Origin of the sequence: Deinococcus aquatilis DSM 23025, assembly GCF_000378445.1 — a bacterium.
Lineage (GTDB): Bacteria > Deinococcota > Deinococci > Deinococcales > Deinococcaceae > Deinococcus > Deinococcus aquatilis.
The window spans coordinates 1-52,966 of record NZ_KB899731.1; the positions used below are offsets into that span (position 1 = coordinate 1).

Annotated in this window: 48 protein-coding genes, 4 tRNA genes and 1 rRNA gene; 14 read left to right on the forward strand and 39 right to left on the reverse strand. The window is 61.9% G+C overall.

Annotated elements, in window-relative coordinates:
- The 11 genes from tuf to F561_RS0117435 all read right to left on the reverse strand — a co-directional run.
- Positions 1-1,177 (reverse strand): elongation factor Tu (gene tuf, locus F561_RS25855; RefSeq protein ID WP_019011242.1); only part of this gene is annotated, 1,177 nt, incomplete at its 3' end.
- A gap of 635 nt (positions 1,178-1,812) precedes the next feature.
- Complete coding sequence (locus F561_RS0117385) at positions 1,813-2,232, reverse strand: hypothetical protein (RefSeq protein WP_019011243.1); 420 nt, start codon at positions 2,230-2,232, stop codon at positions 1,813-1,815.
- An 86-nt stretch (positions 2,233-2,318) separates the two neighbouring features.
- A complete protein-coding gene (locus F561_RS0117390; RefSeq protein WP_157451970.1) occupies positions 2,319-2,720 on the reverse strand; it encodes a hypothetical protein in 402 nt (133 codons plus the stop codon).
- A 98-nt stretch (positions 2,721-2,818) separates the two neighbouring features.
- A complete protein-coding gene (gene fusA / locus F561_RS0117395; RefSeq protein ID WP_019011245.1) occupies positions 2,819-4,912 on the reverse strand; it encodes an elongation factor G in 2,094 nt (697 codons plus the stop codon).
- A gap of 196 nt (positions 4,913-5,108) precedes the next feature.
- Positions 5,109-5,579 carry a 30S ribosomal protein S7 gene (gene rpsG / locus F561_RS0117400; RefSeq protein WP_019011246.1) on the reverse strand — a complete coding sequence of 157 codons (471 nt, stop codon included), beginning with the start codon at positions 5,577-5,579 and terminating at the stop codon, positions 5,109-5,111.
- A gap of 153 nt (positions 5,580-5,732) precedes the next feature.
- The gene (gene rpsL / locus F561_RS0117405) at positions 5,733-6,152 is read right to left on the reverse strand and encodes a 30S ribosomal protein S12 (RefSeq protein ID WP_026299016.1); all 420 of its coding nucleotides are present in this window, start codon (positions 6,150-6,152) and stop codon (positions 5,733-5,735) included.
- Between the two features lie 465 nt (positions 6,153-6,617).
- Entirely contained in the window at positions 6,618-7,100 is a 483-nt protein-coding gene (locus F561_RS0117410) for a hypothetical protein (RefSeq protein ID WP_019011248.1), read from the reverse strand.
- 30 nt (positions 7,101-7,130) lie between these two features.
- A complete protein-coding gene (gene pgm / locus F561_RS0117415) occupies positions 7,131-8,765 on the reverse strand; it encodes a phosphoglucomutase (alpha-D-glucose-1,6-bisphosphate-dependent) (RefSeq protein ID WP_019011249.1) in 1,635 nt (544 codons plus the stop codon).
- Between the two features lie 317 nt (positions 8,766-9,082).
- Positions 9,083-10,195: a GGDEF domain-containing protein gene (locus F561_RS0117425; protein WP_040381098.1), complete on the reverse strand. Its 1,113-nt coding sequence runs from the start codon at positions 10,193-10,195 to the stop codon at positions 9,083-9,085.
- 226 nt (positions 10,196-10,421) lie between these two features.
- Entirely contained in the window at positions 10,422-11,045 is a 624-nt protein-coding gene (locus tag F561_RS0117430; RefSeq protein ID WP_026299017.1) for a thymidine kinase, read from the reverse strand.
- Positions 11,046-11,228: 183 nt separating this feature from the next.
- Positions 11,229-11,987 (reverse strand): ABC transporter substrate-binding protein, encoded by a 759-nt coding sequence (locus tag F561_RS0117435; protein ID WP_019011253.1) that lies wholly within the window; start codon positions 11,985-11,987, stop codon positions 11,229-11,231.
- A 44-nt stretch (positions 11,988-12,031) separates the two neighbouring features.
- On the opposite strand from F561_RS0117435, the gene F561_RS0117440 reads away from it, so the two are divergent.
- From F561_RS0117440 to F561_RS0117455, 4 genes are read left to right on the forward strand one after another with little or no spacing between them, the layout of a single operon-like run.
- The gene (locus F561_RS0117440) at positions 12,032-12,511 is read left to right on the forward strand and encodes a peroxiredoxin family protein (RefSeq protein WP_019011254.1); all 480 of its coding nucleotides are present in this window, start codon (positions 12,032-12,034) and stop codon (positions 12,509-12,511) included.
- Positions 12,508-13,215: a hypothetical protein gene (locus F561_RS0117445; protein WP_019011255.1), complete on the forward strand. Its 708-nt coding sequence runs from the start codon at positions 12,508-12,510 to the stop codon at positions 13,213-13,215. The genes F561_RS0117440 and F561_RS0117445 overlap by 4 nt, the downstream gene beginning before the upstream one ends.
- Positions 13,216-13,269: 54 nt before the next feature.
- Positions 13,270-14,283 (forward strand): ADP-ribosylglycohydrolase family protein, encoded by a 1,014-nt coding sequence (locus F561_RS0117450; RefSeq protein ID WP_019011256.1) that lies wholly within the window; start codon positions 13,270-13,272, stop codon positions 14,281-14,283.
- A 10-nt stretch (positions 14,284-14,293) separates the two neighbouring features.
- Positions 14,294-14,848, forward strand: coding sequence for a nucleotidyltransferase family protein (locus tag F561_RS0117455; protein WP_019011257.1), 555 nt, complete (start codon positions 14,294-14,296; stop codon positions 14,846-14,848).
- Between the two features lies 1 nt (position 14,849).
- On the opposite strand, the gene ppk1 is transcribed toward F561_RS0117455, so the two are convergent.
- From ppk1 to F561_RS0117515, 12 genes are all read right to left on the reverse strand, one after another.
- Positions 14,850-16,871 (reverse strand): polyphosphate kinase 1, encoded by a 2,022-nt coding sequence (gene ppk1, locus F561_RS0117460; protein WP_157451976.1) that lies wholly within the window; start codon positions 16,869-16,871, stop codon positions 14,850-14,852.
- A 471-nt stretch (positions 16,872-17,342) separates the two neighbouring features.
- Positions 17,343-17,660 carry an immunity 53 family protein gene (locus F561_RS0117465; protein WP_211214832.1) on the reverse strand — a complete coding sequence of 106 codons (318 nt, stop codon included), beginning with the start codon at positions 17,658-17,660 and terminating at the stop codon, positions 17,343-17,345.
- A 151-nt stretch (positions 17,661-17,811) separates the two neighbouring features.
- Positions 17,812-19,059: a beta-ketoacyl-ACP synthase II gene (gene fabF / locus F561_RS0117470; protein WP_026299018.1), complete on the reverse strand. Its 1,248-nt coding sequence runs from the start codon at positions 19,057-19,059 to the stop codon at positions 17,812-17,814.
- A gap of 169 nt (positions 19,060-19,228) precedes the next feature.
- A complete protein-coding gene (acpP, locus tag F561_RS0117475) occupies positions 19,229-19,459 on the reverse strand; it encodes an acyl carrier protein (RefSeq protein ID WP_019011261.1) in 231 nt (76 codons plus the stop codon).
- A 256-nt stretch (positions 19,460-19,715) separates the two neighbouring features.
- Positions 19,716-20,477, reverse strand: coding sequence for a 3-oxoacyl-[acyl-carrier-protein] reductase (gene fabG / locus F561_RS0117480; RefSeq protein ID WP_019011262.1), 762 nt, complete (start codon positions 20,475-20,477; stop codon positions 19,716-19,718).
- Complete coding sequence (locus tag F561_RS27320) at positions 20,474-21,007, reverse strand: DinB family protein (RefSeq protein ID WP_019011263.1); 534 nt, start codon at positions 21,005-21,007, stop codon at positions 20,474-20,476. Before F561_RS27320 ends, fabG begins: the two co-directional genes overlap by 4 nt.
- A complete protein-coding gene (gene fabD / locus F561_RS0117490) occupies positions 21,004-21,930 on the reverse strand; it encodes an ACP S-malonyltransferase (protein ID WP_040381106.1) in 927 nt (308 codons plus the stop codon). The genes F561_RS27320 and fabD overlap by 4 nt, the downstream gene beginning before the upstream one ends.
- Positions 21,930-22,994, reverse strand: a complete 1,065-nt coding sequence (locus F561_RS0117495) for a beta-ketoacyl-ACP synthase III (protein WP_019011265.1) — start codon at positions 22,992-22,994, stop codon at positions 21,930-21,932. The genes fabD and F561_RS0117495 overlap by 1 nt, the downstream gene beginning before the upstream one ends.
- Before the next feature lie 303 nt (positions 22,995-23,297).
- Positions 23,298-24,650 carry a trigger factor gene (gene tig / locus F561_RS0117500; protein ID WP_019011266.1) on the reverse strand — a complete coding sequence of 451 codons (1,353 nt, stop codon included), beginning with the start codon at positions 24,648-24,650 and terminating at the stop codon, positions 23,298-23,300.
- Between the two features lie 383 nt (positions 24,651-25,033).
- Positions 25,034-25,118 (reverse strand) — tRNA-Leu (locus F561_RS0117505).
- Between the two features lie 86 nt (positions 25,119-25,204).
- A tRNA-His gene (locus tag F561_RS0117510) sits at positions 25,205-25,281 on the reverse strand.
- Between the two features lie 113 nt (positions 25,282-25,394).
- The gene (locus tag F561_RS0117515) at positions 25,395-25,778 is read right to left on the reverse strand and encodes a VOC family protein (protein WP_019011267.1); all 384 of its coding nucleotides are present in this window, start codon (positions 25,776-25,778) and stop codon (positions 25,395-25,397) included.
- Between the two features lie 109 nt (positions 25,779-25,887).
- Here F561_RS0117515 and F561_RS0117520 point away from each other — a divergent pair, with 109 nt between their 5' ends.
- From F561_RS0117520 to F561_RS0117535, 4 genes are all read left to right on the forward strand, one after another.
- Positions 25,888-27,030: an acyl-CoA dehydrogenase family protein gene (locus F561_RS0117520; protein ID WP_019011268.1), complete on the forward strand. Its 1,143-nt coding sequence runs from the start codon at positions 25,888-25,890 to the stop codon at positions 27,028-27,030.
- Positions 27,031-27,416: 386 nt separating this feature from the next.
- Positions 27,417-29,882 carry an endopeptidase La gene (gene lon, locus F561_RS0117525; protein ID WP_019011269.1) on the forward strand — a complete coding sequence of 822 codons (2,466 nt, stop codon included), beginning with the start codon at positions 27,417-27,419 and terminating at the stop codon, positions 29,880-29,882.
- Between the two features lie 100 nt (positions 29,883-29,982).
- Positions 29,983-30,510 (forward strand): YqgE/AlgH family protein, encoded by a 528-nt coding sequence (locus tag F561_RS0117530; protein ID WP_019011270.1) that lies wholly within the window; start codon positions 29,983-29,985, stop codon positions 30,508-30,510.
- Positions 30,511-30,657: 147 nt separating this feature from the next.
- Positions 30,658-30,732 (forward strand) — tRNA-Asn (locus tag F561_RS0117535).
- Positions 30,733-30,831: 99 nt separating this feature from the next.
- Here the strand turns inward: F561_RS0117535 and F561_RS0117540 are convergent.
- A complete protein-coding gene (locus tag F561_RS0117540; protein ID WP_019011271.1) occupies positions 30,832-32,034 on the reverse strand; it encodes a tyrosine-type recombinase/integrase in 1,203 nt (400 codons plus the stop codon).
- A 56-nt stretch (positions 32,035-32,090) separates the two neighbouring features.
- The gene (locus F561_RS29005) at positions 32,091-32,294 is read right to left on the reverse strand and encodes a helix-turn-helix domain-containing protein (protein ID WP_040381102.1); all 204 of its coding nucleotides are present in this window, start codon (positions 32,292-32,294) and stop codon (positions 32,091-32,093) included.
- Positions 32,295-32,426: 132 nt separating this feature from the next.
- Between F561_RS29005 and F561_RS0117550 the strand changes: the two genes are divergently transcribed.
- Positions 32,427-32,837 carry a hypothetical protein gene (locus F561_RS0117550; protein WP_019011272.1) on the forward strand — a complete coding sequence of 137 codons (411 nt, stop codon included), beginning with the start codon at positions 32,427-32,429 and terminating at the stop codon, positions 32,835-32,837.
- A 277-nt stretch (positions 32,838-33,114) separates the two neighbouring features.
- Positions 33,115-33,549: a hypothetical protein gene (locus tag F561_RS29010; RefSeq protein ID WP_157451971.1), complete on the forward strand. Its 435-nt coding sequence runs from the start codon at positions 33,115-33,117 to the stop codon at positions 33,547-33,549.
- A gap of 1,652 nt (positions 33,550-35,201) precedes the next feature.
- Here F561_RS29010 and F561_RS0117560 read toward each other — a convergent pair.
- The 8 genes from F561_RS0117560 to nagA all read right to left on the reverse strand — a co-directional run bounded on the left by F561_RS0117560 (position 35,202) and on the right by nagA (position 42,292).
- Entirely contained in the window at positions 35,202-35,582 is a 381-nt protein-coding gene (locus F561_RS0117560) for a TubC N-terminal docking domain-related protein (protein WP_019011274.1), read from the reverse strand.
- Positions 35,576-36,727, reverse strand: a complete 1,152-nt coding sequence (locus F561_RS0117565) for an AAA family ATPase (RefSeq protein WP_019011275.1) — start codon at positions 36,725-36,727, stop codon at positions 35,576-35,578. Before F561_RS0117565 ends, F561_RS0117560 begins: the two co-directional genes overlap by 7 nt.
- Positions 36,728-36,729: 2 nt before the next feature.
- Positions 36,730-37,971 (reverse strand): hypothetical protein, encoded by a 1,242-nt coding sequence (locus tag F561_RS0117570; protein ID WP_019011276.1) that lies wholly within the window; start codon positions 37,969-37,971, stop codon positions 36,730-36,732.
- Complete coding sequence (locus F561_RS0117575) at positions 37,968-38,840, reverse strand: toprim domain-containing protein (RefSeq protein WP_019011277.1); 873 nt, start codon at positions 38,838-38,840, stop codon at positions 37,968-37,970. The genes F561_RS0117570 and F561_RS0117575 overlap by 4 nt, the downstream gene beginning before the upstream one ends.
- Positions 38,837-39,007: a hypothetical protein gene (locus tag F561_RS29015; RefSeq protein ID WP_019011278.1), complete on the reverse strand. Its 171-nt coding sequence runs from the start codon at positions 39,005-39,007 to the stop codon at positions 38,837-38,839. Before F561_RS29015 ends, F561_RS0117575 begins: the two co-directional genes overlap by 4 nt.
- Positions 39,004-39,195, reverse strand: a complete 192-nt coding sequence (locus tag F561_RS0117585) for a helix-turn-helix domain-containing protein (RefSeq protein ID WP_019011279.1) — start codon at positions 39,193-39,195, stop codon at positions 39,004-39,006. The genes F561_RS29015 and F561_RS0117585 overlap by 4 nt, the downstream gene beginning before the upstream one ends.
- A gap of 887 nt (positions 39,196-40,082) precedes the next feature.
- Positions 40,083-41,117 carry an SIS domain-containing protein gene (locus tag F561_RS0117590; protein ID WP_019011280.1) on the reverse strand — a complete coding sequence of 345 codons (1,035 nt, stop codon included), beginning with the start codon at positions 41,115-41,117 and terminating at the stop codon, positions 40,083-40,085.
- Positions 41,114-42,292 (reverse strand): N-acetylglucosamine-6-phosphate deacetylase, encoded by a 1,179-nt coding sequence (gene nagA, locus F561_RS0117595; protein WP_019011281.1) that lies wholly within the window; start codon positions 42,290-42,292, stop codon positions 41,114-41,116. Before nagA ends, F561_RS0117590 begins: the two co-directional genes overlap by 4 nt.
- A gap of 129 nt (positions 42,293-42,421) precedes the next feature.
- On the opposite strand from nagA, the gene F561_RS0117600 reads away from it, so the two are divergent.
- The gene (locus F561_RS0117600; protein ID WP_026299021.1) at positions 42,422-43,567 is read left to right on the forward strand and encodes an aminotransferase class I/II-fold pyridoxal phosphate-dependent enzyme; all 1,146 of its coding nucleotides are present in this window, start codon (positions 42,422-42,424) and stop codon (positions 43,565-43,567) included.
- A gap of 166 nt (positions 43,568-43,733) precedes the next feature.
- Here the strand turns inward: F561_RS0117600 and acs are convergent, their stop codons facing one another.
- From acs to F561_RS0117615, 3 genes are all read right to left on the reverse strand, one after another.
- Positions 43,734-45,671 (reverse strand): acetate--CoA ligase, encoded by a 1,938-nt coding sequence (gene acs, locus F561_RS0117605; protein WP_019011283.1) that lies wholly within the window; start codon positions 45,669-45,671, stop codon positions 43,734-43,736.
- Between the two features lie 198 nt (positions 45,672-45,869).
- On the reverse strand, positions 45,870-47,462 hold the full coding sequence (locus F561_RS0117610) for a solute symporter family protein (protein WP_019011284.1): 1,593 nt from the start codon (positions 47,460-47,462) through the stop codon (positions 45,870-45,872).
- Positions 47,459-47,758 (reverse strand): DUF485 domain-containing protein, encoded by a 300-nt coding sequence (locus F561_RS0117615; protein ID WP_026299022.1) that lies wholly within the window; start codon positions 47,756-47,758, stop codon positions 47,459-47,461. The genes F561_RS0117610 and F561_RS0117615 overlap by 4 nt, the downstream gene beginning before the upstream one ends.
- 246 nt (positions 47,759-48,004) lie before the next feature.
- Between F561_RS0117615 and moaA the strand changes: the two genes are divergently transcribed.
- Together moaA and F561_RS0117625 are read left to right on the forward strand one after the other, a co-directional pair.
- Positions 48,005-49,048, forward strand: coding sequence for a GTP 3',8-cyclase MoaA (moaA, locus tag F561_RS0117620; protein WP_019011286.1), 1,044 nt, complete (start codon positions 48,005-48,007; stop codon positions 49,046-49,048).
- A gap of 168 nt (positions 49,049-49,216) precedes the next feature.
- Positions 49,217-49,909 carry a GntR family transcriptional regulator gene (locus tag F561_RS0117625; protein ID WP_019011287.1) on the forward strand — a complete coding sequence of 231 codons (693 nt, stop codon included), beginning with the start codon at positions 49,217-49,219 and terminating at the stop codon, positions 49,907-49,909.
- 120 nt (positions 49,910-50,029) lie between these two features.
- Here F561_RS0117625 and F561_RS0117630 read toward each other — a convergent pair whose 3' ends face one another.
- On the reverse strand, positions 50,030-52,237 hold the full coding sequence (locus tag F561_RS0117630; protein ID WP_019011288.1) for a HelD family protein: 2,208 nt from the start codon (positions 52,235-52,237) through the stop codon (positions 50,030-50,032).
- Between the two features lie 144 nt (positions 52,238-52,381).
- Here F561_RS0117630 and F561_RS0117635 point away from each other — a divergent pair, with 144 nt between their 5' ends.
- Complete coding sequence (locus F561_RS0117635; protein WP_019011289.1) at positions 52,382-52,621, forward strand: hypothetical protein; 240 nt, start codon at positions 52,382-52,384, stop codon at positions 52,619-52,621.
- Positions 52,622-52,680: 59 nt separating this feature from the next.
- On the opposite strand, the gene F561_RS0117640 is transcribed toward F561_RS0117635, so the two are convergent.
- Together F561_RS0117640 and rrf are read right to left on the reverse strand one after the other, a co-directional pair.
- Positions 52,681-52,756, reverse strand: a tRNA-Gly gene (locus tag F561_RS0117640).
- Between the two features lie 11 nt (positions 52,757-52,767).
- Positions 52,768-52,884 (reverse strand): 5S ribosomal RNA (gene rrf, locus F561_RS0117645).
- Positions 52,885-52,966 lie beyond the last annotated feature (82 nt).

Here is a 52,966-nt window from a genome sequence, read left to right on the forward strand (position 1 = left end):
GGCCACCTTCGCGGATGGCGAAGCGCAGGCCTTCTTCCATGGCGATGGGCTTGATCAGCTCGACCACAAACGTCACGTTATCGCCGGGCATCACCATTTCCACGCCTTCGGCCAGTTCCACCACGCCCGTCACGTCCGTCGTGCGGAAGTAGAACTGAGGACGGTAGCCCCCGAAGAACGCGCTATGACGTCCACCCTCGTCCTTGGACAGGATGTACACGCTCGCTTCGAACTTGGTGTGCGGCTTGATGCTGCCGGGCTTGGCCAGCACCTGACCACGCTCGACATCGTCACGCGCCACGCCACGCAGCAGCACGCCCACGTTGTCGCCCGCCATGCCCGAATCCAGCAACTTGCGGTGCATTTCGATTCCCGTCACGGTGGTCTTCTTGGTGTCGCGCAGACCGATGATTTCCACATCGTCCTGCACCTTGACGATTCCGCGTTCCACACGGCCGGTCGCCACGGTGCCACGTCCGGTGATGGTGAACACGTCTTCGACGGGCATCAGGAAGGTCTTGTCGGTGTCGCGCTCGGGGGTGGGGATGTAGCTATCGACAGCGTCCAGCAGTTCCCAGATGTAGTCGACCCACTTGTTGGTGCCGCGGGCCATCTTGGGATCGGCGACCAGGGCGTCGAGGGCCTGCAGAGCGCTGCCCTTGATCACGGGCAGGTCGTCGCCGGGGAACTCGTACTTGGAGAGCAGCTCGCGCACTTCCATTTCGACGAGTTCGAGCAACTCTTCGTCATCGACCATGTCGACTTTGTTCATGAACACGACGATGTGGGGCACGCCGACCTGCTTGGCGAGCAGGATGTGCTCGCGGGTCTGGGGCATGGGGCCGTCAGCGGAGGAGACGACCAGGATGGCGCCGTCCATCTGGGCTGCACCGGTGATCATGTTTTTGACGTAGTCGGCGTGGCCGGGGCAGTCGACGTGGCTGTAGTGACGGGCCGCGGTGTTGTACTCGACGTGGGCGGTGTTGATGGTGATGCCACGGGCCTTTTCTTCGGGGGCCTTGTCGATCTGATCGTAGCGCTGGGTTTCGATGCTCGGATCAGCCGATGCGGCGGTGAAGGTGATCGCCGCCGTCAGGGTGGTTTTGCCGTGGTCAACGTGTCCAATCGTGCCCACGTTCACGTGGGGCTTCGTGCGCTCAAACGTTCCCTTTGCCATGATCTGTACTCCCTCCAAGAGGTGGATTCACACGCAAAACCGGCCCTTTGATCGGGTCTCCCCCGCGCATACCGCAGGGTTCGGGTGGTGTGTTCCCACATTGGGTTGATTCTCGCCAGGGCAGTGTCCCACCATGCTGGCACGCTGCACCGGAACCGCGCGGAAGAAATTACCCGCGAAAGCTCACGGCGCACCGACTAAAAATTCTACCTAAAAAATGCTCAGGGTTCAAGGCCCACTTCATTTGGTGTTGAGGAGAGCTGCCAGATCAGGGAGGACGCTCAGCTGGTGGGCGCTCGAATCAACCGTCAAACAGAGTCAAACCTGTGGCAACGATCAGAAGTGCTCCAGCTTCCGCCGCGTTCCTGCGGGTCAGCAGGCACTGAAGTTCGCGCAGAGACCCACGCCGAAAGACGAGCTGACAGGCTATACAGAACCTCTCTTACACGGCGGCGGTACAGGTCACGGGTGGCCTCGTGTCAAACACGTCATGGTTCGACAGGGAGACTATCTAGGTATCAGAAGAGAGCCGGAGCGTTTGCCCCTGCCGCTCCAGCCTACAGGTCGGCGTAATTTTGCTGCTTCTGGGCAAGCCACACGGCAGCGTAGGCGTCATCTCCAAACCAACGTTGTCCTTACTTGCTGGCGTAGGCCTGCACTTCTTTGTCAAATGCGCCGATCAGCATAAAGACGCCCAATACGGTGCCGATGGGAAACAGCAGCAGACTCAGCACGCCGATGACGATGCTGGAGACGCGGCCCCAGCTTCGGCCTTCCAGCAGAGCGCGGCGGGTGAAATACAGCAGCAGCACGATGGCAGACGTGATGAAGAAGGAAACCCACAGCACGGTGGTAATCAGCTCGGGCGACATGGGCGCGACCGTGGAACCCAACATGCTTTCCATCTGGCGCACCGTGTCATTGATGGTGTCGCCGGAAAAGGGCAGCGTCAGAAGTGAAATCGCGTTGTAGATCAGACCAATCAGCAGCGGCGTGGTCACGAAGGTCAGCCGTGCAGGACGGGCAATGGTGGGCGGGGGCGTAGGCAAACTCATCTCTTCCAGCCTAGCCCATTAAGGAGCAGCAAGAAGAAGGCCGCCCTGCCCGAAACGAACAGTGAGCGGCTACAGGGCAAAACGGTCTAGCGACTGGCGAAACGCTGCACTTCAGGATCGAATGCGCCGATCAGGATAAAAATGCCCAGAATGGTGCCAACAGGGAAATTGAGCAATCCCAAAATGGCGATCACGATGGCCGCAATTCTGGCCCAGCCTCTCCCCTGCCCCACTGCCCGGTACGTAAAGAATACGAATACCGCCCAAGCCGCCGCGAAGATGAAACTGACCCAGAGGGTCGCGCCCGTGAATATCCTCAGGATTCCCAGTTGATCGGACGTGATCCCATTCGTTGGGTCGGTGGCCGCAGCACCGAGAATTGTATTGACGAAGGGAGCCAGAAAAGGCAGGAGAAGCAGGCCCAATAACTGCAAGATAAACATGATCAAGAGTGGTGTAGTAACCCAGGACAGTTTTTGCGGCTTCATGGCATCAAAGTAACATGGAGAAACAACATGATTGAGAACAAATCAAAGGCCCCCACCAGTGAAGGCAGGGGCCATTGGAAATTGCTAAAGCTGTGTGCTTACTTCTTCATCAACTGTTGAGCGATGTTATTGGGCACCTGGCTGTAGTGATCGAAGAACATGGAGTAGCTGGCGCGGCCCTGCGTCATGGAACGCATGTCGGTGGCGTAGCCGAACATTTCGCTGAGGGGCACGAAGGCGCGAACGATCTGCGCGTTGCCACGGGCTTCCATGCCCTGAATCTGACCACGGCGGCTGTTGAGGTCGCCGATGATGTCGCCCATGTAGTCGTCAGGCACGGTCACTTCGACGCGCATGATCGGCTCGAGGAGGGCAGGTGCGCCCTTCTGAACGGCTTCCTTGAGGGCCATCGATCCGGCGATCTTAAACGCCATTTCGGAGGAGTCCACTTCGTGGTAGGAGCCGTCGTACAGGCTGACTTTCATGTCCACGACGGGGAAGCCCAACATGGGGCCGCTCTGCATGGCTTCTTCGATGCCCTTCTGAGCAGGGTTCACGAACTCGCGGGGCACGGTGCCGCCCACGACGGCGTTCTCGAAGATAAAGCCCGCGCCGGGTTCCAGCGGCTCGGCCTTGATCTTGACGTGACCGAACTGGCCGCGTCCACCCGACTGACGGACGAACTTGCCTTCCACATCTACGGCGCGGGTGATCGTTTCGCGGTAGGCGACCTGAGGTGCGCCCACGTTGGCATCCACTTTGTACTCGCGCTTCAGGCGATCAACGAGGATTTCGAGGTGAAGCTCGCCCATGCCCGAGATGGTGGTCTGGCCGCTTTCCTGATCGGATTCCACGCGGAAGGTGGGATCTTCTTCGGCCAGCTTCTGAAGGCCAATGCCCATTTTTTCCTGGTCGGCTTTGGTCTTGGGTTCGATGGCCAGCTTGATCACAGGCTCCGGCACGTCGATGCTTTCCAGCAGCACGCGGTCATCGCCGTCACCGATCAGGGTGTTGCCCGTTCCGGCGTCCTTCAGGCCGATCACTGCGCCGAGTTCGCCTGCACGCAACTCGGTCACTTCTTCGCGGCTGTTGGCGTGCATACGCAGCAGACGGCCCACGCGGTCACGCTTTTCCTTGGTGGCGTTGTACACGTAGCTGCCCGACTGCATGGTGCCCGAGTAGATGCGCACGAAGGTCAGGCGACCCACGTAGGGGTCGGCCATGATCTTGAACGCCAGCGCGGCCAGCTTGCCGTCAGGGTCAGCGGGGAACTCGACGGTCTCTTCGCTGTCTTCGAGCTTGCCCTTGATGGCGGGAACTTCCAGCGGGCTGGGCAGGTAATCCACCACGGCGTCGAGGAGGAGCTGTACGCCCTTGTTCTTCAGAGCGCTTCCGCACAACACAGGGAAGATGCGCTTTTCGATGGTGCCCTTGCGGATGGCCTTGACCATTTCTTCGACGGTGGGTTCTTCACCTTCGAGGAACTTCATCATCACGTCTTCGTCGACTTCGGCGGCAGCCTCGATCAACTGAGCACGCATCTCGCGAACCTTATCCATGTACTGCTCGGGGATGTCGGATTCGGTGATGTCGGTGCCGAGGTCGTTGGTGTAGGTGTGGGCACGCTGGCGAACGAGGTCGATGATTCCCTTGAAGTCGCTTTCCTGACCCATGGGGTACTGGATAGGCGCAGGAATGGCACCCAGACGCTCTTTGATGTCGCTCAACACGAGTTCAAAGCTTGCGCCGGTCTTGTCCATCTTGTTGGAAAACGCGATGCGGGGCACGCCGTAACGGTCAGCCTGACGCCAGACGGTTTCGGACTGAGGCTCGACGCCCTGAGAGGAGTCGAACACGGCAACTGCGCCGTCGAGCACGCGCATGGAACGCTCGACTTCGATGGTGAAGTCCACGTGTCCGGGCGTGTCGATGATGTTGACGGTGTACTCTTCGCCCGTGGCGCTGTGCTTCCACTTGGCGGTGGTGGCGGCGGCGGTGATGGTGATGCCGCGCTCGCGCTCCTGCTCCATCCAGTCCATCGTGGCTGCGCCGTCGTGCACTTCGCCGATGTTGTGCGTGCGTCCGGTGTAGTACAGGATGCGCTCGGTGGTGGTGGTTTTGCCTGCATCGATGTGCGCGGCAATCCCAATATTGCGGAAGTGGTTAAGGTAGGTCTGGGATTTGGTGGTCATATGACTCCCTGATTCTGATGGGCAACGCGTCTCGTCACCGCAGTGTTGACACAATTCTGGGTTGATCCAGGTCTAGCCCGAACTAACTGGCGATAAGAATTTCAGCAAAAAAAGATGGGACAGCGAGGCTGATGCGCCGCTGTCCATCTTCTTCCCCATTTGGGCCGCCTCGCAGCGGCGCAAGGGTGGGGTGGTCTTACCAGCGGTAGTGCGCGTAGGCGCGGTTGGCTTCTGCCATGCGCTCGATGTCGTCTTTCTTCTTGATGGCTCCGCCACGGCCCTGTGCGGCGTCCATGATTTCACCGGCGAGGCGCTCGATGGCGGTGCGCTCGGGGCGACCATCCACGGCGCTGATCATCCAGCGGAGGGTCAGGCTCTGCTGACGGCGTACGCTGACTTCGACGGGCACCTGATAGGTGCTGCCACCCACGCGGCGGCTACGAACTTCGACGCGGGGCTTGATGTTGTCAAACGCCTGCTTGAAGACTTTCAGAGGCTCCTGACCGGTACGCTCCTGAACGAGGCGGCAGGCCCCGTAGAAGATGCGGCTGGCAAGGTTCTTCTTGCCGTCTTCCATGATGCGGTTGATGATGGCGCTGACCAACACGTCCTGATACACCAGGTCGGGCTGGATGGGGCGCACTTCTGCTTGGCGGCGACGTGCCATGTTGACTCCTTAAAAACGCCTGTAATCAGGCAAACTGAGATTGGAACTGATGCATTGGCCTCACCTCTAGCCCGCTTGGGCCATACCAGAGGGGGACGGAATCCAGTCGGTGGAGCGCCGAGGTTGCCCCAGCGCTGCTACACCGCGCCGGATTTACTTCTTCTTGCCGCCGGTGGCAGGTGCGCCCTTGCCAGCCGCTCCCGCTTTGGGCTTCTTGGTGCCGTACTTGGAGCGGCTCTTGTTGCGGTCCTTCACGCCCTGGGTGTCGAGGCTACCGCGCACGATGTGATAACGCACACCGGGCAAGTCCTTCACACGACCGCCGCGAATCAAGACGACGCTGTGTTCCTGAAGGTTGTGGCCTTCGCCGGGGATGTACGCCGTCACTTCAAACTGGCTGCTGAGGCGGACACGGGCGATTTTACGAAGCGCCGAGTTGGGCTTTTTGGGCGTCGTGGTCTTAACGACCGTGCAAACGCCACGGCGGAAGGGGCTGCCTTTGAGGGCAGGAACTTTGCTCTTCTTCTGAAGCGCGGTGCGCCCCTTACGAAGCAGTTGCTGGGTGGTAGGCAGGGTAAATCACTCCTCTGTAGAGCCAAATGAAACGTCTGAGATTGCGTGCGTCGGGTCCCGCCCACTCCTGGGGGCAGGTTCGGGTTGGCAGTCAAGCCTGAGGTGATCTGCGCGTATTTAAGCGGGCCGCTGGCTCGGAAAAGCCTTCAGCATCGGCCTCCTTGCAGGGCCAAACATTCCTAAACCGCGCGTGCCGAGAAACCCACCGGTGCAACCCTGTACCGGGGCAGTTTTCAACCGAAGTAGCATAGCGCGGAAAGAGGTAGGGACGCAAGACATCCAGTGCTGTCGAGATTATACGGATTCCGTACGATTCCCGTAGAGTCGGAACCCCACTGCCTGTTCATCCATCTCCAGGAATCCATATCTTTTCCCACTCGCTCTGCTCGGATTAAACACCGTGCTTTTCGGTGTTCAATCGGAATCCGTAATTACAGCCTAGTTTCTCAGGTCATCTTCCTCTCTCTACCCCGCCGATTCCCCCGCTTTCCCCTCTTCATCTACCCAAATCCGCGCCGCACCGAAGCGTACATCCAGCTTCAGGCCCGCTAAATACGCCTGCAAAGAGTCGGGCAATTCGGCCACGGTGAAGGGCGTGCGGGGCGCGGCCACCAGACGGTAAAGGCCCACCTCCCCCGGAATATGGTCATAGACGTAGGCTCCCCGACGTTGGGGCGGCGTCAGGTGTTCGTCGAAACCGCCAGCAGGCGCGTTGGGTTCCTCGTTTTCGGGGCGAACGTCGATCCAGACGTGCAGAGTTTCCAGCAGTTCCTCGGAGGCGAGGGCGGCGGCGGGAACGGTGGGATCGCCTGCCGCGAGAAACTGGGCGACATGGCCCGCCTCGTCTGCGGCGAACCAGTCGAACTCCACGTCCGTAATTTCCTCGCGAGTAATGATGGTGTGCGCGGCGAGGTCTGGATTCACGTTCAGCCTGTCTGTTCTGGTCATACCGATCCCTGTATCATACTGACCCAAAGATCACACCGATCCCAGCGCTGCCGATACCACCTCGCGGGCTTCTTCCATCACCGTTTGCAGGTGGTCTGCGCCCCGGAAGGATTCGGCGTAGATCTTATACACGTCCTCGGTGCCGCTGGGACGGGCCGCGAACCAGGCCTGATCGGTGGTGACTTTCAGGCCGCCGATGCCTGCCCCGTTGCCGGGGGCGCGGGTCAGCTTGCCCGTGATCGGGTCGCCGCCCAGCGTGGTGGCCGTGACCTGTTCGGGCGACAGACTGCCCAGAATCTTCTTCTGTGCAGCGTTGGCGGGGGCATCCTGACGGTCATAGGCGGTTGCGCCGTAGCGCTCGGTGAGGGCCACAAAACGCTCTCCCGGCGTCTGTCCGGTTTTGGCGGTCATCTCGGCGGCCAGCAGTCCTGGAATCAGGCCATCCTTGTCGGTGCTCCACGCGCCGCCGTTCATTCGCAGGAAGCTCGCGCCCGCCGATTCCTCGCCGCCGAAGCCCAGCGAGCCGTCCAGCAATCCCTCCACGAAGTATTTGAAGCCCACCGGAACTTCGACCAAACGCCGCCCGATGCCCGCTGCCACGCGGTCTATCAGGGCACTGGAGACCAGCGTTTTGCCGATGCCCGCCTCTGGCCGCCAGCCGGGGCGATTCTGGAACAGATATTCGATCATGACGGCCAGATAATGGTTGGGGTTCAGCAACCCCGAAGCTGTGACGATGCCGTGACGGTCTGCGTCGGGGTCGTTGCCGATGGCGACATCGAAATCATCTTTGAGGCGCAGCAGGCTCGCCATCGCGTAGGGGCTGGAGCAGTCCATTCTGATTTTGCCGTCGCGGTCTACGCTCATAAAGGCAAAACGCGGGTCGACCACTTCATTGACGATCTTGAGGTTCAGGTTGTACTGCGCCTGAATCGCTTCCCAGACGGGCAGGCTGCTGCCACCCAGCGGATCGACGCCGATGCGAACGCCGCTGTGACGGATGGCGTCCAGATCCACGACTTCGGGCAACTGATCCACGTAGGGCGTGATGAAATCGAAGGTTTCGAGGGCTTCCATCGCCTCGGCCAGGGTCACGCGTTTCACGTCGCGCAGCCCGTTTTCCAGAATGGCATTGGCGCGGGCCTGCACCACACCCGTCACATCGGTATCGGCGGGGCCGCCGGAAGGGGGGTTGTACTTGAATCCGCCGTCCTGGGGAGGATTGTGGCTGGGCGTGATCACGATGCCGTCGGCCAAATTGCTGCCTCCGGCGCGGTTGTGGCCCAGGATGGCGTGACTGATCAGGGGCGTGGGCGTAAAGACTCCGGGCTGCACGCACACCCGCACGCCATTGGCGACCAGGACCTGAAGCGCCGTGATCCAGGCGGGTTCGCTGAGGGCATGGGTATCGAGGCCCATAAACAGCGGTCCCGTGATGCCCGCAGAGGCGCGGTGCTCGGCCACCGCCTGCGTGACGGCCAGAATATGCGCCTCGTTGAATGAGCCGTTGGTGCTGGTGCCCCGGTGCCCGCTGGTGCCGAACGCTACGCGCTGGAGGGGATTGGACACGTCTGGGCGGGTCTCGTAATAGTGCGCCACCAGACGCGGAATGTTGGTCAGCAGGGATTGCGGGGCTGTACGGCCAGCCAGCTCACTGAGGGTCATGCGTCAGTTTAAGACAGGAAACCTTGCTGGGCTTTGTGAAGAAATCAATCTGCGCTATACAGCGTAACGCACCCCGCAAAACCCCCTGCCCCTCCCCTGTTACGCTACAGACATGCGGGAATTTTTGAACGACTGGTGGCGACTGCTCAAGCTGATTGTCGGTTCACTGGCTATTCCGGTGGTGCTGTGGCTGCTGCTGGTCTGGGCAGGCGTACTGCGTTAGAGCCTCCTCCGGGAGTGGCTCATTCAGAAGTAAAGCTGCCCTATGAACCTTGGGCTATAAATCCTACCCGTGTTTCTGCCGGGTGCTCCAAAATTCAGGCATCTGGGCGATGGTTTCCCGTCGGCGATGGAGGACTTCCCAACTGCGTGCGGCGCAACTCGGCCATTCTTACGTCGTTGCGGCCCTGCCGTTTGGCAACGTACATGGCGGCGTCGGCGCGGGTCAGAATGTCGTCGGGATGGTCACCGGGTCGGGCGGTGGCAACTCCGAAACTGGCGGTCAGGCCGCCGACTGCGCCGTAGCGTTGTTCATGCAGTTGGGCACGCAGCAGGTCCAGCATGGCCCGCACCTGCAAGGCGGGCAGCGGGGGCAGCACCAACAAAAACTCCTCGCCCCCCCACCGGGCAGCCAAACCATCTGGGGGCAAATGGCTACTGGCCGCCTTCGAGACGCCTTTGAGCACGAGGTCGCCCGTAGCGTGCCCGTGCTGATCATTCACAGACTTGAAGTGATCAAGGTCGAACAGGACCAGGGTGAAAGGCTCCCTGCGGGCATACAGGGCGGCCAGATGCTCCTCGGCGGCACGGCGGTTGGCTAACCCGGTGAGCGCGTCGGTATAGGCGGCGGCACGTGCGGCCAGCAATTGCGTGCGCTGAAAGCTGAAGGTGGCCTGAACGGCGACCATCACGCCGCCCCCCAAAAGGTACTGGGCCACCGCTCCTACCAGACGCGGATTTGGCCCGTTCAACAACAGTTGGTACAGGTGCACCCCACAGATCAGGGCCGACAGGCCGAACAGGCCTCCCGCCACCCACACGGCGCGGCGGGCCGGAAAGGTCAGGAAGGCGGAGGCGTACAACACCGCGAACCAGTACGTGTTTTCACTCAGGGCGTTGTACACCGGGACGAATACCCGGAACTGCTGATTCAGGGCCAACAAAAAGTAGGCGGAGGTCGCGATGTAAATCATGCGGAAGGCCAGGCGCAGGCTGATGCGGTGCAGAGTCAGGCTCAGATCGAGGCAGATCAGTAGCAGGGCCAGCAGCGGCAAGGCCACCCTGTCCAGAGGATCGAAATTGGGGGCCTGAACCCAGAGCGCCGCTCCCACACCCAGCGTGCCCAGCAGCGTCAGTACCATGAACATCCGGCGCTGTGTCAATGTCCAGCGTTCGCCTTCGGAAGCGGGAAGCACGCGAGACGATTTCACAGGCCACCTCTCAGAATGGGGCGGGGCAGAGTCCGGCAGCAGCTGAGAAACTGATTCAAAGAGGCCTCGAGTGTAGTATGAAGTTACCTTAAGCAATTCTACAACCAGACAACTTATGACGTGCCGCTTTTACATAGAGTACTGCACAGATAAAGCCCCACAAATAAAAGATGGCAAATGATGCCACTCAGAGAAGCCAGACTGCAATCTTCGTAGCGACACTTCCCTAACTTGCTACCTCATGGTGAACCCGGCAGCGGGCTTCATAGCTCTCCTGTGCCCCCACCAGCACAACGGGATCATCGAAACGGGCCGGACGGTCTCCGATCAGGCGCTGAGAACGGGTCGCCGGAGCGCCGCAGACCGTGCAGATGGCCGTCAGTTTCTCCACACTTTCGGCACGGGCCAGAAGTTCGGGCATGGGGCCAAAGGGTTCGGCGCGGAAATCGAGGTCCAGTCCGGCCAGAATGACCCGCACGCCCTGATCTGCCAATTCCAGCGCCAATGGCACGAGATCGGTTCCAAAAAACTGCACCTCGTCTATGCCCACCACATCGGGCAGCACGCCACCGGGCAGGCCCAGAAGAGTCGCCTCGCTGCCGCCGTCCAACGCCAGATTGCTGCGAATGCCCGCCGCATCGCGCACGGCCACAGCATCGACGGTACGCCCCGCATGGCTTGCCACTGCCGACAGGTGGTAACGGTCATCCAGCAGAGGCTTGAAGACCCTGACCCGCTGCCGCGCGATCACCGCCCGCGTGACGCGGCGAATCAGTTCCTCGCTTTTGCCGCTGAACATGGGGCCGACAATGACCTCTAGGTGGCCGCCGTGATAGGGGGACTTGAGCACGCGGCCAAGTATAGGGGGCGCTTTGCGCGGTGAGTGGGAGGTGGATTGTGGAACGTGGGAAAAGCGCGGATGGGTTATCGGCTGTGGGCTGTGGGTTGTCGAAAAAACCAAAGCACGTAACCCCTTCTCTACCCGCTTTTGACCTTCCCACTCACCACTGACCACTACCCACTTACCGTTTTTTCACTTCTGCACGATCCACTTGTTCAGCAATTTCTGATATTCCCCGTTGGCTTTCATTTTGGTGAGGGTGCGGTTGGCGGCGGCAGCCAGATCGCTGTTTTTGGCAAAGGCGATACCGTAATCCTCAGCGGCGAGGGCGGCTCCGGCCTGTGCAAATTGCCCCGGCAGGCGCTTTTGCAGGTCGGTCACGGTGGGGGCGTCTCCGATCAGGGCGGCGATTCGGCCTGCACGCACATCGGCCAGACCAGCGGCAAAGTCGTCGTAGACCTTCAGGACTGCGCCCTTGGGCTTCAGCACGTCGCCTGCCACGTATTGCCCGGTGGTATTGGCCTGCACGCCGATGGTCTTGCCCTTCACGTCGGCGGGCCAGGCGAACTTGCCGGGATTGCCGCCACGCACGATAAATACCTGTGCACTGCGGTAGTAAGGCTGGCTGAAGCTGACGACTTTGGCCCGCTCGGCGGTGATCGTAATGGCACTCATCGCCATATCCACGCGCCCAGACGTGACCGACTGCGGCATCAGCGCCCCGAATCCCACCGCCCGGATCTCCAGCTTGACGCCCAGATCGCGGGCCACGGCGCGGGCAATATCGATGTCGAAGCCCTGAAACTGGCCGTCTGGCCCCTTGAATTCAAAAGGATTGAAGGTGGGATCGGTGCCCAGCACCAGCACACCTTTGGCCTTGACCTGCGCGACGGTGGTCGCCACGGCAGAAGAGGAAAGCAGGAGAGCCGACAGCAGCAAGGCGGGTTTCATTCCTCCAGCATAAGCACCGCGCAGGTAGGCGGTACGCTACCCACATGGACATCCCCGCCCCCCTGCCCTGGCCCGCGCCCAGCGATTTTGTGCATGGGGGGCCTGTGCCGCCGCCCGCCCAGTGGACCCGGCCCGGTGTGGTCATGACTTTCAATCTGGAATGTCCGGGCTGCGTCTCTCGCGGGATTCCCTTTCTGAAGCGCCTGCACGCCGAATTTGGAGAACGGGCGGAGATACTGGCGCTGCACACCAGCCTCGGCCACCGCCTGCTGGAGCGGGCCGACGTAGAACCCACGCTGATTCGTTTTGCCCAGCACTTTGCCCGCCTGCCTTTTCCGGTGGCGCTGGACCTGAGCGGCGAGGTGGCCCGTGCGTGGCAGACGGAGGGCACACCTCATACCTTGGCATTCGCAGCGGGCGGAGAACTGATCAGGAGCGTCTACGGCAGTCAGGACAACGCCCAAACGCGGCTGTGGTATTTGCTGGAAGAAGAGGTGCAGGGACAACAGGGAGCGGCGAGATGACGCAGGCACCGGGAATAGAGCGCTGGATGCTGGAAGCGCCGCGTGTGAAGCTGCCCGCATCGGCACTGGACGCCTTCCAGACAGCTTTTCAGACCCGCGACCTGACTCTTTTGCCGCCGGGTGTGCCCCGCTGGTTGTTTCTGGAATGGCTGGCGCGTGAAGGCTGGCTGCTGCACGGTTCTCCCCGCGCCGATATTCAGACGTTCGAGGCCCGTACTCCCCATGATCTGAGCGGCGACCCTTTCAGCGGGCGCACGGGTGTATTTGCCAGCTCGGATGGCCTGTGGGCGCTGATGTACGCCCTACGCGACAAAACTCGGGTCAAGCGGATGCTGAATATGGCCCTGCAACGGCGCGGGGAAACAGGCCAGTGGTCTACGGTGCGCTACTTTTTATCGCTGGCTCCGCATGACCGGGGCGGCGAAGTGCAGCCGAGAGTGCAGCCGACAGACGGCAGGGCGCTGCTCAGGCCCGGCAGCGTCTATGTCTTGCCACCGGGGGGCTTTGAGCAGATACCGCCTTACGTGTGGCCCGGCGTGGGCGAAGTGCAAGAGCCGCAATGGATCAACCCCAACCCAGTGCGTCCCGTGCTGCGCGTGCCGCTGTCTCCCGCCGACTTTCCTTTGGCTGTGCGGACTCACCACGCCGACACCATTGACGCCCGCTGCGAGGCCGACCCCTGGGGTTTTCCTTGGTTAGATTGAGACTGTGGCTCGATTCAGACCACGCCGCAGGCAGAAGCGGGAGAGAATGACCGCGTGACCCCGCCTTCAACTTCCACCCGGCCTGCCCGCCTGCATACCCTGCTTTCGCTGAGTGCCGCCGACGCACTGGGTGCGGCCACTGAATTCAAAACGCCCGACGCGATCCGCTCCCGCTACGGCCAGACTTTTCCCGATTATCAGCCGGGCAGTGTGTTCGGCTTTGCCCCCGGCGAGGCCACCGACGACAGCCAGATGGTGGCCGCGACCCTGCTGGGATATGCCAGAGGAACGGGGCTGGAAGGCGTGCTGGCGGGCCTGCAAGACTGGATTGCCACCGGGCCGCCCGATGTGGGCAACCTGACCCGTGACGCGCTACACAGCAAAGCCTTGGACGGCGGCGCACGCGCCTGGGCAGGCAGCAACTTTCAGAGTGCGGGCAACGGCGGCCTGATGAGAATCGCAGCGGTCTGGATTGCTGGATGCAGTGTGGATAAAGACGGCGGCAAGGCGTTGGCCCACGAATCAGCGGCGGTCACGGCCCTGACCCACACCGACCCGCGCTGCGTACACGCCAGCGTGTTTTTGACGGCCTTTCTGGAAGCGCTGCACGCTAGAACCGAGTACACCAACGCAGCAGAACTGGCCCTGAAGGTGATGGACAGCATAGACGCCCGCGCTGTGCTGCTGGACCGGGACATCTTCACGGTCAACGGCATGGAAGCCAACGCCACCTTTCATGCCCAGGACCGCGACGCCCGCACCCAGGTTCGTGCCCGCGTGCGCGACGGCCTGGCAGGAAAAATCCACTCCCAGAGCGGCTACGTGCTGGATACCCTGCAAGCGGCAGTGGCCCATGCCCGCGCCGAATCCTGGCAGGCCTGCGTGGAACCCGCCGTGCTGCTGGGCAACGACAGCGACACGGTGGCCTGCGTGGTGGGCGCGATTGTCGGGGCGCGGGGGCTGGAGGTGCCGCCCCATCTGCTGCCCCCCTTGCGACTGGGCCATTCGTGGGCAGGCTGGCAGAGGGAGTGGAGTTGTGTGGAGCGGTTCGGGGAATTGGTGGGGTAAGGGGCAGCGCATGACTGAACCCGAATTCCTTGACCTTGTGAAGCTCAATCCGGTCAATGCGGCCATTCTGAAGCGCCTGCCACAGCTCGAACCGTTCGCGCCGCAGGTTCATCTGGTCGCCGGGGCCATGTTCCAGACGGTGTGGAATGTGCAGAGTGGACAGGCACCGCAGGCGGGTATCCGCGATTACGACCTGTTCTATTGGCACCCAGACACCAGTTACGGGGCTGAGGACGCCGTGATTCGCCGCGCAGCCGACCTGTTGGGCGACCTCGGCGTGCGGATCGAGGTCCGAAATCAGGCCCGTGTCCACCTCTGGTTCAGAGAAAAATACGGCCTGTCGCGCCCGCCTCTGGGCAGTGCCCGCGACGGTGTGCTGCAATTTCTGGTGGAATGCACCTGTGTGGGCGTGGACGCGTGGGGCAACCTGTATGCGCCTTACGGCCTGCACGACCTCTCAGCGGGTGTGCTGCGGTGCAATGCCCTGAACCACACTCCTGAACTGTACGCGGCCAAAGCCGACGATTACCGCCAGCGTTGGCCCTGGTTACGGGAAGCCGAATGAATCAGCCCGGATGACGCGAATCGGCAAAGCTCTGCTGGGCGCTGAAATCTCCGCGTAGTTTTTCGTACTGGCCGTCCTCGCGCAGTTCCCAGGAGCCGCGTGTGTCGGCCCATTCGGTGTTCAGGATGCGCAAAAACTGATCGCGGTGAGTATCGTCCAGCACGGGCGCAATGACTTCGACGCGGCGGTCCAGATTGCGGCTCATCCAGTCGGCACTGCCGAAATACACCTCAGGCTGACCCGCGTTGCCAAAAGCGTAGATGCGGGCGTGTTCCAGATAGCGCCCCAGCAGACTGCGAACGCGAATGGTTTCCGACAGACCCGGCAGGCCCGGACGCAGGCAGCACACGCCGCGCAAGATCAGTTCTATCCGCACGCCTGCGCCCGCCGCCCGGTAAAGCGCCTCGATCATGCCGGGGTCGGTCAGTTGGTTGACCTTGATGCGTGCCCAGGCTTCATGTCCAGCGCGGGCGTGGTCGGCCTCGCGGTCCAGCAGCATCTCAAATCCGCTGCGGGCGGTGTCGGGGGCCACCAGCAGGTGGGTGTATTCCGCCTCGGCGTACCCGGTGAGGTGGTTGAACAGTTCGGCAATATCGGCCCCCAGATTCGGGTCGGCACTCAGCAGGCTCAGATCGGTATACAGGCGGGCGGTCTTGGGGTTGTAGTTTCCGGTGCCCACATGCACGTAACGCCGCAACCCGCCTTCCTCGCGCCGCACGATCATGGTCACTTTGGCGTGGGTCTTGAGGCCCGCCATGCCGTACACCACATGCGCCCCCGCACGCTCCAGCTTGCGTGCCCAACTGATATTGCGCTGCTCGTCGAAGCGGGCCTTGAGTTCGATCAGGGCCACCACCTGTTTGCCGTTTTCGGCAGCGGTTCGCAGTGCGCCCAGCAACCGGGGGTCGTCGCCCGTGCGGTAGAGGGTCTGCTTGATCGCCAACACCTGCGGATCACGCGAGGCTTCTTCCAGAAAGTTCAGCACGTTGGAAAAGCTGTCGTAAGGATGGTGCAGCACCACGTCGCCCCGGCGGATGGTGTCGAACATGCCGCCTTCCTCGTCGCCGTCGAGATCGGGCACGGCAGCCACGAAGTCGGGGAAGGCCAGGTCGGGGCGCTTGACGGGCAGGCCCATCAGGTCGGCGGTTCCCAGCGGGCCTTCCAGCATAAAAATGTCTTTGTGATCCAGCCGCAGCCGCTCCTGCAAAAAGGTGATGATCTCGGCGGGCGTCTCGCGCATCATTTCCAGACGCACCGCAGACCCGAACCGGCGGCGGCGCAGGCCGTCTTCGATGGTTGCCAGCAGGTCCTCGGCTTCCTCTTCCTCGAACTCGTAATCGGTGTTGCGGGTCACGCGGAACACGTGCGCGGCCAGCACATTCCGGCCCTTGAACAGCTCACCGATATGGGCGGCGATCACGTCTTCCAGCAGCAGCAGCGAGTCACCAACAGGCACGATGCGCGGCAGCACGCCCACCGGAATCTTCACGCGGGCAAAATCGGGGTCTTCGCCCTCTCCGGCGTCCAGCAGCACGGCCAGATTCAGGCTCAGGTTGCTGAGGTAAGGAAAGGGATGGCTGGGATCGACCACCAGCGGCGTCAGCACGGGCTGGATTTCGGAGAGGTAATGCTCTCGCAGTTGCGCCCGCGCCCGCTTGCCCAGATCGGGCACCCGCACCAGCCGCACGCCCTCGGCCGCCAGATCACGCAGGGTTTTGCGGGCCGCCTTCTCTATCTCGCGCAACATGGTATGCGTCCGGTCACGCACGATATCCAGCGTCTCACGCGGAGACAATCCATCGGGTCCGGGAGTCTGCACGCCCGCCGCGATCTGGCGATGCACGCCCGCCACGCGCACCATAAAAAATTCATCGAGGTTGCTGCCGCAGATGGCCGCGTATTTCAGGCGCTCCAGCGGCGGATTGCGCCTGTCGCGGGCTTCCGAGAGAACGCGCTCATTGAAGGCCAACCAAGACAACTCGCGGTTCAGAAACGGGCTGTCGGCGTTTGCCACCGTGGACATGGTGCGGATGGCAGGAGTCAGTGTGTCGGGCGCGGCTGCGGCCTTGGCGACCTTTTTACCTGCTGCCTTGCCGGGACTTTTGCGGCGGCCTCGCTGCTCAGGCACGGCCGCGGGCGCATCGGCTGTCGGGGCCGCAGTCTTATCGGTGGGCGCGGTGGCAGGGTTGTTGGTGGGCGCAGCGGCAGTCGCAGAATCGGCGGACACAGTTCTCTCTCCTCGGTGGTCGGCGCACCTTGTGGCACAGCACGCCGCACGCAGTACAGGTGTAACTCAATACAAGCCCAATAGAACACAGCCGCGTCAACACGGCGTCAGTCGCGTGTGCTGAGCGTACCAGAGGGAGGATGAAAAAACGCGCAGCAGGCTAAAAAGAGCCGTCTACGCGGAGAAAGATAAATGGTTCGTCAGGTTGGGCAGTATTCCAGCCCTGAGAGCATTGATTGTATAAGAAATAAATTAACCACCAAACAATCAATCCAACAGTGGGTTTTTACCACCACTTTCTACAAATTTTCTGAATAGAGCAAGGAGTTGAGGAAGTGATCTTGCTCCGCCGAACGCGTTGAATTTGAAGTCTTCACACCTGACTCCAAATCCGTCTGTATCGATGTCACCAACAGAATAAACTGGGAAAGAAATGCCTTCAAACTCTGTGTCATATAAATCAACTTGAATATGCCAGCCGGGATTATCAGTGGTTTGAATTTTGATCCCCTGTTGATGCTCCCAGTCTCCATCACAGTTTTTGGCAAACCAACGCGACAGGTAATCTGTATCTTCAGTATTCATCAGGCACTCTCGTATGGTCATGTGGATTCAGAACCGCTAAAAACCTCGCTGACTTACTCATCATCACCAATCGCTCCCATATAGAAAAGAAAGGGCGGCAACACCCACCCTTGCCGCCCCCTTTCCTAACTCTATACGTCCTTTCTAACCTCTACACCCGCCGGAGCAGCAGCGCCGCGTTCTGGCCGCCGAAGGCAAACGAGTTGCTGAGGGCGTATTCCACCTGCGTTTCCCGTGCGCCTTCGGGGATGTAGTCCAGGTCCAGTGCTGGGTCTTCATCACCCGCGAGGTTGATGGTGGGGGGCAAGATGCCGTCACGCAGGGCCTGTGCTACGGCAATGGCTTCGATGGCTCCCGCCGCGCCCAGCAGGTGCCCGGTCATGGATTTGGTGGACGATACGGCCAACTTGTGGGCATGATCGCCAAACACGGCCTTGATGCCCTGCGTTTCGTGCAGGTCGTTGAAGTGCGTGCTGGTGCCGTGCGCGTTGATGTAGCCCACCTGATCGGGGTTGACGCCCGCTGTGGCGAGGGCCATCCGCATGGCGACCTGTGCGCCGCGTCCCTCGGGGGCAGGCATGGTGATGTGATGCGCGTCGGCGCTGGTGCCGTAGCCCACGACTTCGGCGTAGATGGTGGCTCCGCGTGCTTTGGCCTTCTCATACTCTTCCAGAATGACCACGCCCGCGCCTTCGCCCAGCACGAATCCGTCACGGCCCGCTGCAAAAGGACGGCTGGCGGTCTGGGGGTCATCGTTGCGGGTACTGAGCGCCTTCATGTTGGAAAATCCGCCGATGGCGATGGGTGTGATGGCCGCTTCCGAACCGCCCGCGATCATCACGTCGGCCAGACCGAGCTGGATGTAGCGGGCCGCGTCGCCAATGGCTCCGGTTCCGGTGGCACAGGCCGTGACCACCGTGCTGCTTGGCCCCGTGACCCCGAACCGCATGGACACATGCCCGGAAGCCATGTTGGCAATCATCATCGGGATAAACATGGGGCTGATTCGGCCTGCGCCGCGTTCCACGAGGACCCGCGACTGGTCTTCAAAGGTTTTGACGCCGCCGATGCCGCTGCCCAGCAGGGTTCCGGTGCGTTCGCCGCGCAGTTCCTCGGCACTCAGGCCGCTGTCGGCCACAGCCAGATCTGCCGCTGCCAGCGCCAACTGAACATACCGGTCCATCTTGCGGGCCTCGCGGGGGTCAATGTAAGCGTCCAAGCTCTCATTGACCTCGCCTGCAATTTTGCTGGCCGTGCTGGACGTATCGAAGTGTGTGATGGCCGCAATTCCGCTTTTACCCGCCCGCTGCGCCTCGGCGTAGGCTGCCGCGCCCAATCCGATGGGCGTCACTGGCCCCAATCCCGTAATAACCACCCGTTTTAAGCCTGTAATTGCCATGCTGTTCCCTCCGAAATCGGGGGCCAGCCCAGCCCCCAGCCTGTATTTCCCAAGTCCCTACACCCAACAGAGCCTGCACTACAACAGCGGGCGGGAAACGGTTCTCACCGCGCCCGCCCTGCCCGTTGCCTCCCAGATTAACCCACGGTCTGAAAGGCTGATGGCCTGTTTACTGCTTGCCCTCGATAAAGGAAACGGCGGCCTGCACGGTGCGGATGCTTTCGGCATCTTCATCGCTGATGGTCACGCCGAACTTGTCTTCCAGACCCATGATCAGTTCCACGGTCTCGAGGCTGTCTGCACCCAGGTCTTCTACGAAACGCGCTTCAGGGGTTACCTTTTCCGCGTCTACGCCGAGTTTCTCCACGATTACTTCTTTTACGTCATCAAAAGTTGCCATAGTCAAATACCTCCCTAGATTGAAGTCTGCGCCAGTCTACACGCGGGGCGGCGCAGGGTAAGCTTTTCTGAACGGGGTTCAAGGGCAAGCAGGTGGGGCCGTCGGGCTATTTTTCCCCACTCATACGGACTCCGCTCAATTTCCACACACCCGGAACGTCACCGATTGCGCGTCCATATCGCGTAGCCCGTACTCGTTGCTACTCGCTCTGCTCGGATTGAAAGCCAAAATGTGCGGCTTTCAATCGGAATCCACATCAGTGCGGGTACAGCCCGCCGTCTACGCCGATCACCTGCGCGGTGATGTAGGCAGCGGCGTCGCTGGCGAGGAAGGCTACTACCGCCGCCACCTCTTCAGGCTGACCGAAGCGGGCCAGGGGAATGCCGCCCAGATAGGCGGTGCGGGTCGCTTCTGGCAGGGCCGCCGTCATATCGCTCTCGATGAAGCCGGGGGCCACCGCATTCACGGTGATGCCGCGCCCGCCGTATTCCTTGGCAAGGGCTTTGGTCAGGCCGATCAGTCCAGCTTTGCTGGCAACGTAGTTGGCCTGTCCGGGGTTGCCCATCAGGCCCACCACGCTGGCAATGTTGATGATCCGGCCTGTGCGGGCACGCATCATGTGTTTCAGGGCGGCGCGGCTGGCCGTAAACGCACTCGTCAGGTTGGTGTCCAGCACGGCCTGCCAGTCTTCATCTTTCATGCGAACGGCCAGCGTATCGCGGGTAATTCCTGCATTGTTGACCAGCACATCGAGGCGGCCAAACGCGGCGATCACATGTTCGACCAAAGCTCCGGCATTGGCGGGAGTGGTCAGGTCGGCCCCGAAGACCTGCGCGGCGACGCCGTGGGCACGGGCGGTCTCGGCCACCTTCTCGGCTTCGGCGGCGTTGCGCCCGTAGTGGATGGCGACATCAAAGCCTGCGGCGGCCAGTTGCAGGGCCATCGCGCGCCCCAGGCCCCGGCTGCTGCCGGTCACGAGGGCGACTTTTCTGGGTTGAGGGCTGGGCTGGTCGGTCATGCGTTCTCCATTTGAGTTCTATTTTGCACGCCCGCCAGATGGTGCGCGTTGTGGTACAGCGTAAACAACAGCATTTCCCGCACGCTGAGCGGGCCGAGCACCGGATGGGCCAGCGTGTAGGCGTCCAGATCGGCGTTGGCCCAATCCTGCAAGCGGGCCTGCAAGGTGTCCAGCGTTTGCTGGTATTCGGCCACCAATTCGGCCTGTGTGCCCTGCGGATCGGGCAGAAATCGGCCTGAGGCTTTGACGCCTGTGGCAAGCGTTTCCCGGTACAGGGCCTGAATCTCGGCGTAGGAGCGGGAAGGCTGCGAGGCGGCGCGGGCGGGCAGGCGGTCACGGGGCAGACCCAGCGCCATTCCCACCGGGGCATTGGAAACGGTCAGGTGGTGCAGATGATGGGCAGGCGACCACGTTTCGGCGTTGCCGTGCGTGAATTGCTCGGGGGAAAGGCCCGCGAAGAATGCGCCCACCTGTTCCCGAGTCTCAGCCAGAGCCGCCACAATCTCGGCCTGAGAAAACGGCTCGCTCATAGCTGAAAGGCTTCGAGTTGCGCCGCCGTACCCACGTTGATGGTGCGGGCATCGGGCAGGATGCGCTTGACCAATCCGGTCAGGACACTGCCGGGGCCAAATTCGATAAAGACTTCTGCGCCCGCGTCGGCCAGTGCCCGGATGGTTTCGACCCAGCGCACGCTGCCGGTAATCTGGGCGGTCAGCAGTTCGGGGAGGGCGGCGGGCGCGGCCCCGGCTTCGGCGGTCACGTTGGCGTACACCGGAAAGGCCAGCGGCGCAAATGGCGTATCGCTGAGGGCGGGGGCCAAGCCAGCGGCGGCGGGCTGCATCAGCGCACAGTGAAACGGGGCACTGACCTTCAGGGGAATGACCTTCAGACCGCGTGCCTTCAGTTCGGCGCTGGCGGCGTCCACGGCACTCTTTTCGCCCGAGATGACGGTCTGGGTGGGCGCATTGAAGTTGGCAGGCTGCACAATGCCCGAACTGGCCGCGCAGACTTCCAGCACGGCGGCGGGGTCGCCCATCACGGCGCTCATGGCCCCCACGCCCACAGGCACGGCCTGCTGCATTCGCTCGCCCCGTTCGCGGGTCAGGCGCAGGGCGTCCGGCAGGCTCAGCGCTCCAGCCGCCACCAACGCCGAATACTCACCGAGGCTGTGGCCCGCGCCAAAAGCAGGGGTCAATCCGGTCTGCGCGACCCACGCCCGGTACGCTGCCACCGACGCCGCCACCAGTGCGGGCTGTTGGTTGGCCGTCAGGGTCAGGTCTTCGGACGGGCCTGTTTCGATCAGGGCACGCAGCCCCGGCAGGGTGGCTTCAGCCTGGGCGTACACCGCTTCGGCGGGGGCGTAGGCAGCGGTCAGGTCGGCCCCCATGCCCACCGAATGCGATCCCTGACCGGGGAACAGGGCCGCTATTCTGGGTGCAGCTCTTCTGGGCATCATACCGACACCGCCTCGGGTTGCGCCTCTGGCCGCCCTGCCCAGCCACGGGCCTGCACGCTCGGCGCACCGCTCCACCATTTCAGGGTGGCCGCCGCCCAGCTCAGGCCGCCGCCAAAGGCCACCAGCAGAATTTGCTGGCCGTCTTTCACGCGCCCGTCGTCCACGGCTTCCTTCATGGCAAGGGGCACGGTGGCGCTGGAGGTGTTGCCGTAGCGGTCAAGGTTCATCACCATCTTGCTCATGGGCACGCCAAAGCGCTGCGCGGCGGCCTCGATGATCCGCACATTGGCCTGATGAGGAACCACCCAGTCCACGTCAGCACTCTTCACACCGCTTTTGGCAAGCACTTCTGCGCCGCTGTCACCCAGAACGCGCACGGCAAATTTGAAGACTTCGCGGCCATTCATGCCTGTCCATTTGCCCATCGGAAAACCGCCGGGAAGTTGGTGGGCCAGGAAGCGGGAATAGAGGCTGCTGCCGCCCGCACTGTCTGCGCCCAGTACAAAATCCTGAAAGCCGTAGCCCTCCGGCACGGGGCCGACCACCACCGCGCCCGCACCGTCGCCAAACAGGATGGCGGTGTTGCGGTCCTCCTGATCCACGATTTTGGTGATGGTTTCCGCGCCGATCACCAGCACCCGGCGGGCTGTACCGCCCTGAATCAGCCCCCGCGCCATGCCCAGCCCATATACGAATCCACTGCATGCTGTGGACAAGTCAAACGCGCCCGCACCCGCAAGGCCCACCTGTCCGGCAATCAGCGCCGCCGTGGAAGGAAACATGGCATCTGGGCTGGCGGTGGCGCAGATCACCATATCCACGTCTTTCAGGCCGTCCGGGTCGCGGGCCAGCAGGTCACGTACCGCGCCCAACCCCACATCCGAGGTGAATTCATCGGGCGCAGAGAAGCGGCGTTCCCTGATCCCGGTGCGCGATTCGATCCACTCGGCGGTGGTATCCATCCGCGCCTCGAATTCCTCATTTTTGACCACGCGAGCGGGCGCAAACGAGCCGAGGGCAGTAATGCCGATGCTGGGGCGGGCAGAGTTGGGGGCGGTCATGCCTCATACGGTAGCATTCTTTGAACGGACGTTCAATCAATTTTAGGGAGTCTGAACAGGGTTCAAAATGGTTGGGAGGTGGGGCAGGTATGAGCTGCCGAAAGGGCGTCTGATACGGAATTAAACAGAATCCTGTGCATATTGATTCTCACCACGAGGAAAGAGGGGAAGAACGCCAATTCTGCTCAGGCAACATGCTTCTGAAACATCCAAAGAAGAAGGCCCGCCACACAGGACGAGCCTTCTTCTTTGGATGTTTCCCCTGATCAGCTCTTGCCGCACAGAGTAGATGCCGAAGCTGGATTACTCGGCGTTCTGGCTTTCGCCTTCGGCCTGAGTCTCTTCAGCCTGAGCGGCTTCGGCTTCAGGAGCATCGGCCTGAGCTTCATCAGACTGGGCAGCCTCGGCGTCGGCCTGTGCAGGAGCCGTCAGGCCAGCGATGGCCGCCTGCAGACCTTTTTCACGCAGCAGCGAGGCGTAGTAGTTGTTCAGGCCGTTTGGCCCGAGCTGGGTACGGAGTTGCTGGGCGGTCATGTTGTTGGCCTGTGCCAGCGCGTTCATGGTCTGGTTGAACTCGGCGTCGCTGACCTGCACTTTCAGGTCTTCGGCCAGTTGCTCCAGCGCCAGATCACGGCGCACGCGGGTCTCGGCGTTCTTGGCGAGGTCGGCCATGAACTCGTCGAGCTTGCCCTGCTCCTGCATAAAGCTCTCGTACTCGCCCCACTGCACACCCTGACGGCTCAAATCATCCTTGATTTCGGCCATCATGCTTTCGCGGCGGGTGTCCAGCAATGCGCGGGGAATCTCCACGGTCATGCCTTCGACGAGGTGGTTGATGAACTCCTCGCGGCGGGCGGTGTCGCCTTCCTGCTGGGCGCGGCGCTCCAACTCGGCTTGCAGGTCGGTACGCAGACGGTCCAGGCTGTCGAAGTTCAGGCTGGCGGCAAAAGCGTCATCCAGTTCCTGAAGTTGCTTGGTTTTCACGTCCTGCACAATCACCGTTACGGTGTGCTCGGCGTGCTCGTGGTCGCCGTGCTGGTGGGCAGGAACCGTGATTTCTACGGTGTCGCCCTTGTGCTTGCCCAACAGGGCTTCGCGCACGTGCGCTTCGGCCACGTCGAGGTACACGGGGTAGGTGCCGCCTTCTTCGCCCTGCTCCTCGATGGTCACCTGATCGGTGGCTTCGATGGCGCGGTCTACGCTTTCAAAGGTGGCGTTGCGCTCCTGAAGGTCGGCCAGCGTGCGGCCCAGCACTTCATCGGTGATTTCGGGCGAGGTGGCCGTCATCTGCGCGGCTTTCCAGTCGCCCAGCGTGACGGCGGGGTAGGTTTCGCCCTTCACGGTAAAGTCGAATGCCTGCCCACTGACCACGTCTGCGGGGTCGATGGTGGCGTCTACGAGGTTCAATTTCAGGTCACGTGCGCCCTGGGGGTAGTGAACCTGAAGAAGCCGGTCACGGACTTCCTGCTCCACGTAGCCTTTCCCGACGCGGCCTTCAAGCACCTTGCGGGGGGCCTTGCCGGGGCGAAAGCCAGGAACGCGCACGTCACGGGCAAGGCCCGCCCACACCTGTTCATAAGCGCGGTTGACCTCGGCGGCGGGAACCGTGACCTTAAACTCCACTTTGTTGCCTTCTCTGCTGATCAGCTCTGCCATACGTCTCCCGTCTTGGCACCGGACACGCGGCCCCGTGTGGGGGCGGCCCGGCACCCTCGTTGTGTGTGATTCTGCCGCCTGCGCCACTTCAGACCTGAGACGCACGTTCTTCTCGGAGCCTGCCTTCTCAAAATCTGAATCGTGGGCGCGGCATGCCCGGCGCATCATAATGCTTTTCTGGCAGGGGACGCTGCTGTGACCCCGTCCATGAACATTCACCGATAAGGCACAGAGGCCATCAAAGAGTTTAGCCGAAAACGGTGAGGAGGGGCCACAGGCAGCCCAGATGCGCACCCGCCGATATGGGCGGGCCAACGAACAGGGGCGGCCTTCCTGATGGAAAAGCCGCCCCTGCCGCCTCATATTGTTGCTGCCCTGCTGCTTGGTGCGAGGAAAGAGACTTGAACTCTCACTCCTTCCGGAACCAGATCCTAAGTCTGGCGCGTCTACCAATTCCGCCATCCCCGCACGGGAAACCTGTGAAGCCGGAACAAACAAGAGTAGCAGCCGATAAGAAAACCCCGGCTCAGACCTTCGCCTGAGCCGGGGCATTTTGGGGTGGATTAGGGGACTTGAACCCCCGGCCTCCGCTTCCACAGAGCGGCGCTCTAACCAACTGAGCTAAACCCACCACAGCCAACCGCTGCCTTGCCGCCCTCACAGGCTTACACATCTTAAGGAAGAGGGGGGCCGCTGTCAACGGGCGGTGTGGGCGCTAGGCCAATCGGCGTGCGGCACTCGCCTTCACCGTTCTTCCAGAATCTCCAACCGGTTGCCCCATGGATCACGCAGAAAGATGCGCCGGATGGGAGCCAATTCTGCATCTGGCACGTAAGCAATCCCAAAACGGCCAGCCTGCTCCAGTATGGCGTTCAGGTCAGGACAACGCAGCGCCAGGTGGCCTTTGTCTCGGGGCACAAAGTTGGGCGTGACGCCGTTGTGCAGCTGGCGTCCATCGGGCAGACCGAACCATGCGCCGCCACGTGCGGCCAACACAGCTGGTTTGGTCAGTTCGGGCAAACCCAGGAACCCGCCGAAAAACGCACGGGCCTCGGCTTCACAGCCCGCAGGCGCTTCGATCTGCACGTGATCCAGGCCGGAAATCAGCGGAGCGGCTTGGGTGGTCATAGGACCAAAGTAGTCCCTGCTGAAGCCCCGTCCCCGTCCCTCTGTGCGGAACAAATTGGACTGGCCCCACTGCTTCCCGCAGCCGCTTTGCCGTACCCTGTAGCCACACATGAACTTCAATTTGCCGGAAGACCTGCGCGACGTGCAGGACACCATTCGCGACTTTATGCTGAATGTGGTCGAACCCCGCGCCCACGAAATCGAGGACAGCAACCGCGTGCCGCCCGAATTGATGGCGCAGGCGGCAGGGCTGGGACTGTTTGGCCTCAGCATTCCCGAGGAATACGGCGGCGCGGGGCTGGGCATGCTGGGGCGCTGCGCGGCGTATGAGGCGCTGGGGCAGGGGCATATGGGCTTTGGCGGGGTCATCAGTGCCCACGCCTCTATCGGCACCAGTGGACTGGTGAAATTGGGCAACGAGGAACAGAAGCAGCGGTTTTTGCCGCGCATGGCCTCGGGCGAGTGTGTGGCCGGATTTGCCATCACCGAGCCGACGAGTGGCAGCGACGCGGCCAATATCCGCACACGGGCCGAGCGGCGCGGCGATATGTACGTGCTGAACGGGACCAAGCACTACATCAGCAACGCGCCCATCGCGGGCCTGCTGACCGTGATCGCCATTACCGACCCCGCACAGGGCACCAGGGGCATGAGCGCCTTTCTGGTGGAACCGCAGACCACCCCCGGCGTGCGTGTGGGCAAAATAGATGAAAAAATGGGCCAGAAGGGGGCGCTGTCGGCAGAGGTGATCTTTGAAGACGCCGAGATTCCAGCCGCCAACCTGCTGGGGCCAGAGCATCTGGGCTACCGCGAGGCGCTGGGCATCCTGACTTCCGGGCGGGTGGGCATCGCGGCCCGCAGCACCGGGGCCATGCAACGGCTGCTTGACCTGAGCGTGCAGCACGCCAAAACCCGCGAGCAGTTTGGGCAGCCCATCGGAGAATTTCAGGCGGTGCAGTTCATGCTGGCCGAAATGGACATCGCCCTGCAAACCAGCCGGGTGCTGTGGCAAAAGGTGGCCTGGATGGTGGATGAAGGCCAGGACGTGCGGCGCATGGCGAGCGTGGCGAAATATCACGCCACCGAAATGCTGTCTCAGGTGGCCGACAAAGCGGTGCAGGTCGCGGGCGGCATGGGCTACATGAAGGATTACCCAGTCGAGCGCTATTACCGCGATCAGCGCCTGCTGAGGATTTACGAGGGCACCAGCGAGATTCAGAAGCTGATCATTGCGCGGGCTTTGCTGGCCTAAGCAAGGGAGCCGGATAGACAAAAGGGGCGGGGGCGCGAATGCCTTCGCCCTTCTTCTGGCCTGAACCTTTGGCCTGAGCCACGGAGATTCCCGAACTGCCCCGACCCCATCAATCCTAAACACACCGTCAGGCAGCGCAAGGGTTGTGTCAGGGGATGCGGAGTAGCGTTGAGATGTGGCGCAGACTGCGTGGGCCACACGGCGGAGGCAAGGGGTAGATCAAGGCATGGCAAGGGTGATGGCGCTTGCCCCAACCCCCCAAACTTGATATAGTTGCACTCAAGTTTCTTGGCATCAGGTGGAGATCAAACCGGACGCCAAACCCGAATTCTCAATGCAGAGCCGCCCCATAGGACGCGCCCTGTTGCTGGTCAAAAGGAGCAACCATGACCACCGACATCCTCCAACTGCCCGCCAATGTTCCCGTCTGCCCCGTTCGCGGCAGCGTTATTTATCCCACGATGGTGCAGCACATCGACGCCAGCCGTTCTCTTTCCATCAATGCCATAGAAGCGGCGATGGCCGGCGAAAAGGTCATCCTGATCGTGTCTCAGCGCGATAAGGATGTAGACGATCCTCAGGGCGCTGACCTGTATGACGTGGGCACGGCCTGTAACGTGCTGCGCGTTCGCAAGAACCCCGACGGCACCGTGCAGATGCTGGTTTCGGCAGTGGCCCGCGCCCGCGCCAAGAATTACACCCGCGACGAGTACCTGCGGGCCGACATCGAACTGATGCCCGAAGTGGCCGCCGATCCGGTGGAATTTCAGGCACTGGCCCGCGAACTGCGCGAAAAGTTTGACGTGATCGCTGGAAACGGCAAGGTCAGCGCCGAAAGCGTGCAGACCATTCAGGGCAAGGAAGAAGCGGGCGAGATGGCCGACCACATCGCCTTCAACCTTGATTTCAAGCTGGAAGACAAGCAGGCGCTGCTGGAAGCCGCCAGCCCGGTGGCCCGCATTCGCAAGCTCCTGACGCTGCTGGACACTGAACAGGAAGTTCAGGCGGTGCAGGCCCGGATTCGCGCACAGGTGAAAGAAGAGATCGACAAGAACCAGCGTGAATACTATCTGCGCGAGCAGATGAAAGTGATTCAGAAGGAACTTCAGGGCGGTGAAGACGGCGAGGACGGCGACGAGGCCGACGCCTTCCGCACCAAGATCGAGGCGCTGGACCTGAAGCCCGACGTCAAGAAAGAGATTGACCGTGAAGTGAACCGCCTTGCCCGGATGCACCCCGATGCCGCCGAAGCCAGCGTGATCCGCACCTACCTGACGTGGGTCACGGAATTGCCCTGGAATACCCGCAGCGAAGACCGTCTGGACGTGCCTGAGGCCGCCCAGATTCTGGACGACGACCACTACGGGCTGGAAAAAGTGAAGGACCGCGTGCTGGAATTCCTGGCCGTGCGCCGACTGCGCAAGGAGCGGGCCGAGCGCGGCGAACTGAGTGCCGAGGACGTGAACAAGGGGCCGATTCTGGTCTTTACCGGACCTCCCGGTGTGGGTAAAACCTCCATCGCGCAGAGCATTGCCAAGGCGCTGGGCCGCAAGTATGTTCGCATTGCCCTCGGTGGCGCACGCGACGAATCCGATATTCGGGGCCACCGCCGCACCTACATTGGCGCGATGCCCGGACGCCTGATTCAGGGCATCCGCACGGCAGGCACCAAGAACCCCGTGATCCTGCTGGACGAGGTGGACAAGCTGGGCACGAGCTATCAGGGCGACCCCTCCAGCGCCCTGCTGGAAGTCCTCGACCCCAGCCAGAACCAGCACTTTACCGACCACTATCTGGGCGTGGCGTTTGATCTCAGCGAAGTGATGTTTATCGCGACGGCCAACTACCCCGAGCAGATTCCCGCCGCCCTGATGGACCGCATGGAAGTCATCGACTTTTCGAGCTACATCGAACAGGAAAAGCTGGAAATTGCCAAGCGTTACCTGATGCCCCGCCAGTTGACCCAGAACGGCCTGAAGCCCAACCAGATCAGCTTTACCGACGCGGCTCTGGAGCGTCTGATCAGCCACTACACCCGTGAAGCAGGGGTGCGGAATCTGGAGCGCGAAATCGGCACGGTGGCCCGCAAGGTGGCCCGCCGGATCGCCACGGGCGAAGTCAAGCGCGTGAAAGTGACCGACAAGGAGCTGGACCGTTATCTCGGTCAGGCCCGCCACACCCCCGAAACCGAGAACCGTGAAGACATGGTGGGCGTCAGCACCGGCATGTTCTACACCCCGGTGGGCGGCGACATCCTGTTTGTGGAAACCAGCGTGATGCCCGGTAAGGGACTGGTGCTGACCGGACAACTGGGCGACGTGATGAAGGAATCGGCCCGCGCCGCCCTGACCTACGCCAAAACCAACAGCGAGCGCTTCCACATCGACAAGTCGCGGATCGACGACAGTGAAATTCATGTGCATGTGCCCGCCGGAGCCATTCCCAAAGAAGGCCCCAGCGCGGGCGGGGCGATGGCAACCAGCCTGATCAGCGCCCTGACCGGCATTCCTGCCCGCCACGACGTTGCCATGACCGGCGAAATGACCCTCACGGGCCGTTATCTGCCCATCGGTGGCCTGAAAGAGAAGGTACTGGGGGCACGCCGCGCCGGAATCAAGCACATCATCATGCCCAAAGCCAACGAACCCGACCTGCGCGATATTCCGCTGCACCTGCGCAGCAGCATGCGCTTCCATCCCTGCGAAACCGTGGACGAGGTGCTGGACGTGGCCCTCGTGGGCGGCCTGAAGGCGCTGGAGCGCGGCGCAGGCCTGAGCAATGTCGCAGGCAACGTAACCCCCGAGACGCCCAAGCGCAAAACGGGCCGCCGGGGTGCCGGAGCCAGCGCTTAAACTCCAAGTTCTCATTTTCAATCAAGAGCTTAATCTTTGCCCCCTGTCAGCGATGGCGGGGGGTTTTGCTGGGCTCTGCGGCCCGTTATCCTGTAGGCCCATGTCTGTTCCGCTCACGTTTTTAGTGGCTAGCCCGCACCTGCGCGGCGGCATCTTCGAGGGCGCAGTCATCTTGCTGCTGGAACACGATGCCAAGGGCGCAATGGGCCTGATCGTGAACGCCCCTATGTCTCAGTCGGTGTCGGACTTGCTGCCCGATATGCCGGGTCAGGCTGGCCCAGCCTGGCGTGGCGGCCCAATAGACCGCACGCTTGGGTGGTGCCTGTACCGCACGCCCCTGAATCTGGAAGGCGAAGTCCGTCTGAGCGCTGACCTGCTCGTGACCAGCAGTCTGGATGTGCTGCGGGCCGTGATGAGATCGAGCCAGGATTACATGCTGGTGTTGGGTTACGCCGGATGGGACGCAGGCCAACTGACTGAAGAGGCCCGCGTGGGCATGTGGATCTGGGTGGAGCAGGATACGCCCGACCTGATCTGGACAGTCCCCGCCGAAGCACGCTGGGCCGAAGCATTGGCGCAATTGGGCGTCACACCAGGAACGATCATGCCGGGTGGAGCACAGGCCTGAGCGCCCCCCTTCTGGGTGACGGTGCATCAGAGCTGAGCAGGGACTTGCGTGGTTCCGGGGTGCATGCTACTATCCCTCTCGCGCCCGAAAAAGGCGCAAGGCTCTCGCCAAAGCTGTGGGCACCGTTTTACACGGATTCACAGGTATTCGGCAGTAGCTCAGCGGTAGAGCGTCCGACTGTTAATCGGATGGTCGTAGGTTCGATCCCTACCTGCCGAGCCAATAAGAAACCTCGTCCTAGACGGGGTTTTTTGCTTTTGTATGGCACAACAAAATCATGCCCAACCGCCTGCCGTGCCCAACGCGTGCCCAACGGATTTCTCATGGCGTCCTTTCTGAGTCTTTGGTGAGGGGTGCAAAGTTGAGGGTCAGGGCGGCTCGTTCCTTGTCGAAGACGGTTCTGTACCGATCCTGAGTGAATGAGGCGCGGGCGTGCCCCACATGGGCGCTAATGACTTCTAGAGCCTGCCCATGCTGTCCCTGTATCGAGATAAAGGAATGCCGGAGAACATGCGTCCCCTTGTACGGCACACCCGCCTCTAGGCACAGCCGCCGCATCAGCTTGTAAACATTGTCCGGCAGGATGGGCAAGCCCCGTGCTGACGTGAAGACGGCTTCACTGCCTACGTAGTGCCCCCCTTGCGCTTCCTTGTCCAGTGCCACCCGTTCCGGCATCTCTCGCAAGATGGTCAGGGCGTCCCCATCTATGGTCATGCTGCGGCGTGAGCGGGCTGTCTTGGGGGTTGTCCGGTGCGCCTTACCGCCCAGACTGACCAGCGCCTCTTTGATATGAATGCGCCCCGCCTCCAGTTCGACATTTTCCCAGCGCAGGCCCAACGCTTCCCCAATCCGGATTCCAGTCGAGAGCATGAAACAAAAGGCCACCCCGCGCCGATCCTCACGGGCCACCGCGTAGAACTTGCCCGCCTCTTCTTCTGTCCATGCCTTCGCCGTTTCGTCTTGCGCCGCTGCCCTTGTGTACCGGGGGCGGGCCACGTCTGCCGGGTTACGGCTCAGGTCGCCATGCCGCACCGCTTCCGCAAACACCTGATGTAGGAGGTTATGAATCTGCCGCCGCATGGAATCGCCTAGCGGCTTGCCCAGCGTGTCTTCGCGCCGCTTGTCCTGATGCTGAAGACCCGCATAGAACGCCTCCAGATCACGCGGCGTAATGCTGGAGAGCCGCCGCTTGCCTAAGCCGGGAATAATGTGTGTTTCGATCAGACTTTTTTGCCCATGCGTGTACTTCGCGGCTTGCGCGTCCTGCCGGAGTTCATGCCACGCCCTGACGTATTGCTCAAGGGTCGTGCTGTGGGTCACGTTGAACTGCCCGCGCCCCGCGTCTGTTCGGGCACGGCTCAGCGCCTCTTCCGCTTCCGTTTTGGTATCCACTGTGCCCGCTGCCCGGAGAATCTCCCCGTTCTGAAGTTCCACTGTGGCCCGCCATTGCCAGCGCCCGGAAGGAAGACGCCGCACAGTGCCGCGCCCATTGCCCCGCTTGGGTGTCTCTACTTTCTTTGCCATGCCAGAACCCCGTTCCCGCTGCCTGCCTCACGCCGGGAAAGCGTGGGGCGCGTGAGTTACTGCTCTTTGGGCGTAATGGTGACTTGCAAGTTTAGGGCGTCAAGAATCGCGGGCCAGTGGCTATCCGGCCTCACAAGTGCCCCGCCTAAAGAACGGCTGAGGATTGCTGGAGTTGTGCCGATTTTTTCCGCTAGTTGCGCTTGCGTCATGCCCAATTCCTTGAGCCGGGTACGGATGGCGTCTTTTGCTGAGGGCGTCATATTGTCATCATATGCTAGTTAGCGCCTATTGACAATGTTTGCAGTAGACGCTAACATTTAGTCAGCAGAAAGGGGCGCACACCGTAGGAAGTAAACGCCCCTGACTGACTCCCCCTAGTCGAAGGAATCACCGTGAACGATACCAAACCCCGCGCCACTATCCGCACTTGGGAAGTCCACACCGTCTACCGTGAATGCAGTGTCGTTACTGGCACGGCCACCCACACCGTCACCCTGACGCGCACCGCTGCGGGCATCGAGGCCACTGTAGACAGCGAAGCGGCAGAACTGGGCGCGGCTCTTCGCATCCTGCACAGTGCAGACTCCCTCACCCTGATCTCTGAAACGCTGGAGGCTGCCCCCATTGGCAAGGCTCGCGCTGCCAAGCTGCACCGCCTCATGGCCCGCGCTGGTGTTCCCAGTGGTGAGCATTACGCCTTCGCTGCCGCTGCCTTAGATGCCCCTGTGTACAGCCTCGCGCTGCTCACTGAACCGGACGCCCGCGCCGTGTGGAAGTTCCTCCAGCAGACACACGCCGCCTGAGACAGATGGGGGCCACCGTGCCCCCGCCCCGTTTCAGATTCTGAAGTTTCTCCGTAACGGAGACTTCGCCGGAAGTGCTAGCAAACCCGACTATTCCGGCACACCCGGCAGAGAGAGGCCCGCCCATGTTCAAGCCCGGTTATTTGCTCCTGTACTTCGCCTGTCCCGCCCTGACTGCCCACCTTCCCGCGTCCCTGTGTGGCCCTGCTGCCCTGTGCGGTATCTGTTCCGGCCTGATCTTCATAACTCGCCTGCTTGCCCCTCTGGAGGCCCGCCCATGAATGAACCGCACACTGACAGCCCCGCTACCCCTTCCCTGTATGGCGAGTGCTTTAGCTGCGAAGCGCCCCGCGCTGTGCTGTACTTTGATCCGCCTCATGCCCCGCTCCATCTCTGCCCCGCGTGCTTCCGCCGTCAGACTCTCTATGATGCCGCTAACGCACAGCTAGAACTCTCGTTACGTGAGACTGTGGCCGCGTGGGTCAGTGTGTGGGGTGAAACCTATCCCCGCCCTGATCTGGGCGAGCGGTTCCACAATCTGGGCGATAAGCTGGAAGAAGAAGAAATAGCCGCGCACCATGAACGGCGCACCCAGACAATCAGCACTCAGCCCCCCATGAACGCTGAACAGTGCCGCCATGCTCTGGAGTGCATCGAACGCACCCGCGCCCCGCTGCTTGCCCAGCTTGCCGCCCTGGAGGAACACCGCTAGGCCCATGAACTAAACCGTATCTAGACCGTCCCGCCCCATCTGGAGGCGGGCTTTCGTTTGCCGCCTGTTTGCCGATCCTTTGCCGGAAGTTGTAACGATCTGTTACAAGCTCGCCCGCTTCAGGTCGTGACGTTTTGTCACATCCTGAGAGCCGCTAAAGGTTGTCGGTATTCCTGACAACCTAGCCGCGCTGCACTGTGAGCATTCCTAACAGTGGGCAGGCGTCGAAGTCATTAGCAATTCGTAACCCTGAGAGGCCGCCGTGAGTATTACTCACAGTGCCCTGCCCCCGGCCTGAGTGACGCTGGGTAACGCTTGCCCGTGTGTGCATCCTTCATGGGGCCGCTCGCCTTGTGCATTCTTCATGGGGTAGCCCGCCCTGTGGATTCATCATGGGGGTGCTTGCCCTCGCGCTGTATGTGGATCAGTCATGGGGGTGTGCGGGGTGTGGATTGGTCATGGGGGAACTTGATAAAACTTGAGATTCATTCCCCTACCCACCAAAAAAAGAGGTGAATACCATCCGCCCGATAGAGGGTATTCATGCGGGAATTTCTAGCGGCTCCGGTAATAAATGCGCTCACCCCGTTGTGATGCTGGAGAGCTTTTTACCGCCTCCGGTAAAATGATCCGGCGTCCCGACTCCTAACGATAAATAACGTTTGCGGGGGTTTCTACGTTTCAACCGGGACAACCAACAGCCATAGCAGGGCGTCAGCCTGTTAAGGATTGTCAAGGTATGTCCCGCCTGTATCATTTTGTCCCCTCCGACAAAATGGTTGGAATAAAAGCCCGCTCATGCGTCCAGCAAGGGGCGTCAGCATTCCTGACAGCCTGACTCTTCCCGTGTGATTTGCCAGTTCTTGCCACCCTTAACAAAAAAGGGCCGCGCCCCCATCGAAGGAATGCACCGCCGCGCCCGGTGTGATTGTCCACTTCCGCCACCCATAAAAAAGAGGCTCGCCCGCCTGGAGGAACGCTGCGCCTTTTTGGGGGCAACCCGTAAAAGGTAAGGCAGGGGGAAGCACAAACCGCCCCCCATAAAAAGACTTGCCCACTTCCGTTTCAAACGCGAGTGGGCAGGCTGTCAAAAGTTGTCTGTTCTCCAGCGCCTTGAGGGTGTCAGGTTTGTACGGTTTGGCCCGCCGTTGCTATCTGCCACAGTGAAGGCGATTACTGGCAATTACTAGCAAAGGGTGATTACTGGCAAAAACCCACTGCCAGTAAAAACAATGCGCCCAGCGCGGGAAAAGCGATTACTGGCAAACTGGCAGTACAGATCAAGGCCAGCGCCCAAGCGCCCCTGATTCTTGCCCCATGCGCCGCCCCAACACTGAAGGCCACCCGCGAAGAGTGGCCTACTGTGCATCCTTGAGAATCCTTGAGGTGTTGGGGCGGCAAAGTAGCCGATACTTGCCACCCTTAAAAAGAGACTCGCTCGCCTGTAATCGTCCACAATCGCCACCCATAAAAAAAGTCCTGCCATTGTCCCGGGTGCTGAGCGCCGCTGTCCATCTGGGCGGGCCTTCCCCGTTCTGCCTGTCCCGGCGTGTGTCCCGGTTCTTTGCCACGTCGAAGGGGGTAAAGTCGCACCTTACCCCCTAAAACTGTTGCCACCTATCCAGTTATCAACACCTTAAAAACTGCCCGCCTTATGAGGCCCACGCCGCCCGCGCTTCCCAGAGGTGGGCCAGTTGCCGTTCCGGGTCGCAGTGGCAGGCGTACAGGGCCGCACATGTCAGCACGTACAGCCCCAAGTTGGGCACGATCCCAGACGGCAGGAAGCCGGAACGGTTCAGATGGTTGCCCGCTGCGGCCCTGATGAGGCGCGTCAGGGATTCCGGCAGGGGCGTAAGCTGCCCGGTTGCCCCTGCCTGAAGTTCCTTCAGCAAGTCTTCCTTGTGGGCCTTGATCTGGGCTGCCAGTTCCGGCGTAACGGTTCCAGCCGGGGCGCGGGCGATCAGTTGCCCTTCTTGCACGCCCAACCGCACGCCGCGCCCCTCCAATTCCCGGAGAAGGTCACGCGCTACCACGTCAGCACCTCTTCCGTTTCGGAGACTGCCGCGCCTAGCGCCTCCAGTTCCTCTTCGACGATCAAGAACGGCACATCCTGAAGATCAACTGGAGCGGGGACGGGTTCCGCTTCCGGGCCGTAACGGTACGCACGGGGCGCACCTCGCCCGCCCAGCCGTACTTCTTGAGCCTGAGTGCCGAGCGCCCCTAGAGCTTCCCGGACGGCTTGCTGTGCGCTGCGTTCTTTGACGTTGCCGCCGCTGATGGCCGCTGCCAGCAGTTCCGCATGTGTCACCGTCTGGCCCGCCTTCCCGGTTAGTGCCGCGATCACTGCCGCCTTAGCGCGGTCTGTCCGGGTATCGCGCCCCTCTTCCTCTGCCGGAAGGTCGCAGGGCGTCAGATGTACGCCCGCTGCCCTACCTTCCTCATCCATCAGCCGTTCGACTTCGATCCCCAGCGCGTGCCCAGATTTGGCAAAGCTGTTTTTCCTGACTTCCCAGCGCAACACGTCCCGGCCTTCTACCTCACGGGGCGGCACACGGGTCAGCAGATGCACCGCCCGCGCTTGGGCACTCTTCCCGGTACTGCCCATAATGCCCCGCTCGCCTTCTTTCTCGCCCGCTGCTTTCTTGGGAAGATGGTCGGTCACGATCACTGCCGCGCCTGTCTTCGCCGCGAAGTCACGCAGGGCCAGCATGGGGCGCATGGCCTGATCCAGTCGGTTGCCGTCAAGTGTGGGGAAGGTGGACATAAAGCTGTCTACGATCACGCACAGCGCCCCGCTGTCTTGAGCGTGCTGGAGCAACTCGCCCAATTCTTCCGGACTAAGGCCCGCCCCCACGCTCTCCAGAACGGTCACGCCGCTCATGCTGCCATCCGGGTACACCTCTTTATGCTGCTCCAGCCAGTACCGCACGGGCCTAGACTGCCCGTCTGCCGCGTCTGTGTTGAGATAAATAACGCGCCCGTGTGGAACGGCTCGCCCCAAGAAACTGCCGCGCCCCGCTGGGCGGGTCATCTGCCATGCCAGCGCCGTGAGTAGGGTTGTTTTGCCCACGCCTTCCCGTGCCCCAAGAAAGGTCACGTATCCGGAGGGAATCAGGTCTGGCACAAGAAACTCAATCCGCTGGAGCGGGGCGCTCAGGTCAATAAATTTGAGGGCCATACTTACCACCCGCCCCGGTCATCAGAGGCCCAACCGCCCGCGTCCGTACCCCACCCGGAGGTATCAGACTCGCCCCATCCTGAGCTGTACTGCCAGTTTGCCAGTAATCGGTTTTCTCCGTGTGGAACAGTGCTTTTTACTGGCAGTGCGTTTTTGCCAGTAATCACGTTTTGCCAGTAATCCGCCCCGTCTACCCTCTCCATCAGCAGGCCACCAAACGCCGCCGCGCCGTGCGTGCCGCACAAGTCGCAAAAGTCGCCTTCAGAGAATGGGGCCAGCACTCGCACCTCACGCGCCCCGGCAGCATGGGCCACCCCTGCCACCCGCTCCAGACAGGCCGCGCCCGCTGTGTCCGGGTCGGTATACAGGAACACTGTCTGGCCCTGAAGCCCCGTGAGGAACGGCGCACCGCCCGCGCCTGCCAGTCCTTGCACGTCCAGGCTGGAGCCTGCCAGCTTCAACGCACGGGCCGCCGCTGCCCCGTTCAATTCCCCTTCGACGATCAACACGCCCGCGCCCTGCCCGTACTTGGGGGAACACCACGCGGGCGCACCGTGCCGCCCGATCCGGTACACATACCGATCCAGCCCAGAGGCTTGTAAAGCATCTGCCGTGCCCATGCTCCGCACCTTCAGCCCCCATGCTTGCCCGTCCGGGCCGCGAAGCAAGAAGGCCAGCGCCCCGGCGTGGGCCAGCATCCGGCCATCTTTGGTTATAAAGTCCCGGCGCAACTGGCCCGCCCCAAGTCCATGCCACCCGTACAGGCCGCGCCGCTTGAGGTCACGCCCTGCCGCGTTCTGGAGACTCAGGTAATCCAGCAACACAGGCACGCGGGCCAGATCATCCCCACTCAGAGGGGCGCACCGTTCCAGTGCCCCGCGTACTGCCCGGAGTGGGTCTGGAGCCTCATACGCGGGCCGTGAAGGGCTGGGCGTCCAACTGTCCAGCGATTCCCCAGCATGACGGGCCAACTCTTCGCGGGCATGTTCTGGACGGTAGCCGATGGCCTCCAGAAAAGTCAGGGTATCCCCGCTCGCCCCATCCCCGCCGTGCCGCTTCCATCTCCAGCGGCCTTTCGTGTCTTTGTAGACACTGAAGCTGGGGTGTGTCTCGCGCTGACTGGGGCGCGGGTCGCAGATCACGCCGCCGCGCTCACGGGTCAGGCCGCGTACTGCATCCGGGCCACACTCGCGGGCGATCACGTCCGGCAGATGCACGCGGTCTAGCAGGTCGCCTAGCCTCATGCCGCACCCCCGCGCATCATCCGGGCAATCTCCAGCAGTTGCCCACGTTCTTCCTGTTCGATCCGCTGAAGTTGCCCCAAGCGCCGCTGATCTAGATGCCGTTCGATACAGCCCCGCGTGAGTTCCCGAAGCTGGAGGGGCGGAATGGCGTCTACTTCGACAGACTCGCCCCGGAAGGTCTTGGCACGGCTGTCTGTGGCCTTTGTGGGGCGTCCGGGAAGATTCCATGCCCTGATCTGTTCCTCATTCACGGCCACCCGTTCAAAGTGAATCTGTGCAGCCGGGGCGTACCGCTTCAGTCCCTCTTCCACCTTCCGGGGAATGTCTACCCCGCTGGGATCATGGTCGCCAAAGTAGTAGATGTGGACGGGGCGGGCCTGCTCTGCAATGGAAAGCGCCGCGCTGTGCAGGAAGGTCAAGCTGGGGTATCCCCGCGTCACCATCAGGGGCACGTCATAGCGGCGTGTCTCTTCGACTAACACGCCTGCCAGCGCATCCTTCTCCAGCCACACTTCGACATGTGCGGGCGCTTCGATCCAGAGGGAGCGGCGATAGGTTTGCGCTGTGATGTCCAGCATCTCTTCGATGCCCGCGTAAGTGACGGGCTTGCGCTGCCAGCGGGTATTGTCTGCGATCCAGTGAAACGGCAGGGCGTGCCGCTCGCGCATCTTCACCAGTTCCCGCCCCACCAGGTCATAGCCGTTTTCTGTCTTGGGGGCGTGTCCCTGTACCGTCATGGCGTAGAACAGTTGCCGCACAGTGACGGGGTAATTCTGGCCCGCGTATTCGTAGAGGGCCGCGTGAAGGGTTGCCAGTTCTGCCGCCGTGCTGCGTGTGCGTTTTATAGGGCTAGCCCCATAAGCCGTCATGCTTTGCCGCCATTCGTGGGCCGGAAGTTGGGCAGATTCAGCAGGGCTTCCATGATCTTCATTCCGCCGCCCGCGTTGCCGGGGCGCTGGGCGTCTTGCTGAGCAAGGTGGAACAGGTGCGCTAGTCTGTGGGAAGTGCCCACCGCGTCCCCGGTGGGCCGCTTCATTTTGTGCCGCCGTTCAGAAAGTCTTCGATGGCGGCCAGAGGAATGAGAATCTTGCGGCCTACGCGGATGCTGCGAAGCTGCCCGGAGCGGATCAGATCATAAACGCCGTTTCTGCCGACGCCCAACATAGGCGCGGCCTCTTCAGGCTTGCGGGTGAGGCGAGTGGGGTTGTCTTGGTTTAGAGTCATGGGGCGGCCTCCTGTGGGGTCGTTAAAGGTTGGGGTTGCCCCTTGCGGGGCCTTCAGCTACTTGGGGCGCGTGGGAGTGTCGTTCTTGGTCGGATGCACTCTTACGCGCTTTTCTTTGGTGTTCTTGGGTACTGTCCATTGTTGTCACCTCCTGTCTGACATTATCCAGCCACTTATATAGGCTAAAAGATAGTAGTAGTAGTAATAGGGTCTGTGGAACCTGTGGATAAGTGTCTTCAATAACGTCCCAGCGCAACTATTGCCTGTGGACATTTTGTGGTTAGAAGTAGTTTGCCTGTGGATAACCTGTGGATAAGTACGTACTTATCCACAGGTTTTCAAGTGACCTCCTGTTATTTGGTACTTTATCCACACGATTAAGAGACTTAGCCACATGTTATCCACAGGGTTGTCCACAGCCTCTAAAATCCGACACAGCAAAACGGCCCGCTCCACAGTGGAAACAGGCCGCTCAAATAGACGCTGACTAGATTACCGAAAATATAGCCCTTGAGAGGAAAAACTGCAATGACCAAACGGCATAGGCTGGCCTTAGAGCGCATGACGCCGCACAGCACGGGAGCTTGTCCAGTGTCTCCCCATGCCCCGGCGTGCCCAACGCGTGCCCAACCGGAACGGGAAAAGACAGTACAAGCTGGGATGAACCGGAAGCAACCGCCAAAAGCGAAGCCCAAATATGCTGTATCAGACGTGCTTAATGGGATCAGGGAATCTATAACGGGGCGGGCTGGGATGAGGTGACGACCCTCTGTTAATCGGATGGTCGTAGGTTCGATCCCTACCTGCCGAGCCAAACACAATCCCCCGCCCAGTGCGGGGGTTTTTGTTGTCGGCTCTGGCTGGGCAACTGAGGCTGAGCGGCAGCTTCAGCGGGTTTTTGTCACCTTGCTCAGAAGTGGCGGCGCATCTGGATTGAGGCCCCGGTGCAGGGCCAGATGCGCGGCATACAGGTAAAAGGCCAGCGCACTTGCCACCGGATCGGTCAGGGCGTGCCCCGTCTGCGGCGTGGTCAGGGTGCTTCCCAGGGCTGGCCCAATGGTGCGGAGGTCGGCCCCGGCAGCCAGCAGATCAGCATAAGCGCCCGCCGTGGCACTCTGGGCAGCGTCGGCAGGGGCAAAACCCAGCAGCGGCACGCCCTCGGCCAGCAGACGCTTGGGGCCGTGGCTGAATTCGGCGGCAGAGTAGGCCTCGGCGTGAATGCCCGACGTTTCCTTGAGTTTCAGCGCCGCTTCCTGGGCAATGCCAAAGTGCAGCCCCCGCGCCAGCACCAGCAGGTTGTCGGCAAAGCGGTAGCGCTCGGCCAATTCACTTGCCGCCCCCTCCAGCTCCAACGTGCGCGTCAGGGCGGCAGGGAGGGCGTGCAGCGCAGTATTCAGGTCATCGCCTTCGGTCAGGGCGGCCAGTACGGGTAGGAAGGCGGTCAGGCTGGCAAGATAGCTTTTGGTAGCCGCCACGGCCCGTTCCTCGCCGCACTTCAGGGGCAAGACGAACTCGGCGGCCCCAGCCAGATCGCTGTCCTCCACATTCACGAGGGCCACGGTCAGCGCCCCATTTTCCCGCGCCATCCGCACGTTTTCCACCACATCCGGGCTGGCCCCGCTTTGCGATACGGCGATGACCAACGCGCCGCGCAGATCCAGCCGCGTGCCGTAGAGGGTATGCACGCTGGGGCCGAGGCTGGCAACCGGCAACGCCAACTGCGTCTCCAGCGCGTATTTCAAGAACGTGCAGGCGTGATCGCTGCTGCCCCGCGCCACCGTGACGGCGTAGGGCGGGCGGCGTTGGCGCAGGGCCTCGGCCAAGCGTGCGGCAGCCTCGGCATTTTCGGCCAGTTGGCGGGCAATGACTGTGGGTGCCTCGCGGGCCTCTTGCAGCATCAGTGGGTCGGCTGGGTTGGTCATACGTTGGCCTCGGTGGGAGTGGACTCCTGGGACGGGTGCAGGGGGATGGCGTGACCACCCACGTACACGGCTTTCACATTCAGATCGTTGTCCAGCACAGTCAGATCGGCCCGCAGGCCCACGCGCAGCTCTCCCCGGTCGGTCAGGCCCAGCGAGGCAGCGGGGGCAGCGCTCAGCATCCGGCTGGCTTCGGCCAGAGGCACGCCCAGCCGCACCGCGTTTCTGAGGGCCACATCCAGCGTCAAGACACTTCCGGCAATCGTGCCGTCTGGAAGAGTGGCTTTGCCGTCTCTGACCGTCACGGGTTGGCCGCCCAGTTCGCTGTCACCGTCGCCCAGTCCGGCGGCCCGCATCGCGTCGGTGATCAGCAGCACGCGGCCCGGAGCAGCGGCGCGGGCCAACAAAAAGCTGGTGGGATGAACATGAATGCCGTCCAGAATGATCTCCAGGAAAGCGTGTGGATCGGCCAGCAGCGCTCCAGCCACGCCGGGGGTGCGGCCTTCTATTCCGCCCATCGCGTTGTAAAGGTGCGTGGCGCAGGTGCGTGCCCCCAGTTCGTGCAGGGCCGACAGAAAGGCCGAAACGGTCTCGGCGTCGGCGCGGGTATGGCCGATGCCGATGCGAACGCCCACACCTGCCAGAGCGCGGGCCAGTTCCAGCGCACCGGGCAATTCGGGGGCGAGGGTCACGGCGCGGATCACCTTCAGCGCCAGCAGTTCAGCAGTCAGGTTGGGGTGAGGCAGGACGGCGTGGGGCGGTTGCGCTCCCAGCCGCCCCGGACTGATAAAGGGGCCTTCCAGATGCGCCCCCGGAATATCCGCGCCGCCCACCACGCCGCCCGCATCCATCACTTCGCGCACGCCGCGCAGGGCGGCCAGGACTTCGGGCCAACGGTGCGTGATGGTGGTGGGCAACAGCGTGGTCGTACCATGCTGCGCGTGCAGGCGGGCCAGTTGCCGTACTCCGGTGGGGCCGTCCATCGTGTCGCCGCCCGCGCCGCCGTGAACGTGGGTGTCTATGAATCCGGGCAGGATCAGCAGATCAGACGGAACATCTCCAGAAGTCAGGGCCTCTATCTGCGTTCCAAAACGGAGGCTTCCGGGCCTAAAAACTCCGTCTGGGTGAAGGATTTGGCCGTGTAGAGTCTGAGCGTATAGGGTTTGGGCGGCGGGCATGGTCGCTCCTTGAGGAGAAAGAACACGGCTGAGAATGGAGCCTCAGCCTACCTCCCGAAAATAATTTCTGTCAATGCAGGAAGCGTTGGTAAATTATTTTCATCACCCGCCATGCTTTACCCTGCCCCTATGTGGGCTTCTCAGCGGGCACAGCGTGTGCCGACCAGTGTGTTTTCTTTGATGGATGCGGCGCTTGGGCGGGCGCGGGCGGCGGGGTTGCAGATCATTGATCTCAGCATCGGCTCCAGCGACCTTGCCCCACCCATGCAGGCGCTCGACGCGCTCAGGGACGCCACCCACGACCCCAGCTCTTACCGCTATCCCCTGTTCTCGGATACCCGGCCCCTGCGGGAAGCGGCGGCGGCATACCTCGGGCGGCGCTACGGCGTGCAGGTGGATGCCGAACGGGAAGTCTTGCCCCTAATCGGCGCACAGGAAGGGCTGGCGCATCTGCTACTGGCCGTGACCGATCCCGGCGATACGCTGCTGCTGCCCGACCCCTGCTACCCGCCTTATCTGGGTGCGGCAGCGGTGGCGGGCCTGAATATCGTCCCTCTTCCGCTGCGGCCAGAGCGCGGCTTTTTGCCGGAGTTGGACAGCTTGCCCGCCGACCTGCGCCCCCGCGTGCTGCTGCTGAATTATCCCAACAACCCCACATCGGCGGTGGCGGATGCGGCCTTTTTTACCCAGGCCGCCGCGTGGTGCAGGGCACGGGGCACGCTGCTGATCCACGATCACCCCTATGCCGAACTGACTTTTGGCGACTACCAAGCGCCGAGTGCGCTGCAAGCAGGCCTGAGCGGCATTGTCGAGCTGCATTCCCTGAGCAAGACGCACCATATGGGCGGCTTCCGGGTAGGCTTCGCGGCGGGAGACGCCGGAGCCGTGGCCGCGCTGGGCCGGGTCAAAGGCGCGGTGGACTTTCACCCGTATCTGGGCATTCAGCGGGCCGCGACGGTGGCGCTGGGCCTTCCCGACCATCTGGGGCGCGAGGGAGCCAGAGTGTTTCAGGAACGCCGCGACGCCCTGTTGCCTGCCCTACGTGATCTGGGCTGGGCCGTGCAGACGCCGCAGGCCAGCATGTACCTGTGGGCACAGGTGCCCGGCCTGACCGACAGCGTGGCCTACGCCGTACGGATGGCCGAAACGACTGGAGTGGCCCTGAGTCCGGGGCGAGCCTTCGGGCCGGGCGGAGAGGGCTTCGTGCGCTTTGCGCTGGTGCAGCCGCCGGAAGTGCTGGTGGAGGCGGCGAGGCGGCTTGGGGGCGGTGAATAGGGCGTGGTCAGTGGGAAAAGATGAAGGACGAACCCCCCAGTCGGCTTCGCCGCCAGCCCCCCTTGAGGGGAGCGCAAGTGCTTTCAAGTCCCCACCTCTGAGGGGGGGCGTTGCGCCAGCAACGGGGGGGTTGCCCTTCCCACTCACCACTGACCACTGACTGCGGTCAAACCACTGCCGTCGCCGCCAACCGTTCCAGCACCCCCGGATCTTCCAGCGTGCTCGTATCGCCCTCGATCTTGCGGCCTGCAGCGATCTGTCTCAGGAAGCGGCGCATGATTTTGCCGCTGCGGGTTTTGGGCAGGGCGTCGGCGATGTAGATGGCATCGGGGCGGGCCAGTGCGCCGATTTGCGTGACGACGTAGGCACGCAGCGCCACCGGGTCTACGGTCTGACCCACCTGCGGCAGCACGAAGGCCACCACACACTCCCCCTTCAGGTCATCCGGTTTGCCCACCACGGCGGCTTCGGCCACGCTGGGATGGGCCACCAGTGCGCTTTCGATTTCCATCGTGCCCAGTCGGTGGCCCGAGACGCTGAGTACGTCATCTACACGGCCCATCACGGTGATGTAGCCGTCGGCGTCTTTGCGTGCGCCGTCTCCGGCAAAGTAGACGTGCGGAATTTCTCCCCAGTAGGCTTTGCGGTAGCGCTCATCGTCGCCGTACACGGTACGCAGCATCGAAGGCCAGGGTTTACGGATCACCAGCAGGCCGCCCTCGTCGTGGCCGAGTTCTTCTCCCTCCCGGTTTACGATGGCCGGGTCTATGCCGTACATGGGCAGGCCCGCCGTGCCGGGTTTGGCCGGATGCGCCCCCGGCAGCGTGGTCAGCATGATGGCCCCGGTTTCGGTCTGCCACCACGTATCGATCACTGGGCAGCGGTTGCCACCGATCACGCGGCGATACCACATCCACGCTTCGGGGTTGATCGGCTCTCCTACCGACCCCAACAGGCGCAGGCTGCTGAGGTCATAGGCCGCCGGAAGCGCGTCGCCCTGCCGCATAAAGGCGCGAATGGCGGTAGGCGCGGTGTAAAGAATGGTCACGCCGTGTTTCTGGATGATCTGCCAGAAGCGCCCCCAGTCGGGGTGGTTGGGCGCACCCTCGTACATCAGCACAGTGGCTCCGTTCAGCAGCGGGCCGTACACGGTGTAGCTGTGCCCCGTGACCCAGCCAATGTCGGCGGTACACCAGAACACGTCGTCGGGTTTGAGGTCAAAGACCGTTTTGGTGGTCAGGTAGGTGCCCACCATGTAGCCGCCCGTGGTGTGCAGCACGCCCTTGGGCTTGCCCGTACTGCCCGACGTATACAGCACGAACAGCGGGTGTTCGGCATCCAGTGCGGCGGCTTCGTGCTCGGTCTCGGCTCCGGCCAAGGCGTCGTGCCACCACAGGTCGCGGCCTTCTTGCATGGTGACGGGCGTTCCGGCGCGGCGCACCACCAGCACATGCTCCAGCGTGGGCGTGCGCGTGGCGGCCTCGTCTGCATTGGCCTTCAGGTTCACGGGTTGGCCGCGCCGGTAGCCCGCGTCGGCGGTGATCAGCAGTTTGCACTGGGCATCGTTGATTCGGTCGGCCAGCGCTCCCACCGAAAAGCCACCGAAGACCACCGAATGCACCGCGCCGATCCGGGCACAGGCCAGCATGGCAATCGCTGCTTCAGGAATCAGGGGCAGATACAGCGTCACGCGGTCTCCGGCCACCACACCCAGCGCAGTCAGGGCATTGGCCGCCCGCTTCACCTCGGCCAGCAGTTCGCTGTAGGTCAGGGTTCGTACCTCGCCGTCTTCACCTTCCCAGATCATTGCCCGCTTGTTGCCCAGGCCCTGCGCCACGTTACGGTCAAGGGCATTGAAGGCGATATTGGTCTGACCACCCGCAAACCACTGCGCGTGCGGCTCCTGCCAGTCCAGTACCTGCGTCCACGGCTTCATCCACGTCAGGTCGGCGGCCACCTCGCCCCAGAAGCCGTTCGGGTCTTGCAGGCTGCGCTCATAGCGGATCTGATATTCGGCGGCGGTCAGGCTGGCCGTGGCAGCAAATTCGGCGCTGGGAGCAAACACACGGTTTTCATGCAACACGTTGTCAATTTGGTCGGTCATAGACAGGGAATCTCCACGGGATCACAGGATGAGGGCAACGGGACAAGAGGGCTGAAAGAGTGCGGTCAATCTACTCTGCCTGAGCCTGAGAGGGGCGGCAGCCGGAAGGCAAGGGGCCTGGAAGGTCATGCCCCCGGCACAGGGGTCGGGGGCGCAGCGGGAAGACTTCAGAATCGGAGGGAGGCTGCGTGCCCGAGTTCAGTCGTGTGCGGCGACTGTGCCGTCCATTCCGGCCCCGGTGTAGGCGCGGAACTGCATCTCTTCAAACAACTGGTCTTCGTCCTCGCGGCGGCGGGAAGCCCCGATCAACGTTCCGATGACCGCAAAGGCGAAGCCTGCCGGAATGCTGACGATGCCCGGATTCTCCAGCGGAAAGATCGCCTGCGCCTGAATGGGCCTGCGGCCAGTGGTTTTTTCGGGCGGGTCGATGCCCATGATGTTGGGGCTGATGGCGATCAGGGTCAGGCAGGTCAGGATGCCGCCCACGATGCCCCAGATGGCTCCGGTGGCATTGAATTTGCGCCAGAACAGCGTAAACAGGATCACGGGGACATTGGCACTGGCCGCAATCGCAAAGGCCAGCGCCACCAGAAAGGCCACGTTCTGCGTCTGGGCCAACAGCCCCAGCACGATGGCGACGATTCCCACAGCCACCGTTGCGAGTCGGGCCACCCGGAACTGCTCGCCTTCGCTGGCCTTGCCACCCCGCATCACGCCATTGAAAATATCGTGCGTAAAGCTGGTGCTGGCCGCGATGGTCAGGCCCGCAACCACTGCCAGAATGGTGGCGAACGCCACAGCCGTCACGAAGGCCAGTCCGAACTCGCCGCCCACCGTGCCTGCCCCACCAAACAGCGCCTGAGCGAGCAGCGGCGCGGCCATGTTCCCGGCAGCATTGGCCGTCGCAATGGCTTCCTTGCCGACCAGAACGTTGGCGGCGTTGCCCATCAGGGCTGTCATCACATAAAAGGCTCCGATCAGGACCATCGCCCAGACCACGCTCTTGCGGGCATCCTGGGCAGTGGGTACGGTATAAAAGCGCACCAGAATGTGCGGCAGTCCTGCGGTGCCCAGCACCAGCGCCAGTCCCAGACTGATCAGGTCAACGGGGTTTTTGTATTTCAGCCCCGCGCCCAGAAACTCTGCGCCGTTTTTGGCTTCGGCGGCCCCCAGCAGGTTGCTGAAGCTCCAGCCAAAGCGGTTCAGAATCAGCACGCTCATGACCACCGTGGCAAACATCAGCAGGGTCGCCTTGACGATCTGCACCCAGGTGGTCGCCAGCATTCCGCCGACCACCACGTAGATGATCATCAGCACGCCCACCAGCGGAATAGCCACACTGGGCTTCAAGACTCCGCCCGACAGCAGGCTGATCAGGGTGCCTGCGCCCACCACCTGGGCGATCATGTAAAAGGTCGAAACAACGATGGTGGAAAGGGCGGCGTACATCCGCACGCGGGGGTCACGCAGGCGGTATACCAGCATGTCGGCCAGCGTGTATTTGCCCAGATTCCGCAATGGCTCGGCCACGATAAACAGCACCGTGAGGTAAGCGATAAACCAGCCCACCGAGTACATGAATCCGTCAAAGCCGTTGAGAGCGATCAATCCGGTGATGCCCAGAAACGACGCCGCGCTCATGTAGTCGCCCGCAATGGCAATTCCGTTCTGGCCCGCGCTGATTTTGCCGCCTGCCACATAAAAATCGCTGGTGCTGGTATTGCGCCGACTGGCCCAGAAGGTGATGCCCAAGGTGATCGCCACGATCACGGCGGCAAGCAGGAAGGTCATCGCTGCGCCTCCAGAGCCAGTCGGTCGAAGGTACGGGCCTTGCGAACATAGAGGGCGGCCAGAATCCAGCCCATCACGAATTCAGCAAAGGCCATCAGGTAACCGAAAGTGACGTTCCCCAGCACCTTCTGGGCCATCAGCGGCTTGTTGTACCCGGCCAGCAGCGGCAACAAAAAGTACAGCACCAGAAAAGTGATGGTCATGACCACCGTAAAACGGACCCGCTCGGCCACCAGCTGCTGAAAAGCGCTGTTGCGAACGGATGAAGAGCCGGACTGCACCTGAGATACGGTCATGCGGGCCTCCTGAACACAGGAAATGGGGCGGGGCGACGCATTGTGCGCCTCCAAAAACATCACCAAGTAGGATTGTTGGACTCAATTCAGAGTAGAATTTGCTTAATCTAAAATCAATGTACTGAGATCAATAAAAATGTATCTGCTATTGGAACACAGATAGTCAGTTGTGGCTCATCAGATTGGGTTGCCCAGCGTAAGCCCCGCACTCTCTGAGCCGCTGCTGGGCGCGTATGTTGGGTGGTAATGTCCCCGCTTTCTGCCTCTACTCCTCAGCTGACTCCGGCGCTGCTGACCGATCAGCTGGGGCGGCCCCTGCGCGATCTGCGAATCAGCGTGACCGACCGCTGCAATCTGCGCTGCACGTACTGCATGCCCGCCGAGGTCTTTGGGCCGGACTACGCCTTCCTGCCCCGTACTGAACTGCTGACCTTTGAAGAAATAGAGCAGCTGGCAGAGGCATTCGTGACGTTGGGGGTGCAAAAGCTGCGGCTGACCGGGGGCGAACCTTTGCTGAGGCGCGACCTGCCTGACCTTGTGGCCCGTCTGGCCCGGCTTGGGGGCGTGGAAGACATTGCCATGACCACCAATGGGCTGCTGCTGCCCCGCTTGGCGGCCCCTCTCAAGGCGGCAGGTCTGGGGCGGGTCACAGTAAGTATCGACAGCCTGGATCCAGAGATTTTCGGACGTATGAACGGACTGGGCACGCACCCTGACCGCGTGATGGACGGCATAGAGGCGGCCCTGCAGGCCGGGTTGGGCGTCAAAGTCAATACGGTGGTGCAGCGCGGCGTCAATGATGCGGGCCTGCGCGAATTATGGCTGGCCCTCAGAGACAAGGCAGTGTTGCGCTTCATCGAGTTTATGGATGTGGGCAACCATAACGGCTGGAATATGGACGCGGTCGTGCCTTCCCGCGAGGTACTTGCCCGCCTGAGCGAAGACGGCCTGGGCAGTGAATTTGCGCCCGCACAGGCCAACTACCGGGGTGAGGTGGCGGCCCGGCACCAGGATGCAGACGGCCACGAGATCGGTCTGATTTCCTCAGTGACCGCCCCTTTCTGCGGCGATTGCTCACGGGCGCGGCTCTCGGCGGTGGGCACCCTGTATACCTGCCTCTTTGCTGGCACTGGAACCGATTTGCGTGCACCGCTCCGGGCCGGGGCCACAGATGATGAATTGCGTTCCCAGATCGCGGGCGTATGGCAGGTCAGACGCGACCGATACAGTGAGGAGCGCGGGGAGGTGACGCAGCGTCAGAAAGTGGAGATGTCTCACATTGGCGGGTAATGCCGATCTGAGCGTAAAAACTTAACTTTCATGTATCCTGAAGTCGGCTCTTATTTTTGTTACCGTACCAGTCACAAGTCAGACAACCTTGTGTACTCCTGACACAAACTCTAAGATAGGCGACCAGAGGCTCAACAGGAAGCTGATGTTCGAGCCTGAAGGGGATGCATGGCGAAGTACCCGCTCATCAAAAGCACACTGAAAGATCGGCTTCTTGGGGGCCACTACCCAGAAGGGCTACCGCTCCCCAGCGAACCGCAACTTGCCCGCGAGTTTGAAGTTTCGCGGATGACCGCCCGCCGCGCCATCGACGAACTTGAACGCGAGGGCTACGTTTACCGCGTGCAGGGCGCTGGCACCTTCCCCACCGGAAAACGCTTCCGGCAGGGCATGTTCCGTATTCGCCCGTTCAAAGAGTGGGCACGTCATCCGGACCACCGCACCACCGTTCTCCGGGCCATGCAGATCGAGGCCACACCCGAAATCGCCATCGTGCTGCAAATTCAGCCCGGCGACCCCGTTATCTTTGTTCACCGTCTCCGCACCGCTGGCGATGAGGCTCTGGTGATCGAAAAACGGTATATCAACGCCGCCATCGTGCCCAAATTGCTGGAACACAACCTCAGCGCCGAGAGCATCCACGAAACGATGGTCAGCATGGGCGTCCCGCTCGCCCGCGTTGAGCAGAACCTGGAAGCCGTGAATCTGCGCCAGGAAGAGGCCGACCTCCTGCGGGTCTCACTGGGCACAGCGGCTTTCCTATTGCGCCGCACCACCTACAGCGGTTCCAAGCGTGTGTCGTATGTCAACTATTGGGTACGCGGCGACCGCTACGCCTTCCAGGACAGCTTCGAGCCGTAAGGAGAGCTGTAAACAAATAGGTGCAGAGAAAGAGCGGGAGGCTTGGCAAGTTGCCAACGCTCCCGCTCTTTCTCTACCATGGAAAAAAATAATTCCACGCCGCATGTCCTACAGCCTTGCTCAGCTCACCAAAGGATGCAACTCGCCCGCGCTCACCATACCCAGCCAGTGCAGGGCGCGGCTGGCACTCACGTACAGCAATCGGCGCTCGTATTCGGTGGATTCGTCGTAGGTGTCGGCGTCGGCATTGGCAACGATTGCCGCGCTGAATTCCAGTCCTTTGGCAAGGTTGACAGGCAAGATGACCACACCGCCCCGGTAACGGTGTTCCTGCGTGGTAATCGGCTGGGCGTCGGTGTCGTGGTCGTGCAGCTCGGTGCTTAGGCGGTCTGCATCGGCAGCGCGGCGGGTCACAATAGCCACGTTTTCGTGTCCGGCGGCCTGCGCGTCCTTCACGGCGCGGGCAATCAGAGCCGCCTCGACACCATTCGAATAGCGCTGCACCTCGGCTCCGTCGCGGTCTACACCCACCACATCGGCGGCGCGGTTGTAGGTAGAGGCGATGCGTGCGCCCAGTTCGGTGATCTGCCGGGTCGAACGGTAGGTGCGCGACAGCGTGAGCACCTGTGCGCCCCCCCCTGCCGAAGCGGGCAACACCGCCTGTACCGCTTCCCAACTGCTTGGTCCCTTGTAGCCGTGCATTCCCTGATTCAGGTCGCCCAGCGCCGTCAGGTGGCCCTCACGGGTGGCGCGGGCCAGCAGCGCGTACAGCAGCGGCGAATAGTCCTGCGCTTCGTCCAGCACCACATGGTCGAAAGGTTCCAGCGTGCGCCCCACCTGCCGCCCGATCCCGCCCGTCAGAGCCTGCACCGCCAGCATCACCGGAATTTCGGTCACGTCGGCGTGAGCGCGGCGTGGATTGGGAATGCTCTGGAGGGGATCGGCCAGCAGCAGCCGGATTTCGCGGTCATTCAGCAGGCCGCTGACGCCCAGGGCTTCGGCACTTCCCAGCAGGCGGCGGGCCTCGGTGACGGGGGTGGTGGAGGCAAAAACGCGCCCCAGCAGGCTTGTCAGCGGCACCGAGAGTTGGCGCAGCACGCTGACGGTCTGTGCCTCGGAGACGTTCAATTGGGCGAGGGCTTCGGCCTCTACCGCAATGCGGAAGGCGGCCCGGTATCCAGACAGTGGATCGGAGGCGAATACATCCAGCAGCAGAGAATGAAGTTCCTGCTCTGTTTGAGAAAAGGTCAGGGGATCGCGCCCCGGAACCTCGATCTGCTCCTGAAGGCGCTGCCCCTGCAAAGCGGTCAGAAATTTGGCCTGAATATGTGCCCGTACCACGTCCAGCATTCGGGCGTCGCCCAGTAGCTTGGCTCGCCGCCATGCCAGCGCCCGCCGAGCATTGTCATGATCGGTCAGGAGCAGGGTCAGGGTGCGGTCTGTCACTTCCAGTTTTTCCAGCCCCAGGAGACCCACCGCCCAGGCTTCGGGGGTGGTCACGGGCACGGCGGGAATCCCCAGATCAGGCAGCACCCGCGCCGCGTAGGCCGCCAGCACCTTGTTAGGCATCAGCACCATGCAGGCTTCGGGACGGGCACGGTGTTCGCGGCGCTCGGCATTCATCATCCACGCCAGTCGGTGAAAACCGATGGTGGTTTTACCCGACCCAGCCGCGCCCTGAATAATGATCGGCGTGCCCGCAGGTGCCCGCATCGCCTCATTCTGTTCGGGCTGCAAAGTTTCCACCACATCGCGCATGCCTGCCGTGCTCTGCTCCTGTAGACGGCGAATCAGAACTTCCTCGCGGCCTCCGGTGTCACCGCCCGCCTCATCGTCGTACAGATCGGTCACACGCAACAGTTGTTTGGCGGCCACATCCAACTGTCGCCGCCGCCGGATGGTGCCGAGGCCGCCGCGCCGGGGCGTCCAGTTTAGGGATTGGGTATAGAACAAACTCCCCACCTCGGAATCCCAGGACACCACGTTGTGTCCTTCCTTTGCTCCGCCCTTCACGTCCAGGAAGGCGTGTTTGCCCACATAGAGCGTCTGCTCGCGTCCACCCACCCGCACCCGGAGGCTGCCAAAATAGGGCTGAAACAAATGCACGCTCAGCATGGCCGCATGTTCTTCAGCGATGTCGGCCATCGTCACGCTGGTTTCCAGATCGGCACCCACATTCCGGCTGCGGTCTTCCCATACGTCAATCTGGTGCAGCATGGCGGCCACGGTACCCGCCAATCGCTGTTCCTCCAGAGGAAATTCTGGATGTGAGGCTACCTTCTCGGGTGAAGTCAAATCGGCAAGAGACGTGGGCTGAGCAACAGGCATCCGTACAGAATAAGCTATTGCTGCCTTTAGAGATACGGCACAGACAAAATGAAGGGGCCTGGTTCAGCTCTGACCTTCCGAAACCTCTTCCAAATCCATCCTTTGGCGGATGCGCCGAGGTCAAAGAGCGGTTAGGTTGGCCGCATGAATGTCACCCGTCATTTCAGTGACACCCGTACCCCAGAGGGGCGTGTACGTTTTTTGTTGACCCCAGACTGGGTGCAGCTTGTTGCAGAGGGAAAGGGTTGGCAGCATCAGAGCCGGCATCTCGACTTGATGGAGGCAGCCGACTTTCTAGCTGTTGTTCCCCAGGTCTCCCAACATCTTTATGAACAGACCTTGGAAGACTTGGAGCGGCAAATGGCTTTTGAAGGTGCGGCTTAATCTGGAAAATTGCAAAACAAGACATGAAGAAGCCCCCCTCTGATGGAGGGGGGCAAAGTTGGAGCGGGAGACGCGATTCGAACGCGCGACATCTACCTTGGCAAGGTAGTGCTCTACCAGCTGAGCTACTCCCGCGATAAAAAAAACCCCCGCGCTGACCGACTTTTCCGGGATGCTGCCATCCGAGTATCATTGGCGCGGCTGCGTTTCACGACCCAGTTCGGCATGGAGTGGGGTGGGTCCACAGCGCTGTGGGCACGGGGGTGTCTTGGTTTGGGGGACTGCTGAAAAAACAGTGCAAGACGGTGAGAAGAGCTTGAGGGCAGGGATAATGGCGGGGGAGGG

Bases quoted from the DNA above. Each gene is read 5' to 3' on its own strand.
- F561_RS0117385 (WP_019011243.1), bottom strand. From the start codon at position 2,232: ATGAGTTTGCCTACGCCCCCGCCCACCATTGCCCGTCCTGCACGGCTG.
- F561_RS0117390 (WP_157451970.1), bottom strand. From the start codon at position 2,720: ATGAAGCCGCAAAAACTGTCCTGGGTTACTACACCACTCTTGATCATG.
- fusA (WP_019011245.1), bottom strand. From the start codon at position 4,912: ATGACCACCAAATCCCAGACCTACCTTAACCACTTCCGCAATATTGGG.
- rpsG (WP_019011246.1), bottom strand. From the start codon at position 5,579: ATGGCACGTCGCCGCCAAGCAGAAGTGCGCCCCATCCAGCCCGACCTG.
- F561_RS0117410 (WP_019011248.1), bottom strand. From the start codon at position 7,100: ATGACCAGAACAGACAGGCTGAACGTGAATCCAGACCTCGCCGCGCAC.
- pgm (WP_019011249.1), bottom strand. From the start codon at position 8,765: ATGACCCTCAGTGAGCTGGCTGGCCGTACAGCCCCGCAATCCCTGCTG.
- F561_RS0117435 (WP_019011253.1), bottom strand. From the start codon at position 11,987: ATGAAACCCGCCTTGCTGCTGTCGGCTCTCCTGCTTTCCTCTTCTGCC.
- F561_RS0117440 (WP_019011254.1), top strand. From the start codon at position 12,032: ATGGACATCCCCGCCCCCCTGCCCTGGCCCGCGCCCAGCGATTTTGTG.
- F561_RS0117445 (WP_019011255.1), top strand. From the start codon at position 12,508: ATGACGCAGGCACCGGGAATAGAGCGCTGGATGCTGGAAGCGCCGCGT.
- F561_RS0117455 (WP_019011257.1), top strand. From the start codon at position 14,294: ATGACTGAACCCGAATTCCTTGACCTTGTGAAGCTCAATCCGGTCAAT.
- ppk1 (WP_157451976.1), bottom strand. From the start codon at position 16,871: ATGTCCACGGTGGCAAACGCCGACAGCCCGTTTCTGAACCGCGAGTTG.
- F561_RS0117465 (WP_211214832.1), bottom strand. From the start codon at position 17,660: ATGAATACTGAAGATACAGATTACCTGTCGCGTTGGTTTGCCAAAAAC.
- fabF (WP_026299018.1), bottom strand. From the start codon at position 19,059: ATGGCAATTACAGGCTTAAAACGGGTGGTTATTACGGGATTGGGGCCA.
- acpP (WP_019011261.1), bottom strand. From the start codon at position 19,459: ATGGCAACTTTTGATGACGTAAAAGAAGTAATCGTGGAGAAACTCGGC.
- fabG (WP_019011262.1), bottom strand. From the start codon at position 20,477: ATGACCGACCAGCCCAGCCCTCAACCCAGAAAAGTCGCCCTCGTGACC.
- F561_RS27320 (WP_019011263.1), bottom strand. From the start codon at position 21,007: ATGAGCGAGCCGTTTTCTCAGGCCGAGATTGTGGCGGCTCTGGCTGAG.
- fabD (WP_040381106.1), bottom strand. From the start codon at position 21,930: ATGCCCAGAAGAGCTGCACCCAGAATAGCGGCCCTGTTCCCCGGTCAG.
- F561_RS0117495 (WP_019011265.1), bottom strand. From the start codon at position 22,994: ATGACCGCCCCCAACTCTGCCCGCCCCAGCATCGGCATTACTGCCCTC.
- tig (WP_019011266.1), bottom strand. From the start codon at position 24,650: ATGGCAGAGCTGATCAGCAGAGAAGGCAACAAAGTGGAGTTTAAGGTC.
- F561_RS0117515 (WP_019011267.1), bottom strand. From the start codon at position 25,778: ATGACCACCCAAGCCGCTCCGCTGATTTCCGGCCTGGATCACGTGCAG.
- F561_RS0117520 (WP_019011268.1), top strand. From the start codon at position 25,888: ATGAACTTCAATTTGCCGGAAGACCTGCGCGACGTGCAGGACACCATT.
- lon (WP_019011269.1), top strand. From the start codon at position 27,417: ATGACCACCGACATCCTCCAACTGCCCGCCAATGTTCCCGTCTGCCCC.
- F561_RS0117530 (WP_019011270.1), top strand. From the start codon at position 29,983: ATGTCTGTTCCGCTCACGTTTTTAGTGGCTAGCCCGCACCTGCGCGGC.
- F561_RS0117540 (WP_019011271.1), bottom strand. From the start codon at position 32,034: ATGGCAAAGAAAGTAGAGACACCCAAGCGGGGCAATGGGCGCGGCACT.
- F561_RS29005 (WP_040381102.1), bottom strand. From the start codon at position 32,294: ATGACGCCCTCAGCAAAAGACGCCATCCGTACCCGGCTCAAGGAATTG.
- F561_RS29010 (WP_157451971.1), top strand. From the start codon at position 33,115: ATGAATGAACCGCACACTGACAGCCCCGCTACCCCTTCCCTGTATGGC.
- F561_RS0117565 (WP_019011275.1), bottom strand. From the start codon at position 36,727: ATGGCCCTCAAATTTATTGACCTGAGCGCCCCGCTCCAGCGGATTGAG.
- F561_RS0117570 (WP_019011276.1), bottom strand. From the start codon at position 37,971: ATGAGGCTAGGCGACCTGCTAGACCGCGTGCATCTGCCGGACGTGATC.
- F561_RS0117575 (WP_019011277.1), bottom strand. From the start codon at position 38,840: ATGACGGCTTATGGGGCTAGCCCTATAAAACGCACACGCAGCACGGCG.
- F561_RS29015 (WP_019011278.1), bottom strand. From the start codon at position 39,007: ATGAAGCGGCCCACCGGGGACGCGGTGGGCACTTCCCACAGACTAGCG.
- F561_RS0117585 (WP_019011279.1), bottom strand. From the start codon at position 39,195: ATGACTCTAAACCAAGACAACCCCACTCGCCTCACCCGCAAGCCTGAA.
- F561_RS0117590 (WP_019011280.1), bottom strand. From the start codon at position 41,117: ATGACCAACCCAGCCGACCCACTGATGCTGCAAGAGGCCCGCGAGGCA.
- nagA (WP_019011281.1), bottom strand. From the start codon at position 42,292: ATGCCCGCCGCCCAAACCCTATACGCTCAGACTCTACACGGCCAAATC.
- F561_RS0117600 (WP_026299021.1), top strand. From the start codon at position 42,422: ATGTGGGCTTCTCAGCGGGCACAGCGTGTGCCGACCAGTGTGTTTTCT.
- acs (WP_019011283.1), bottom strand. From the start codon at position 45,671: ATGACCGACCAAATTGACAACGTGTTGCATGAAAACCGTGTGTTTGCT.
- F561_RS0117610 (WP_019011284.1), bottom strand. From the start codon at position 47,462: ATGACCTTCCTGCTTGCCGCCGTGATCGTGGCGATCACCTTGGGCATC.
- F561_RS0117615 (WP_026299022.1), bottom strand. From the start codon at position 47,758: ATGACCGTATCTCAGGTGCAGTCCGGCTCTTCATCCGTTCGCAACAGC.
- moaA (WP_019011286.1), top strand. From the start codon at position 48,005: ATGTCCCCGCTTTCTGCCTCTACTCCTCAGCTGACTCCGGCGCTGCTG.
- F561_RS0117625 (WP_019011287.1), top strand. From the start codon at position 49,217: ATGGCGAAGTACCCGCTCATCAAAAGCACACTGAAAGATCGGCTTCTT.
- F561_RS0117630 (WP_019011288.1), bottom strand. From the start codon at position 52,237: ATGCCTGTTGCTCAGCCCACGTCTCTTGCCGATTTGACTTCACCCGAG.
- F561_RS0117635 (WP_019011289.1), top strand. From the start codon at position 52,382: ATGAATGTCACCCGTCATTTCAGTGACACCCGTACCCCAGAGGGGCGT.